The organism is Arthrobacter sp. 2RAF6, assembly GCF_052115205.1.
Taxonomy (GTDB): Bacteria; Actinomycetota; Actinomycetes; order Actinomycetales; family Micrococcaceae; genus Arthrobacter.
In genome coordinates this window covers 55,303-111,247 of record NZ_JBFRGF010000003.1, presented here as the reverse complement: position 1 = coordinate 111,247, position 55,945 = coordinate 55,303, and the positions used below count along the sequence as shown (strand labels likewise).

Sequence of the window (55,945 nt, the reverse complement as noted above, 5' to 3'; positions counted from 1 at the left end):
GGATGCCACCCGCTACGCGGGGTGGCGACCTATAAGGACGTCTACAAACTCACGTACCTTCGCGGCCCAAGCGGAATCCTCGTGATGCTCGCCGAGGAACTGAAGAAAGACTGACACCTACCTCGGCCTAATTGGCCCGTATTGCTACGCCTCCGGGTCGAAAGCTTGTCCGGTGAAGGATCGGTGAGCGCACAATCGAAGTCGGTGTCGATGCTCTGGCGAGATAGTGCTAGCCGAGCATCCCGAGGTATTGGGGGCGGCATTTCATCGCGTGGATGAGTTCTTCGCTACCGTCGTCCCAGACGAGCACCACGAGTTCCAGCAGCCGGCCGTGGGTGTCAAAGCCGAGGCGGAGGAACCTGCGCGGGTCGTCATCGTCCAAGGGGGCTGATACCAGCGGCCAGGTCGCCGCCTCGATCCCGTCGTGCTTGTGTGCGGAGCGGCGGACGATCACGCCGCATGCGACCAAGCGGCCAGGGCGGCGCGGATCGCCTCGGACCGGTTGAGGTGCTCGCGCTCGGCCCGTGCCATCACCGCGGCAAGCTCCTCTACCGTCAGCCGTACGGGAACGACCTGAGACGCCTCCGCGCCCCGGGCAGGGCGCCCCATCCGCGCCTTCAGTTCCTCAAAGTCGTAACCGGCCTCGGCTTCCTCGACCCACCCATCGATCTCGGCCCCCGAGACCTCCCGTCCGCGCATCTTGCGTTCCATGCAGATAATCGTATTACGAATATCTCCCAGTGGCCAGAGGAACTGGCCGTTGTCCGCAAGGGGATCGGCTAACGGACACGGTTTGAGACCCCCCGGGGGTACGTGCGGCCACCCCCAGCCGCTGGTTCCGACCAGCAGTCACAGACCATAAGGCGGAACATAGGACGTTCCGTCGGCAAAGCTTCGTTTATGAGGAGTGCTGCGCGGTCGCCAGGGCACTGGCTGAGGTTAGGACCGTAGCCATACGGAGGTTCTCGGTGGCGGCGATGATGTTCTTTACCGTTTCGGGGTCTGCCTTGCTTGGCGAGCCGTAGTCGAACGGGGGCTCTGGGTCGTATTCGATGGCCAGTTGGATCTTCCGGGCTTCGTCGTCACCAAAGAGTTCCGCCGCCAGCGTGAAGGCAAAATCAATCCCCGAGGTAACGCCGGCACCCGTGATCCGGTTTCTGTCCCGGACGACTCTTTCCGATGTCGGTTCGACGCCGAAGTGTTCGAGCATCCGCAGGGAGGCCCAGTGGCTGGTGGCCCGGTAGCCGGTGAGAAGACCCGCCGCGGCAAGGGTGAATGAACCCGTGCAAACGGAGGTGATCCAACGGGCCTTCCTTGCCTGGACCCGGAGAAAGTCCAGAGCCTTAGGGTCCTCGAACAAGTCGAATGCCCCTTCGCCTCCGGGGACAAAGAGGACGTCAGCCTGGGGGCAGTCGTCAAGGGTCGTAGTCGGCACAATGCACCAGCCGGCGTCGGTGGTGACGGGATCCAAGTCATGCCAGGCGAGGTGAACTTCGGTGTTCGGAAACTTGGAGAAAACCTGGGCGGGCCCGGTGAAATCCAGCTGGGTGACCCTTGGGAAAAGGAGGACAACGATTCTCAGCGGACCCGACGACATGTTTTCAGACTATATGAGCGCGCGCGATGTCCGGCATCTTCGTTCGAATAGCCACGCCCGTTGGTTGAGCTAGAGATATTGGCCGCATCCGTGGTTCGACACGCTGTGAATCGGAGCAATATATGGCCGGTCGCCCGTTAACCGATCGCCTAACGTGCAGAGGTTAGGCTGAGCGGATGAACCCTGATTGGATCGAGCACCGTCGCAGTGGAGACCGCGAGCTCCTCGGATGGGTCGTCATCGAGGACGATGGGTTCGTCGCCGTGGACTTGCTCGGCCGGAGGCGAACTGCCGTTGTCGACTGGCTGACCGCCGAGGAGGCGTTAGATGCAGCGGGCATAGGGTATCTCGCTGAGGAGTATGAGCTCCTGCTCGAAGACGGACGCTGGCTTGCGGTGCGCCTTACTGAAGTCTCTCCCGAAGCAATCAAAGTCACGAAGGACGACTGGGGTGCCGTGGACGCACCTCAGCTGCACTTCACGCTCCCCTTCCCGATGCCGGCGCGCCTCCGGGCGTGCGACGTGTCGCGATGAAGGATCCTCCACCGGGCGCCGCCGGGAGTGAGCGTGACCAGTAACGGTCGTATTCGTGCGCTGGCCACACCGCATCGTCCGCGGCTCCTGACGCCGCGCCAATTCGCGGAACGCCGACACTGACCTTTGCACGAAACACTGCACGTGTGGAGTTGGTCGCTCTGTGGCGGCGTTTTTTGGTCGCTCCGTGTCGCAACCGTGCCCGTAAGGCGAGCACCTATTCCCAATACATCGCAGCCGCACGTGAGCAGAGGCGCATCTCATGACCGCCGACACGAAACGCCGAGGCTAGTCGACGCACCGGATCGCGTCGCAGACGTTCACGGCTGGGCGTGACGCTCCAACGCGTCCAGAGTCGTCTCGGGCGATGTGTTGAAGCAGAAGGTGATTCCGGGCGATTCCGCATTGCACACGTTGATGATCCGTTCGAAGAGCTCGGTGTACTCCGGGATCATCCTGATGCCGCCCCCGATCATCACGAGGCCGAAACGATCACGACCGAACGCCGAGCGAATCTCTGCTTCGGCCTCGTCCGGGGAGGTGCCGATCAGGCAGTTGACGGCGTCGAAGCCGGCGGCCGTAGTGGCCCCGAACCCCGCTTCTATCCGTTCGGTCATCGTGGCCTCGTCGAGGCCAGGAGGCAGCTTGCTATAGTCGAGGGCTCGCGCGTGGATGCCGATCATGAGGATTCGAGTCATGGGCCTCATTGTGGCATGCACGCCTCACCAACGAATTAACCAAACCGCACCACCAATCAGGCGGGCCCGCTGGATCCTTGCTCGACCCGCCCCGCCCCAGGTGAGCTGTTCCTGTAGTGCAGAGGACTCCTGACGTTCCGTGCAGACGACTTCGGAAAATGACATCGGTGGGCCGACCCCAGGTTGCGAACCGCCCGTTAGACGGTCCCTTGCCGTGCGTTCGGCAAGGTGTTTCGGAAGCCCTTTTCGAGCACCAACGACGGAGCGTTCGAGCCGGATCGTGGATCAGATATTGCCTCATTACTGTGGTGTTGTAGCCGGGGGATCTCCAGGGGACGGCGCCGGAGCTGGGAGCTCATTTTGGATCCTTTGTATCTGCTGGGCCTGATGCGTCTGAGGACGAAAAATTTCATCAGCGATTCCGAGCAGCTCTCCTCCACCCCTGTGCCGGCCGTTCCGTCGATCCCTTCGCGACGACCAGTACCAAATACCCGCGAAGCCAGCTGGCACACCGAGTACCGCCAACGCCCCAATTAAGAAGTCCATGGTGGTAACCATAGTCGCCAAAGAATGCCGCTCTTTCGAAGTCCGATTTCATTGAAAGCGGAACGAGGTCGGAGCACCTCGGCCATGCCAAATTACTGTTCAGATGCGAAAACGCTTAGTAGCCGTTGAAGCGCAACCATTGCCCGCAAGCCGATCCCTCTGCTAACTATTCCATCCGCGCTTCCAAGCGTTACGGAATTACGCATTGCGCTGGGGGCACGAACGGGCTCCCAGCGCAACTTCCTCGAAATTCCTAGTAATCCAGAGAGGGTACGTCGATTGCGCTCGCTGCCCATCCGGCGCTCTTTGAGCTACTTTCGTAGAGCGCGTATCGCGTAGACCCTCCGAGGGCGCTCAGAATCGCGTTAATGGCTTCTCAGGCGATTCTGAACTGTGGTTGCGGGTCAGTGGCGTGGACGGTTCCGACGCCGGCACGGCCCTAGTTGCGGGTCCCTGCGGCGAGCACGGCGACGTTCCCGGCATGGGCCGGGCCGGCTTCGGTTGCGGCTTTCTCTCCGCGGAAGGCACGGAGCATGGCTTCGCGGTCGAACTGTCCCTCCCATTTGGCGACCACGAAGGTCGCCACACAGTTGCCGAGCAGGTTTACCACGACGCGCATGGAGTCCATGAGGCGGTCGGCTCCCAGCAGGAGCGCGACGCCGGCCACGGGGAAGATCCCCAAGGCGCCCGCCGTCGCGGAGAGCGCCAGGAACGCCGACCCCGGGACGCCCGCCATGCCCTTTGAGGTGAGCATCAAGATGCCCAGGGCCGCCAGTTGCTGCCCGAGGTCAAGATGGTGGCCGAACGCCTGCGCGAGGAACAGCAGCGAGATCGACAGGTAGATAGCCGCACCATCCAGATTGAAGGAGTATCCCGTCGGAACGACCAGGCCGGCGGTGGAACGGGAGCAGCCAGCGTCAGTCAGTTTGGTCATGATCCGGGGCAGAACCGATTCCGTGGAGGCGGTGCCCAGGGCGAGGAGGAACTCCTCGCGGGTGTACTTGATGAACTCCCACAGCGGCACCCGCACCAGGCCCCAGGCGATCAGGAACAGCAGGGCAATGAACACGATCGCCGCACCGTAGCAGGCCGCGATGAGCAGGGCATATGTGCCAAGGGTACTCAGTCCGTATTGGCCAATGATGAACGCCATGGCACCGAAGGCGCCGATCGGGGCCAAGCGCATGACCCATCCCATGATCTTGAAGAAGACGTCCAGGATGGTTTCCAGGACGTTCATGACAGGAGCGCACCGGTCCTTGCCGATCACCACAATTGCGGCGCCGAAGAAGACGGAGAAGCACAGGACCTGGAGCAGGTTGTTGCTGGCGAACGCGCCGATCACGCTTGTCGGGATGATACCCAGGATGAATTGTCCGGCGTCACCGGGAGGCGCGGTGCCGGTCTTCGCCTTGAGCGCATCCTGGCTCAGTGTGCTCGGATCGATGTTCAGCCCCGCACCGGGCTGGACGATGTTGGCGACCACGAGGCCGAAGGCCAGGGCAAACAACGTGGCCCCGGTGAAGTACACGAGGGCCTTGACTCCCACGCGGCCTACGGCCTTGACGTCACCAACGGCCGCGATCCCGGTGACAATCACGAGGAAGATCAGCGGCGCGATGATCATCTTGATGAGCTGGATGAACCCGTCGCCGAGCGGGCGCAGTCCGGCCCCGATTGACGGCCAGAGGTACCCGATCAGGATGCCGGCGACGACGGCGGCAAAGATCTGAAAGAACAGGGACTTATACAGCGGTTTCTTGATGGCGGCTGCCTGTGCAGCGTTGATGTCGAGTTTCATGGCGAAGCCAATCCTCATGCGGAACCGGAAGTCCGCGGCCGAAGTTCAAGGGACCACTCCAACGTAGGGGAGCAGTGTTTCCGGCCTGAAACGAATGTATTAAACTATTGAATCCTTGAAACACTTGTTTCAAGGATTCAATAGGCTCGCCGTTGCTGGCTGGTTCCGCAGAGCGCCGTCGGCATCACTGGTAGGCGCGGCAACTCGGGCGCGTTGTAGACGGCCAGATCACCCAGGTGGTTCGGGACAGTACCTGCCGCGAGCTGCTTCTTGCTTGAACTAGGCCAGGTTCTTCGACTTGAGCCAGTCCTGGGCGATTTGTCCCATGTCCTCGAACTTGGCCGTCCGGCCGTTCATCTGGATCAGGTCCTCGGTGGTCAACGCGGCGGACACCTTGTCCAGCACGCTCTTGACGGTGTCGCTGGCCTTCTTCTGGTTGATGACGGGAACGATGTTCTCGGCGAGGAACAGGTTCTTGTTGTCTTCAAGGGCAATCAGGTTGTTGGCGGTCAGGGCGGGGTCGGTGCTGAAGAGGTTTGCAACCTGCACCTGGCCGGATAGGAGGGCGTTGAGCGTGAGCGGACCGCCGGCGTCGAGCGCTGAGAATTCCTTGAAGTCGAGGTTGTAGACGGATTTCAGCCCAACGACACCGTCAATGCGGGTTTTCCACTCGGGTGCTGCGCCCAGGCCCAGGTCCTTGGCAGCAGGCTGGAGGTCGCTGATGGACTTGAGGTTGTACTTGTCGGCGGTTTCCTTCTTGACCGCCAATACGTCTTTGTCCTGTGCCTTGGATGCCGTCAGCTGGGTGAGTCCGGACGGGATCTTGGTGCTCAGCTCTTTGGTGACCTCTTCCGAGGTGACCGCTTTGGTGGAGGCATCAAGGTACTGGAGGAGGGCTCCGCCGTATTCCGGCATGAGGTCGATGGAACCATCCTTCAGCGCAGGGATGGTGACTTCGCGGCTGCCGATGCTCGGCTTCTCCGTCACCTGGACGCCCTTGGACTTGAGGGCCTCGGCGTAGATCTTGGCAATGAGCTGGCTTTCCGGGAAGTCCGCGGAGCCGACGATGATGCTGTCCGTCGATCCTGCGGCCTGGGAGTTGTTGTTGGAGGAGCTCATGGGGTTTGCACCGCCGCAAGCGCTTAGGGCAATGGCGGTGGCTGCCGCCAGGGCGAAGCCGGTCAGGTACTTTTTCATGTCAATTCTCTCTGGGGAGGGCCGTTGCGGGGCATGCCGTGGCAAGGTAAGCGTGAGTTGAGCGGTACATCCGGGCAATCGTGAACGGAACTCTCGAGCCCATGCAATGCCGAGCTGCGTAGTAGATCCTCAAATGCGGATCACTTTGTAATGTGGGTTCCATTGCTGGAAACGTACACTCGGCCCTCCGGCTCGGCAACGAACATTCTCAGTGCGTGAGAACATCCGGTCTGGCCTTGTATCGGGCGCCGATAGAGAAAGGATTAGCATCCGACGACGGAACCAAGTTGCCGCGCTCAATCCGCCAAACGGGTTGGCCCTCGTGAAACGGCTAAGCGCTCCTGGACTGGCCGCCGTCGAGATCGAGTTCGGTCACTTTGCACGCGAGATACAGAGCCAAGTACGCTTCACTCTTCCGTTCCGTCCAACCTTGCAGCTGCTCAATTTTCTCAAGGCGGTGGATGAGCGTGTTCCTATGGATGTGGAGCCGTCGTGCAGCTCCCACCAGGGAAAAGCCACTTTCACACCACGCCACTACAGTCGCCTGGACGGTGGGCCAGTCGCCCAGCCTCAAGAGTCTGTCGGCGACGGCGGTAGTGTACCGCTGCCTGGCCCGCAGGCCGACGCCTGACAGCAGTTGCTCGATGCGGACTTCATTGATGGTAGTGATGCTTCGCTGACTAATGCGTCTGCCAAGCCGGAGCGAATCGACGGCGTCTTCGTAGGAGTTCCGCAGCCCGGCCGGCCCTGCGGCCTCGGTTCCGATTCCGATCTCGACGTCGGAGGCCAAGTGCGTGCGGAACTGCTCCACGCAGTGTCCGGCCTGCGCCACAATTCCGGGCACCCCCTCCGCGGTGGGGTGCGCAAAGACAACATAGCGGTTAGCAGCGATCGAAACGGCGATGGTACGGCGGTGTGCGAAGCTCTCGCGGAGCATGACAAGGGCACGGGGCAGCCACTCCGTGGTGGTCGCGGGGCTCGTGGACCGGCCAAGGACCTGGACGGCGATCCCCACCCGGCTTGCCGCCAGGTCAACCGCCTGCTCGTTCGCCTGGTCGAGGAGCGCCTCAACCTCGGTCATGAGGGGGTCGAAGGCAAGGATCCCGCGGACTAGGTCCTCAAGCTCGCGTTCGCGTTGGAGAGTCGAGCGCAGGAGCGATGCCTGATGCAGCAGGATTTCCGTCTGGCGTTCGACCATCAAGCCAAATCGGGTCACCTGCACGGGCGAGCCGGTGATGCCAACGGTGCCCACCGCGTGCCCGTTGAGGAGGATGGGCAGCGTGACTCCGGGCTTGACGCCATGAAGGGCCCGGGCTTCTGCCGCCGAGTGCGTGGCAGGCTCTTTGGTGCGGATTACCTCGAGGGAAGCCTCATGGAAACTGCCTACCCGGCTGGTGTCGCCACTGCCGATCACCATGCCGCGGACATCGGTGATGAGGATGTTGAACCCCACGATCGCGCTGGTTTCGCCGGCAATCTGCTGCGCGAGGGCAGGGGTTAGGGGCCCTGCCGCCGCACGAGTACTGCTTTCCCCCGCCATGACCCCTCCGATTAGTTTTTTCGTACAGCAAATGACCCCAAAATCCGCCAGAAGCTGGACGAATGGTCCAATGACTTTCGTCACACCCAAGCCTACGGTTGATGTTAAGCGGCACAAAGCCGGACCCGCAGAGAGTGTTCTGCCAAAGCGATAATCCATCGAAAGGTGGTAACCATGTTTCGTCGCATCCATAAACCACTTCGCAAATCGGCACTGGCGGCAATCGGCGTCGTGGCCCTGGCCCTGACCGCTTGCGGCGGCAGCGGCGCCGCATCAAGCAGTGACGGCCTGGATACGATCACGCCGGGCAAGTTGACAGTGGCGATCGAGCCCTACATGCCGTATACCGCCATGAAAGACGGCCAAATGGTTGGTTTGGACGCGGAGATCCTCCAAGCCGCAGCGAAGAAACTGAACCTGACAATCGAGCCACAGGTTACCGACTTCAACGGCATGCTGGGAGGTGTCCAAAGCCGGCGAGTCGATATCTCCATAGGGGGCATCGCCTGGACCAAGGAACGGGCCAAGGCTGGTCTGTTTACCGACCCTCCCTATTACTCCCCGCCTGCCATGGCGGTCAAAGGCGACCAAGACGTGAAGACTCTTGCTGATCTCCGCGGGAAGAATCTCGGAACCGTGACGGGCTACGTCTGGGTGAAGTCCATCAAGGCGGTGCCGGATGCAAAGCTCAGTTCGTACCCTGATGCCAACGGGCTCTTCGCCGACATCGGCGCGGGCCGCGTGGACGTAGGGTTCGTGGATCCGTTGCTGATTTCCTACACACAGGCCCAGCGGCCGGACCTTGGATTACAGACCAAGTATCTGACGCCGCCCACGGACGAAGAAGTCAAGAAATCCCCGGACCTCGCCTACTTCCAGCCGTATATGACCAGCTTCTACGTCCCCAAGGAAGAGCCAAAGCTGGAAAAGGCGATCTCCGGAGTGATCCGCGATATGTACACGAACGGACAACTGGCCAGCCTCATCAAGAAGTACGGCGGTGATCCCGACCAGTATCTGAAGCCGTCGCCGTCCATGACCAGTGAGCGGCAGGCGACGGACCGCCCCGCAGACTGGAAGGCCCCGTCGAACTGACGCCGTCCTGATCCATGTGCTCACCCCAAGACAGGAAACAACAATGAACCCCGCACCCGGCCTCTTTCAGGTGCCATGGCAGGACTACCTTCCGGCACTAGTCGATGGCTTGCTGAAGTCCCTTGGTTACACCGCCACCGGGTTCGTCGGCGCAGCCGCCGTCGGACTCGCCGTCGCACTCCTACGCGTAAGCTCCAGGCGGCTCCTTCGCATACCTGCGGCCATCTATACGGAATTGTTTAAGAATGTCCCGCTATTGGCCATCATTTTCATCACGTACTTCGGACTGGCATCCATCGGCCTCCGGCTGGATGCTTTCCAGGCGGAAACCCTGAGTCTGGTCATTTTCTACGGGGCCTACCTTTCGGAGATCTTCCGGGCGGCGCTCCTCGGAGTCCACGCCGGGCAGCAGGAGGCAGGGCAGGCCCTGGGGCTGGGGCCACTGGTGACGTTTACAGGCATTATCTTCCCGCAGGCGCTTCGGCTGGCACTTCCAGGCACCGGTACCATGCTGGTGGATCTGCTGAAGTCGACGTCCCTGCTTGTGGTCATCTCGGCGGCCGAACTAATGTCCCAGGCCCAGCTGATTGCGAGCGAAACCTTCCGGGCTCTCGAGGTCTATGTCGTGATCTCGGCGATCTACTTCGTGGTCTGCTACCCGCTCTCGCAGCTCGTTCTCCGGCTCGAGCGCCGGGTCCAAGCGGGCGCACCCCTGTCCCTGCGGCGGTATCGCCGGCTTGCCCATGCGCGGGCATTGTTGGCAGCGGCAGAAACCAAGCCATACTCGGAGGTGAAGCCATGACTGTCGGAAAGATTGAATCGGAGGGCTCTGCGGTGACCAGCACCCTTCCAGTGGTAGAGATCAGGTCCCTGGTGAAGTCGTTCTCCGGCCGGACGGTGTTGGACAACGTCGACTTCACAGTCAAGCCAGGAAATATCGTAAGCATCATCGGGCGAAGCGGCGGCGGGAAGACCACCTTGATGCGCTGCATCAACCTGCTTGAGAAACCCGACTCAGGTTTCATTACCCTGCAGGGCGAGCCTGTGTTCTCCAAGGACAAGACCGTCTGCAAAGACCTGGCCAAGCTCCGGCAGCGAGTGGGAATGGTATTCCAGCGCTTCTACCTGTTCCCCCACCTCACCGCAGTCGAAAACGTGATGCTGGCCCAGATGAAGGGGTTGAAAATCCCAGAGAAGAAGGCTCTTGAAACTGCCCTCGAACTCCTAGCGGAGGTCGGGTTGACACACCGGGCCTTGGCATTCCCCGAGCAGATGTCTGGCGGGGAGCAGCAGCGCGTGGCAATCGCCCGCGCATTGGCGCTCGGACCAAGCCTTTTGCTCTTCGACGAGCCGACGTCGGCTCTTGATCCCGAATCCACCCGGGACGTCCTGGCCGTCATGCGGCGTCTGGCCCGTTCCGGCATGACCATGGTGATCGTTACGCACGAAGTGCCGTTTGCACGGGAGATTTCGGACAAGATCGTCTTCATCGACGGCGGCCATATCATCGAGCAGGGGCATCCGAGCGAGGTCATAGACAACCCTCGCGAAGATCGCACCAAAGCCTTCCTCCGGTCCTACAAGACGGACGGCTAACGGCTGCCTTTCCTTTCTTCCTGCGCGCCCGCTCCTGCGCGCCCGCTCCTGCATCCGGCGTCAGCACCCCTTTGCCCTTTTTCGTCCGAAAGAGACCCATGACTTCGATTTCCAGCCCCGGCCGCACGGTTGACGTGGACGGCATTACCACCCCGGGCTCGCCCTACCCATCAGCAACCCGGGCGGGCGACACCATCTATGTTTCCGGCCAGGTGTCATTTGCCGACGAGGGAGGTGTCCTCGCGGAAGGGGATGCTTCTGCCCAGACCCGACATGCGCTGGCCAGGCTCGCTCGTGTCCTTGCTGTCTACGGAGCGACCCTCGAAGACGTCGTTTCCTGCACCGTCTATCTCAAGGACGCAAGCCTGGCGGAGCCCTTCAATGCTGCCTGGAGCGCCGCCTTTGGAGGGCACCGGCCGTCCCGGGCCACAGTTGTTGCCGAGCTGCTCGATCCTCGCCTTCTCGTCGAAGTGCAAGCGATCGCCCGCCTGCAGAGAAGCAGCTCAAGGGACGCGGAGGGCCAGAAATGAAGCTGATCGTGATCGGGGCCGGCATCATCGGAGTGACAACGGCCTACGAGCTGGCACGTCGCGGGCACGAGGTCCAGGTCATTGACCGGGAAGCCGGGGAAACCCGTGCGACGAGCGACGCAACGGCAGGGCTGATCGCCCCAGGTCATTCCTTTGCCTGGGCGTCGCCATCAGCTCCTATGGAGCTCCTGAAATCCCTGTTCACGTCCGACACTTCAATTCGGGTCAGGCCGCGTTTCGATCCGGAACTCATTTTCTGGGGACTGAAGTTCCTGCGCGAATGCACACCGTTGAGGGCGCACGACAACACCCTGGCCAAGCTCCGGCTCGCCCAGCGCAGCCAGCAGCTCTTCAACCAGATCGTCGCCGATGAGGGCATGGACTTCAAGCCTTCCGCCGGCGGCGTTCTATACCTCTACCGTGACGAGTTAGGACTGCGCCGGGCGATTGAGCACGGACGGATCATGCGCGAGAACGGGCAACAGCAGAATGTCCTGTCCAGGGACGAACTGTTCCATCTCGAACCGGCATTAGCCAAAAGTCAGGTTCCCTTCGTCGGAGCCGTTCGTGATGCCACCGACGCAACCGGGAATCCTGCATTGTTTGCTTCGGAAATCCGGAAACGGTGCGAGGAGATGGGCGTACAGTTCACCTTTGACACGACCATCCAGTCCATCAATATCGACGGCGACCGCGTAACCGGGCTCAACAGCGGAAAATCGGATTTCCTCGCCGACGGCTACATTCTCGCCAGCGGCCCTGACAGCGCCCGGCTTGCCCGCACGATAGGAATCCGCCTCCCCATCTACCCCGCTAAGGGATACAGCATGACGGCGCCGATAACCCAAGGCGCCCTGGCCCCACAACTGGGGGGAATTGACGAAAAATCGCTCGTGGCCTGGTCGCGATTCGGCGATCAATTGAGGATGTCTGCCACGGCCGAATTCACCGGATACTCTTTGGAATACTCAGCCAAGGACTTCAGCGGGATCCTCAAGGCCGGAAAGGAACTATTCCCGGGGGTCTTGGACTACAACCGTGCCACTTACAAGGTGGGGCTTCGGCCCATGACGCCCGACGGACCGCCCATTATCGGCAGAGGAAGGCCGCGAAACCTCTACATAAATACAGGCCACGGTCATCTCGGATGGACTATGGCCTGCGGCTCGGCCGAAATGCTGGTGGACATTATCGAATCCAAGCCTTCCGCTCTCCGGACCGACGCATACGCGCTGAGCCGCTAAAGGTATGCCGTACCGGCTGCGCTACGCGGGTATCAGGCGGACTGGGATGGATTCCCAGCCTCGTAGGGTGTTGTGCAGCAGGGGAACGGGCTGTTCTGTCAATTCGATGCGCTTGACTCGCCTAGCCAGAGCCGTGAAAAGTACTTCCATTTCAAGTCTGCTAATCGGTTGCCCAACGCACTGATGAATTCCCATGCCAAAGGCCAAATGTCCGGCAGCCTGGCGGTCGAGACGGAACTCGGCCGCATCCGGGCCCCAATGAGCGGTGTCTCGGTTGGCAGATCCAACAAACAGCAGCACCTTGGTTGCAGCAGGCAACTTAATGCCCCGGAATGAGGTGTCACTCGAAGTGGTCCTGTAAAAGGACTGGAAGGGCGACTCAAACCTTAACGCCTCGTCGATCGCGAACTTCACAAGCCTGGGATCTGAGTGAAGTGCCTCCCATCGCGAAGGATCGCTGGCCAAAGGTACCAAGGTGTTTCCGATCGAGAAGATCGTCGTGTCCAAGCCTGCGGAGAGCATCGCGCGAACCAGCAATGGTGCTTGATCTGCTGATATTTCACCTCGGTCGGCAAAATCCCAAATCTGCTCACCAAGACCACCGGGGGCAAGGTTCTCGCGAGAAGTCATCTCCATGACCCACTCATGGGTTCCGGCGCCCTTCTCAAAGTACAGCTGGTGACGGTCATTTTCCGGGCCGAATGCGCTGAAGTTCATTGCCCCGTGGGGAAGAAGGTTCTTTTCCCTCCCCTCCCTGGGGATACCGACGGCGTCGCCGAAGACGCGGATGGGGAAAATCTCCGCCAGATCGGTTACGCCGTCGATCTCGGCCTTCGCGAGAACATCGTCGACCAATTCCTCTGCAAAGGACTGAAAACCGGCTCGGAGGGATCGGACTCCGCGTGGAGATATGACCCCGCTCATCGCGGTGCGCATGGCCGTATGGATCGGAGGATCCAGTTCCAGGATTCCCTGAGGTCGCCATGGCGGGTCCTCGTGCAGGTTTTTGGGACCGACGCCTGCGCCTGAGATGAATGTTCGGTAGTCGTCGAGGATCTCGCGGCACTCATCGTAGCGACTAAATGCCAGGACTCCGTACTTCTCCAACCAAACAGCCGGCCCTGACGAACGCATGCGCTCAAAAAGAGGGTAAGGATTTGTCAGGTTCTCGTCGGAATACGGGTCGTCCGGAAGCGAGACAACATCCGCACCCGATAGCGTCTTATTCATAGTGAATCCTTGGTTGCTGAGAGTCTTTGGGTATGAGCAAAGTATCGATGAGCGGGACAATGAGCTAACAACATTCTCATTCTGCGAGAGTGCAAATTGGTTCGTCGGAGCGGAACCGGCACCATCGAAGAACGAGGCAATGAGGAGGTCACGATGGCTAACACGTCATTGGAACGGGGGCTTACGATTCTCGCCGAAGTCGCTGGCGGCGCTGACACGACAGTGGAGAGTGTCGCCTCGCGCTTGGGAATTCCCGTCAGCACGACTTATCGGTACTTCAAGACACTCAAGGACCGAGGCTTCATTATCGAGGATGCAGGCGCATACCGGCCCGGTCGGGCGCTTCTGGCTCTCGGCGGTCAGTATTCCGTCCAGAACCACCTTGCTGAGGTCGGCACGGCAGTCCTGCGCGGCATCGTCGAGAACGTCGGTGAAACGGCTGTGATGATTATTCGTGTCGGAGCGAGCGCGATGTGCCTTCGCTGCGCCGAAACGGATAAGGCGTTCAAGTACACGTTTGCTGTGAACGAGTTGCTGCCGCTGTACGCCGGCGCTGGGCAACGCCTGCTGCTTGCATGGTCTCCGCCGGACGTCACCAAACAAGTCCTTGATGGAGAACTGATCCGTTTTACCAAGAACACCCTCGATGCGGATCAAATTCGTTCAAGTCTCGTTCAGATCAGGTCGACGGGCTGGGCCATGTCGCGCGGCGAACTGGATCCCGGCTCAGTATCCGTTGCAGTTCCCGTATTCGCTAGCGGGGAAGTCGTATGTTCCCTGAACGTTGCTGGGCCGGAAGCGCGCTGCGGGTCAAAGACCTGGGTGACCTCTGCCCTGAAAGTCCTCAATAGAGCTGCCGAGAATCTATCTCTGAGTCTCGAATCTCTAGCGCCAACAATCAATACTCGAAAGGCACTCGATGCTGACTGAACCACCAACGCCATCGGTGACTCGCCCAACACCTGTGACCCCCCACAATCCATTTCCACAACGAGCGTTGATCTCAGTTCCGATGACGCTTGAGAACCCGCGAGGTGCCGGAAATGAGTGAGCAAACACTGCACGCCCCCGGGCACTTGCTGCAAGGCTTCTTCACACTCCAGGTCCGAGACGTCCAGCAGGAAGCAGCGGGTGTTTTATCCGTGCTCCTAGTCCCGATCGAGTCATCGACACTCCCCCAATGGACTCCAGGGGCTCACATTGATGTGATGCTTCCGAACGAAATGTTGAGACAGTACTCTCTGATTTCGAATCCTGACGATCACAGCGCCTGGCGAATTGCGGTTCTGCTCGACAAAGAAGGACGCGGCGGCTCACGGTACATTCACACAGCCCTAAAATCCGGCGACACCCTTGAAGCGAGGGGTCCAAAGAACCACTTTCCCATAGGGGCCTTCGCAGGGCCGATTCAGTTCATTGCTGGTGGCATCGGGATCACACCGCTGCTGCCGATGCTACGAGAGGCTGACAGGAAAGGGGCGGATTGGAACCTCCTCTACCTCGGATCGGACCGGAGCTCCATGCCGTTTCTGACCGAGCTGCAGAAGTACGGAAACAGGATCCGCGCGCATGCGAAGAGCGAAAGCGGTGCAATGAACCTGACCGCCTTTGTCAAAGGACTAGGGCTTCAATCCACTGCTTCGACATATGCCTGCGGACCGTTGCGAATGCTGACCGAACTCGAGGAGCTGTACCGGGATGGGATCCATGGCGAGTACTACAGTGAGCTCTTTGACACCGCGGCCTCGCCAGTGCCTGAAATCGAAGACAGCCTTTCGTTTGTTGTCGAAACCTCCGATGGTTCGGAAGTAGAGGTCGCAGCTGACGAAACCATCATCGACGCTTTGGATCGTGTCGGTGTCCGAACGCTCAGTTCCTGCCGAAAGGGAACCTGTGGAACTTGCGAAACAGAGGTCATTGAAGGCACTCCAGATCATCGGGACGCGGTTCTGAGCCTAGAAGAGCGTGCAGCAGGAGAAACAATGATGATCTGCGTCTCAAGGTGTGCCGGCGACAGACTCGTCCTGAACCTATAGACGATGCGACAGAGTCGCTCGGGTAGCATCCGGCCGTGACAGGCATATTCGATTATGAGTAGAGGAGCCACATGATTGTCTTTTCCGGGGGAACCACAACCGCTGAAATCGTCGCTATCGCTCGACGACAAGCAGGTGTGGCGATCTCACCCGATGTCATCGGTTCGATCGGATTGGCGCATGAGGAAGCGGCTAACCTTTCGGAGCGGATCCCGACGTACGGCCGTTCGACTGGGTTTGGTGCCAACAAAGCCACCCCGGTAGACGAGGATGACCTAGAGCATGGCATGCGGCTGCTTAGAAGCAGTGCCGTCGATTCCGGAACGGCACTAGCCGAAGACGCCGTCCGATCGATGCTAGCAGTGCGTCTATCGCAGCTTTGCACCCCAGGAGCAGGTCTTGAAGACCGTATCCTGACAGCCCTCGCCTCCATGCTTAACTCCAATTCACTCCCCACAATCCGGGAGTTCGGCTCCATTGGCACTGCCGACCTTTCAGCACTTTGCGGTACGGCCCTGACGTTGCTCGGTGAGCGCGCGGCCACCGGCCCGCTCGATCCGATGGCCGCGTGGGGAAAGGACAGCGCATTACCCTTTGTCTCGAGCAACGCCCTGACTATCGGCCGCGCGGTCCTTGCAGCTCATGATCTCCGTCAGTTAGTTGATGCGGCACTTGTGGTCTACGCTCTCGCCTTCACTGGCCTCTCGGGCAACCCTTCTCCCTTTAGCGCGGCTGCGGCGAAGGGCACCGCAGCCGAAGATGTGGACGAATTTGCTCAGAGAATGCGAAACATTCTTGGCTCGGGTCATACGCCGTCGCGTATCCAGGACCCATACGGGTTGCGTGCATTTCTGCCCTCCACCATTGGTCTAATTAATGCGCTGGACAAAATCGATGCATTACTCTCGCGACTCATTGTTGCTGCTCAGGAGAACCCGCTCTTCGTGTACGACGAAAACGGCAAGGGCATATCTGTTGAGCACAGTGCCGGCTTCCATCAGGCTCCCTTGTCGTTGGCTCTCGACGGCGTCAAGATTGCGTTGGCGCAGACCATTCCTCTGAATATGTCCCGAATTCGGATGATGACTGATCCGGAATATACGCTACTAAACCCGTTCTTAGCGGTCGGGGCCGATAGCGCTTCCGGCATCATGACGATTGAATATGTAGTGGCCAGCGCCTATGGGGCAATACACACAGCCGCCCACCCCAACAGCCTTGCTACGGTGGTTTTGTCGCGAGGGACGGAAGAGGACGCAAGCTTTGCGAGCGAGGGAGTCGTTCAGTTGGAGAGGGCTGTTCGCGGCTACCGCTCCGTAGTAGCCGGCGAGCTCATTATCGCTACCCGTCTATTGCGGCAACGCGGAATAACGCCATCCGACATGCATTCCGATGCAGCATCGGATGCATACGAACTGGCCCTCTCATTGCCTCAGGACGACTCTGACCGAGATCAAAGAAAGGACCTGGAATCCGCGGAAGCCATCCTTGAAGGATTGGCCCCTTTGGGAAGTTAGATCCAGCCACTTGACCTCCACAAATCTACTCGTGTAGATTCAGAATGAATGTTGCACACATCACACCCAGAAGGTCACCCGACCGGACACCGGTGCCCGAAAAAGGGATGAATAGGTCATGAAGACCTCAACGATGACCAGGTACGGTCCGAGCCTGGCCATACTCGGCGCCCGCACCCTGGGTAACGCACTGGGCTCCGGACGAAACTCGCTGAACGCCCTGCGCCTGGTATTCGCCGTAGCCGTGATCGTCTCCCACTCCTGGTGGCTGGGCGGCTACGGCCCGGAACCCTCGCTTTACGGGATCAAACTCGGCACCGCAGGCGTCATGGGATTCTTCGCCATCTCCGGCTAGCTCATCACCGTCAGCGCCGAACGCTCCGACACGGTGCTGGAGTACGCCGCGGCCCGCCTCACCCGCATCTATCCGGCCCTCGCGGCCGCTGCGCTTGCTGTCGCCTTCGTGGTGGCACCGGTCGGGGCCCTCCTGACGCATGGAACCTACGACCTGCGCGGAGCCTTGGCCTTCCTCGGCGCGGCCCTGGCGCTCAGCATCGGCGTCATGGATACGCCCGTCATCGGGACGTCGCTCTGGGGCAACAACGACCGCTTTGACTGGAACGGCCCCCTGTGGACCCTCACCTGGGAAGGGCTGTGCTACGTCATCGTCGCCGCGATCGTGTTCCTGCTCCGCAGGATTCCAGAGAGCAAACAAGGCACGGCCACGGCAATATTCCTGCTCTTTGCCGCATCGACGGGCGCAGTCTTCGGGAAGCTCCTCGCAGGCGGCTTCGGACCAAACCGCACCGAATTCGTCCTCCCGTTGCTCGCGATCTTCATGGCAGGATCCCTCCTTGCCACCCAGAGACACAGGGTCCGCGTCGGTGCGGCGCCAAGCCTTCTCGCCGCACTGGCCGTCTGGGGCGCCGTCGCCACCGGGTACGGTACAGCCCTCGCCCCATTGCCGTTTGCCTACCTTTTCCTGTCGATCGGTTCAATCGGCAGCGCGTCCGCCATAGGGTCCCGCTACGACGTGTCCTACGGGATCTACATCTACGGGTGGCCAATCCAGCAGCTCCTCGCCGCCGCCCACACGGCATCACATGTTCCCGTGCTCGGATTTGCCGCACTCGCCCTCGTGGCGACCTGGCCCCTTGGTTTCCTGAGCTGTGTGGCGGTCGAACAGCCAACCCAGCGGATCCGGCGCGCTCTCATGAGCCGTCTCGCCCTCCGAGCTGCGACCTAAACCAATCCGCTTAAACGCTTGATCGAAGTTTCATCACCAGTTATTCTTGCCGTGATTAAGCGTTTAATCACAAGTCCTTGACTCCACCACAAGCTCCCCCGCCTGCTCAACAACGCCGTGTGCAGAGGCTCGACGCAGAGCTATCGGCAGTCGAGTAGTCCTCACCGAGACCCGGAGAATTTATGGCCCACTCAGCAAGGAGGCTGTCGAAGAGGGCGAGCATGCTCGCCCTCTTCGCCGCGCTCACGATGTTTTTCACGACCACCATAGTTACCGGGGACATCCCCGGCGCGGGAGCCATCGGCAGCGCGACCGCGCCGCCGATGCGCGCCACCTACCACATGACTCCCCCCTCGGGATGGCTGAGCGACCCCCAGCGGCCGATCTATCTCGACGGCAAGTACAACCTGTATTACCTCCACAGCGACCAGGACAACGGCCCCGGCGGGTGGCGACATGCGACGTCGTCGGACACTGTGGTGTTCAACGACCAAGGCGACGCCCTTCCGCTCCGGAGCAATTTCCCCGTATGGACCGGCTCCTCGGTGATCGATACGAACAACACCGCGGGCTTCGGAGCCGGCGCCGTCGTCGCGCTCGCCACGCAGCCCACCGACGGCGACGCGTTCCAGCAATCGCAATACCTCTGGTATTCGACCGACGGCGGGACAACCTTCACGCAGTACGGCGCACCGGTCATCGCCAACCCGGACGCTTCGGATTGGTTCCGCGACCCGAAGATCGTTTGGGATGCGGCGCACTCGACGTGGGTGGCAGCGATCGGCCGTCAGCAGAAGATCACGTTCTACACCTCACCGGACCTCAAGACCTGGACCCACCAGACAGACTTCAGCTACACCATCCCGAACATCGGCGGCGTTGAGTGCCCGGACATCTTCCAGATGAAGGCCAACGACGGTTCGTGGCATTGGATCATGGCCGGAAGCATGCAGGGCGATTACAGCGGCAAGCCGGACACGTACGCATACTGGACCGGCACCTGGAACGGCAGCGCCTTCGTCCCCGACCAGACTGACCCGCAGTGGCTCGACTGGGGCAATGACTGGTACGCCTCCGTGACGTGGCCGGACGCCGCGAATCCCGACACTTCCCGTTACGCGATCGGCTGGATGAACAACTGGCACTACGCGCCGCACACTGTGCCGACTGACTCGACCGACAACTACAACGGCCAGATGTCCGTGGTGCGGCAGCTCAGCCTCAAGTCCGAGGGCAGCGGTGTCTACAGCCTTCTATCCCAGCCGACGCCGAATCTGGCAAACTACGCCACCAAAACCGTGAAGCCCGCCAACGCCACCGTCAATGGACGGACAACCCTCGACCACCACGGCTCGGCCTATGAGCTCGACGCGGACGTCAGCTGGACCACCCTGAACAACGTCGGCATCTCCATCGGCGAGAACAAGGACGGCAGCCGGCACACGAACATCGGCGTCTACGGGGGCAACCTCTACGTCGACCGCTCCGCGCAAGACCAAGTGCCGTTCTCCTTCGGAACCTACCAGCAGTCCCAGGCGCCCCTCGCCTCGGGTGCGACGTCCGTACACCTCCGGATCCTCGTGGACCACGGCAGCGTGGAGGTCTTCGCCGACGACGGCCGGATCGCGCTCTCGAACCAGGACTTCTTCACGTCGTCGGACACGGGGATCTCGCTCTACACGATCGGCGGTAGCGCCACCTTCGCCAACCTCTCGATCACGGAATTCGCCAACGTCACCGAGCAAGCGAATCCCGCGGCGCCCTACGCGGACTTCGAAGGCAGCACCTATGGTTCATGGACGACGGCGGGAGCGGCCTTCGGTTCCGGGCCCGCCACCGGGGCGCTCCCCAACCAGCAGCCCGTCACGGGCTACCTCGGGAACAGGCTCGTCAACAGTTTCAACGGTGGCGACGCGTCGACCGGAACGCTGAGCTCGCCGTCGTTCACCATCGGCCACTCCTACGTCAACTTCCTCGCAGGAGGCGGGAACAACCCGAGGCCTTCAGACGTCTTCGCCGACTTCGAGGGCGCGACGTGGGGTGCCGGCTGGACGGCGTCGGGCAGTTACGTTGGCCAAAGCCCGACGGCGGAATCCCTCCCGAACCAGCTCGGCTCCAAGGTCCTCGATACGTACGTCGGAGGAGGTGATGCGGCCACTGGGGCGATCACGTCGCCGACATTCACGATCACGCGGGACTATATCGACTTCCTCATCGCGGGAGGAAACCACCCGTGGGGCCAGTCCGGTGCCGCTGCGGTGAACCTCCTCGTCAACGGGCAGGTAGTCCGCACGGCAACGGGCCAAAATTCATCGACGATGTCGAACGTGAACTGGGACGTCCACACGCTCGTGGGGCAGAAGGCCCAACTCCAGGTCATCGACCACGCAACCGGATCCTGGGGTCACGTCATCGTGGACCAGATCGTATTCAGCAGCATGCCGAACTCCGTTGGAGGTGAGCCGGACAATCAGACCACGGTGAATCTGGTCGTCAACGGGCAAGTTGTCCGCACCGCGACGGGCCAGGACAGCGAGCACCTCGCGTGGACGTCGTGGAACGTCTCCGACCTCATCGGCCTGAGCGCCCAGCTCCAGGTGGTCGATAACGGCACGGGAAGCTGGGGCCATGTCCTGCTGGACCAGCTCGTCTTCGAAGACATCCCGGCCGCCTAGGTCGAATCTTCTTAGGCCTCGCCGCCCTCCCGTGAGAACCGCGGGAGGGCGGCGAACCCGCGGATAATCTGCCCGCCCGCCGTATCCGCCCGACGCCGATTTGTGCCTATGCTGGGCCCATGGGGAGCGACTCATCAACGACGCCGGATGCGCGGCGCCTCCTCGCGGCACTGGCAAATGCCCAAGCCCGGAGAGTCTTCGCTGAGATCAGCATTGACGGGACCCCGGGCAGCTCGCTCTCGCCAGCAAGACTCGAGCGGGCGCTCACGCTCCTGAACCAGGCAGGGCTGGTCGAGACGGTCGAGACCGAAGGCAGTGTCCGCTACCGCATCCGCGAGCATATCTTCCGGGACGCACTGGCGAGCCTCTCGCCGGCACCCAGCCCGCCCGGCGTCGAGCGCTTCTTGACTTCGGACGGCCGCATCGATCGATATCCCGCGCGGGAGGCAGACCGACTCACGCTTCTCGCCTGGGTAGCTGCGCGGATCCTGGACACCGGCAAGCGCGTGGCAGAACGGGAGCTTAACGAACGCCTCGCCCGGTTCACCGGAGATGTACCGATGCTCCGGCGGTATCTCGTGGACTCGGGCATCGTGAGCCGCACGTCGGACGGCTCGGCCTATTGGCTGGCCGGCGAACACGGCAAAGACGTCGACGGCGGCCCCCAGTCTCCGCGCCGCTAAAGGTCCCGGGCATTCGCCAGAACGGGAAGCTTGCCCCGGACTTCTTCGACGATTGAAGGATCGATGTCGATGATGGCGAGTTCCGGAATTTCCCCAAGGGCAGCCACCACCTCACCCAGTGGCGAGATCACAGCACTGTGCCCTATGCCCGTGGGCGCCGTGCCAGTGGCGGGCAGGCCGACGCTCGCCGGATTGCCTTGGCCGCACGCCACCACGAAGGTGGTGCTGTCCACTGCGCGGGCCCGCACCAGCAGCTCCCACTGCTCGGCTTTGCCCTCGCCGGCGCCCCACGAGGCGCAGACGATGTTGACCTGCGCTCCTGCCCGTGCGTTGGCGGTGAAGAGGGCGGGGAAACGCACGTCGTAACACGTTGCAAGGCCAAATACGGTGCCGTTGAGTTCGAAGGTCACGGGTGACGTGCCGGCGTCGACAGAATCAGACTCTGCAAAGCCGAATGCGTCAAAGAGGTGGATCTTGTCGTAGGACGTGCCCAACCCCCGGCCGGTGACCAAAAGGGTATTCCGGACCCGCCCGGCCTCGCCGGGGGTGAACATTCCCGCCACGACGGCGATATCCAACTCATGCGCAAGGCTGCGGACCGCTGTGGCCCACGGTCCGTCCAACGGTTCGGCGACGTCGGCCAGGCTGTTGCCGAAGGCGCGCATCGTTGCTTCAGGAAAGACGACGACTTCGGCTCCCGCGGCCTTGGCGCGGGTAGCGTATTCTCGGATCAGTTCCAGGTTGGCGGCCAGATCGGCTCCCGTAATGATTTGTGCCACGGCTAAACGCATGAATTTACTCCAGATTGTTGTATACATGATGTATGCGAAAAAGTTCGGGGACTGCGGCGTCCGGCCGCGAGAAGGCGTACGCGTACCTGCGTGAAAATATCCTGATCGACCCCGAAGTCCAGGGGAAGTTCCTGAATGAGCAGGAACTGGCCGCGGAAATCGGCGTATCGCGTACGCCGGTGCGTGAGGCACTCTTGCTTCTCGTCTCGGACGGCTTGGTGGAACTGATTCCCCAGCGCGGAGCTTACGTTCCTCCGGTGACTGGCCGGGAGATGTCCGAATTGATGGAGCTGCGCGGGATCCTTGAAAGCCACGCCGCCCGGCTGGTCATCGAGCAAGGCCGGGTCCCCGCCAAGACGATGCAGGAAACCCTTGACCAGCAGGCAAAGCTCCCCGAGGAACTGAGCCCGGAAGCGGCCCGTGAGTTTATCCGCCTGGACACCCTGTTTCACCAGCAGCTCATCGACGCAGCGGGCAACGAGCTCATTTCCCGGACGTACAGCAAGCTCCACGTCCGCCAGATTCTGGTGGGCGTCTCCGCACTGTTCCGTACCGGAGGCCGGCGCGAGCAGGTGTGCGCTGAACACCAGGACATTCTCGACGCCCTGATGTCCGGCGACGCGGCGAAGGCCCAGAAAGCCATTGACCATCACCTTGCGGTGACCCGGGACATCCTGCTCCGCACCTGAGGGAGCTTCTGTCCGCCCAGCGCAGCTTGTCGGGATTTTCGAAGGCATACTGAGCGTCAGCGGGTTTCTGCGACGGTGGACTGTCGGCTTGCCGCAGATCCTTCCAGCAGCAGGCGGTAGTCCTCGTCCTCCACAGTGTTGGAGTCCCGGCCGAGCGCCAATCCCACTACAGTGACGACGGCGGCCACGGCCACGTAGATGGCAACCGGAATCCAGGTGCCGAACTGGGACAGCAAGAGCGTGAACATCAAGGGTGCAATGGCGCCCCCGATCACGCCGGCGAAGGTGTAGGCCAGCGAACTTCCGGTGGACCGCAGTCTCGGGGAGAACTGTTCCACGATGAAGGCGGCCTGCGGTCCGTACATGAAGGAGTGCGCCATGAGGCCAAGGACAATTCCCGCGATCAGCAGCGGCTCACTATGCCCGCCCAGGATGCCGAAGAAGACGAAAGTCCAAACGGCTCCTACCACTGCCGCGATCCCGTAGACGAGGCGTCGGTTGAAGCGGTCGGAGACGGCCCCTGCCAGCGGGATCATGAACAGCTGGAACGCCGAGCCGATCAACACGGCAGTGAGGACCTGGCTGCGGTCATAGCCGAGGGCCTGGATTCCGTAGCTCAAGGTGAAGACAGTGAACAGGGCATAAAGCACGTCCGGGCCAACCCTGCACAGGGTGGCAGCGACGAGCGGCCGGAGTTCCTTGCTGAAGACTTCGCGGACCGGGGCGTTGGGCTGCTCACCGTGGGCCTCGATGGCCTTGAAAATCGGCGTATCTTCAAGCTTCAGCCGGATCCAAAGGCCGAACCCCACCAGCACGGCCGAGACAAGGAAGGCGATGCGCCAGCCGAAGCTGATGAACTGCGCTTCGCTGAGGGTGACGGTCAGGACGGCCAAGATGCCGTTGGCCAGGAGGTTGCCGGCCGGCGGCCCGACTTGGGCCGCGGAAGCCCAGAAGCCGCGCCGATGGGGATCGCCGTACTCGCTGGAGAGCAGCACTGCGCCGCCCCATTCGCCACCGACGCCCACGCCTTGGGCGAAGCGCAGCAATACCAGGATGATCGGGGCCGAGATGCCTATGCTGCCATAACCAGGCAGCACCCCGATCAGCACCGTTGCGACGCCGATGATCATCAGCGTTGACACCAGGACCTTCTTGCGGCCGATGCGGTCACCGAGCCGGCCGAAAATGATGCCGCCCACAGGGCGGGAGACATAGCCCACCGCGTAGGTGGAGAACGCCAGGATGGTCCCGGTCAGGGGATCCGATGACGGGAAGAAGACGATGGGGAATACGACGGCGGCCGCGGCGGAGTAGACGGCAAAGTCGTACCACTCAAGCGCGGTGCCGGTGAGGCTTGCGGCAAAGGCCTTGTACAGGCCCTTCGGATGCATCGGCTTTCCTGGACGGGGCGCTGCGCCGGAAGCCGGAACTGGAACGTTGGCCATGGGTTTCCTCCACGAGAAGTTTACGGTGACGCCTGCCACACTGGCGTTAAATGTATACATTACGCATACTGGATGTACATTGGCGACTGTTTCCGGTTTCCGATCTGAAAAATTTCTCCAGCAGGACTCGCAAAGGATGGACAGAAAATGACGACTCTGAGCTTTGAACTTCCCGACGGCACCACGAGGAACGTCCAGGTCAAGCACCTCCTGAACGCCGGCTACGCAGGGCGCGAGCAGGAAGAAGTGCAGGCCCACATCGCTGAACTGGCCGAACTTGGCGTTCCCGGCCCCGCAACCACGCCGGCGCTGTACCCGGTGTCGCCGTACCTGGCCCAGCAGGTCCCGGAAGTCCGTGTCCAGCACGGCAGGACCTCGGGCGAAGCGGAATGGGCGCTGGTGATCACTGACGAGGACGTCCTCCTGACAGTGGCGTGCGACCATACGGATCGCGAACTTGAGGTCCATGGCGTGGCTTGGAGCAAGAACGCGAGCCCGGATGTGCTGGGTCGCAAAGCCTGGCGCCTGGATGATGTTCGCGACCATTTGGACAAAATCACGCTCAAGGGCTGGGTGGGCGAGGGCGAAACTCCGGACACGCTGATCCAGGACAGTACGCTGGAGGCGCTCCTCAGCCCGGACTACTGGCTGGCGGTCCTGGCGGAACGCGGCCTGAACCAGCCGGGCACCGTCCTCATTTCGGGCACCGTGGCAATGAAGCAGGGGGTCGACCAGTTTGCCCGCAGCTGGAAGGTGGAAATGACCGACCCGGTGACCGGTACGTCGGTGGACGCCCAATATGTCGTGGAGAAGATGGCAGAGCCCATCGGCTGAGTCCGGCCCTGGTTGTCTCAGCAGCGACGCCGGGCGCCGAAAGCGGCGGCACCGGCGTTTCTGTTCGCCATTCGAGACGGATTGTTCGCAAACTTTTGTCTAGTGTGGTGATTGAGGATGCGGCCATTGGGGGGAGATGCAGCAATGACAGACGCGGTGATACGCCGGGATGTGGACACGGGGAACTGGTGGGACCACCGGCCGGTCTTCTCCGCCACGGACAAGGGAACCCGGATCACCGGGCTGGCTCCTGGGCAGCCTCTAGGACGCGTCACCACACGGCTCGTGGTATCGGCCGTGTTGTGCTTCGCGGCGTGGGGCGCGCTGACTTGGCTCGGCTCCTCCTTGTTATGCCTCGCGACCTCCACGACGTCCTCAAGATGCGCGGTTGACGTCGGCGATGAATGGCCGACCATCGCCGGCTTTGTCGTGGCCGGCTACCTGACCCTCCATATCACGGTCGACTTGTCCGAGCACGCGCGAGAACGGCTCGGACAGCGCCGGGCGGCGTCGTTGTTCCGGTCGGCCCCACTCCTTGCCGGCATGGCCGTCGGCTGCGGCATCGCGGCTGCTGTCGCCATCGCTTCCGATCCTCCCGAGGTGATCCGTCAAACGATTGATTGCATGGTGGGCACTGAATCGATCGCAATTTCTGCCGTGGTGGCTTCGTGTGCCGCAGGCTGGGGCCTCACCGTGGTGGCCCGCCTCCCGGGAGCGCTCCGCCACGCGCATGAGAGGCAGTCAACCATCGAGCGGCTCCGGCTAGAAGGGCGCCGCTACGCCGGGCGGCTCCATCTCGGCGAGATCTCCTTCTGGCTCGGGGACAACCCCGAGCTTAATGTCACGGTGACGTACGGCTCTACGGCGGGCCAACACGAAGTCAGGGCCCGGATGAGAACCTCACCCGACCGCGTTCCCGCGGATGGCAGCAGAGTGCTCGTATTTACCGACCTCAACGGCACCATACACATCGAGCTTGACGCCGCCGCCGGCACCGTCTTCGAGCCCGAGCAGCGGTACACAGCGGCCGAGTGAGCTCTGGAAGGCCCCCGGGACGCCAACAACTCCACCGTCGTTCGACCCCCTCCATTGTGGGCGCTCGGGACCGGGCATACGCTGGGAGAGGCACAAGCGGTTGGCACTACTACCGCGTTGAGAGGGCGCTGCATGGACTCCAATTCCATCACCGACACCTTCCACCGGCCCCTTCGGGACCTGCGGATTTCCGTCACGGACCGATGCAATTTCCGTTGCGTCTACTGCATGCCCAAGGAGATCTTCGGGCGGGATTTCGTTTTCATGCCCCGGGACCAGCTGCTGACGTTTGAGGAAATCACCAGGCTGGCGTCGATCGCGGTGGGGCACGGGGTGCGGAAGATCCGGCTGACCGGCGGGGAACCCCTGCTGCGGAAGGACATCGAGGAACTGGTCCGGATGCTGGCCCGGTTGCGCACTCCCGACGGGCTGGCACCGGACCTGGCCATGACCACGAACGGCTCGGTCCTGGCCCAGAAGGCGGAAGCCCTCAAGGATGCCGGGCTGAACCGGGTGACGGTCTCGCTGGACTCCCTGCGGGAGGAGACCTTCCAGGCCATGAACGACGTCGGCTATCCCGTAGCGAAGGTCCTTCACGCCGCGGACGTTGCCCAGGCCGCCGGACTGGGGCCGGTGAAGATCAACATGGTGGTCAAGCGCGGGACGAACGACCAGGACATTCTTCCCATGGCGAGCCACTTCAAGGGGTCCGGCTTCATTCTGCGGTTCATCGAGTACATGGACGTGGGTGCGTCCAACGGCTGGAAAATGGATGAAGTGGTGCCCTCCGCCGAGATCCTGGCCCGCATCGGCGCGGTTTTCCCGCTGGAGCCGGTGACGCCGAACTATCCCGGCGAGACCTCGGATCGCTGGCGCTACGCGGACGGCAGCGGCGAAATCGGGGTCATTTCCAGCGTGACCCAAGCCTTTTGCCGCGGATGCACCCGGGCCAGGCTCTCCGCCGACGGGAAGCTGTTCACGTGCCTCTTCGCCACGGCCGGAACGGACCTGAGGGCACTTCTGAGGGGCGGCGCGTCCGACGTCGAGCTTTCGACGGCGTTGTCCGCCCTGTGGGGCGGCCGCACGGACCGCTACTCGGAACTGCGTAGTTCACACACACCTAAGGACGCCGCGGCTCACAAGATCGAGATGTCGTACATCGGCGGGTAGCCCAAGCAGACCGCAGCCGGGCCAGTGACCCTATGCTGGTGCCATGACGCAGACGTCGATCAGCTCCGCCACAGCGCTGGCCGAAATGCTGGCCGCCACCGGCTACCTCGCCGATGAGGGCCTTGCCACCATCGGCTACCTCGCCCTGAGCATGGAACGGCCACTGCTTCTGGAGGGCGAACCGGGCACCGGCAAGACCTCCCTCGCCGAGGCCCTGGCGGAAGGGTTCGGGCTACCACTGATCCGTTTGCAGTGTTATGAGGGAATCGACGCCTCGCAGGCGTTGTATGACTGGGACTTCACTGCCCAAATCCTGCACCTGCGCAGCGTGGAGGCCAGCGGCGGCGCGGGAATGGGCGCGGGATTGAGCGTGGCCGAGCTGGAAAGCTCGCTCTACGACAAACGGTTCCTGCTGGCCCGCCCCATCCTCAAGGCGCTCCAACAGAGCCCGGCCGTGCTGCTGATCGACGAAATCGACCGGGCCGACGACGAGTTCGAGGCGTTCCTGCTGGAAGTGCTCTCCACCTACCAGGTCTCCATCCCGGAGTTCGGCACGGTCAAGGCCGACACCCCGCCGATCGTCGTGCTCACCTCCAACCGGACCCGCGACCTGCACGATGCCCTCAAACGCCGGTGCCTCTACCACTGGATCGACCACCCCGGTCTGGCACGCGAAGTGGAAATTGTGCGCACCCGGCTCCCCCAGGTGCCCGCGCTCCTGGCCGAGCAGGTGGTGCGCGCGGTCCAGCAGATCCGGGTCACCGACGACGTGCTCAAGCCTCCCGGCGTGGCCGAAACCCTGGACTGGGCGCGTGCTTTGCACCAGCTCGGCCGGGCGGAGCTTGATTTGGCCTCGGCCGCGGCCAGCATCGGCGCCCTGTGCAAGTACCGCGAAGACACCGAGCGGGTCTCGGCGGCCCTGGCCCGGATGCTCGGCTGAGCCCATGCCACCGGCAGGACAGAGCCCCGAGGCAGGACAGAGCACAGGCCACAGCGCCGAAGAGATCCTGTTGGCCTTTGCTGCCGCCGTGCGTGCGGCCGGCGTTAAAGTGACCGCGGACCGCTCGCTCAGCTTCGTCGACGCCGTTGGCAGGCTCGCCCCAGACCGCCGCTCGGACGTGTTCTGGGCCGGCCGCGCCACCCTGTGCGCGTCGCCCGAGGATCTGCCCGCCTACCAGCGGACGTTTGAGGCCTGGTTCACCGTGGAACATTCCGCCGCCCAACGCCTGCAGACCTCCGCGACGTCCGTCAGCGCCGCCGCTTTGGACAACGACGACGGCGGCACGGAAGCTGGGCGGGAACAGTTGCGGGCACTCGCCAGCCGCCGGGAGTTGCTGCGGCACCGCGATATAGCCATTCTGGACGACGTGGAACGGGCCTTGCTGCACCGGATGTTCGAGGAGCTGCCGGTGCGCTTGCCCACCCGGCAGACCCGGCGCAAGCACCTCGACCGGCACGGCGACGTCGACCGCGTACGGACCCTGCGCGATCAACTGCGCCGCGGCGGCGAACCGGGACCGCTGCGCCGCGCCCGGGCTCCGCGCAAAACCCGCCGGATGGTCTGGTTGATCGACGTTTCGGGCTCGATGGCGCCGTACGCGGACAGCCTGCTCCGCCTGGCCCACCGGGTAGTGGAAGCCGCTCCGCGCCAGGTGGAGGTCTTCACGCTGGGTACCCGGCTGACCCGTGTGACGGGCGCACTTCGGGTTCCGGACCCGGACAATGCCCTGGCCCTCGCCGGCCGCACGGTCCCCGACTGGTCCGGGGGAACCCGGCTTGGCGAGGTGCTGCGAGCGTTCAACGACCGCTGGGGCCAGCGCGTGATGGTGCGCGGCGCCGTCGTCGTGATTGCAAGCGACGGCTGGGAGCGGGGCGACCCGGCACTGCTGGGACGCCAGGCCGAACGGCTGCACCATCTGGCGAGGCGGATCATTTGGTCCAACCCGCACCGGGGCAAAGCCGGGTACGAGCCCCTGCAACGGGGAATCAGGGCGGTGCTGCCGCACGTTGACTTCTTTATAGGGGGGCACTCAATGCAGAGTTTCGAGGAGTTGTTGGACGTGGTTGCCAATGCGTGAGGTCTTGGACGATCTGGTCGCCGCCATAGCGGCAGGCCACACAGTAGGACTCGGCACGGTGGTGCGCACCTTCCGCTCCGCACCGCGCCCGGCCGGGGCCGCCATGATGGTCGACGCCGACGGCAGCGCTGTCGGCTCGGTGTCCGGCGGGTGCGTCGAAGGAGCGCTCTACGAACTGGCCACCAAGGTGGTCGAGTCCGGCCGGCCGGTTCTAAAGCGCTACGGCATCAGTGACGACGCCGCGTTCGAGGTCGGCCTGACCTGCGGCGGGATCCTGGACATTTTTGTGGAGCCGGTTTCCACCGAGATCTTCCCGGAATTGCCACAGGTGGCGGACGACGTCGGTGCCGGCCGGCCGGTTGCCATCGTCACCGTGATCGAACACCCCGATCCGGCCTGGCTGGGCCGCCACCTGGTGGTCCGCCCTGATGGGTTTGTCGGCTCCCTGGGCAGCGAGCGTGCCGATCATGCGGTATCCGACGACGTCCAGGGCCTGCTGGCCGCGGGCCGCAACGCCACGCTCATGTACGGACCGGACGGACAGCGGCGCGGGGAGGGCATGCGCGTTTTCGCCCTCAGTTTCGCCCCGCAGCCGCGGATGCTGGTGTTCGGCGCGATCGACTTTGCCGCCGCCGTCGCCAAACAAGGCAGCTTCCTTGGCTACCGGGTCACGGTCTGCGACGCACGCGCGGTTTTCGCAACGGCTGCCCGGTTCCCGCAGGCGGACGAGGTGGTGGTGGAATGGCCGCACCGTTACCTGCAGGCGCAGATCAGCGCCGGCCAAGTGGATGAGCGCACCGTGATCTGCGTGCTGACGCATGATCCGAAATTCGACGTGCCGCTGCTGGAATTGGCGCTGCGCCACAACGTGGCCTATGTGGGGGCGATGGGATCCCGGCGCACACACCACGACCGGTTGGAACGGCTACGTGAAGCGGGCCTGACCGAGGCCGAATTGGCCAGGCTCTCCAGCCCGATCGGCCTGGACCTGGGGTCCCGCACGCCCGAGGAAACAGCCGTCTCCATCGCCGCCGAAATCATTGCCTTGCACTGGGGTGGCGGCGGCGGAAGATTGAGCACCATGGAGGCCCGGATCCACCACGAACCCACCGTCGAAGCGGACCACGAGGATGCGGGGTACGAACTCAAGCCGGGCTAAGGCGCTCGCCCCCTCCGAGGAGTAACCTGTGTCACATCAGGACTGGATGCCGGGCAGTCGTGCTCGTCTTCCAACGCGACAGGAGATCCCAATGGCGAGTTCCAAGACGATCACCGTCGACGTCGATGATGTGAGCTACACGGACAATGTCGAGCCACGATTGCTGCTGGTCCAATACCTGCGCGAACGGCTTGGCAAGACCGGCACATTGATCGGCTGCGACACTACCAACTGCGGCGCCTGCACCGTCCATCTGGACGGAGTCAGCGTCAAATCCTGCACCATGTTCGCGGTTCAGGCAGACGGCCACAACGTCACCACCATCGAAGGCCTGGCCCGGGACGGCAAGCTCGCCCCGCTGCAGCAAGCCTTCCACCAATGCCATGCGCTCCAATGCGGCTTTTGTACGCCCGGCATGATCATGCAATCGGCCTCCCTTCTCGCCGAAAACCCGCACCCCACCGAGCAGGAAATCCGGGACGGCCTGGAAGGAAACCTTTGCCGATGCACCGGATACCAGAACATTGTTGCCGCGGTGCAGGCCGCTGCTGACGGCACGGTTTCAGCTGACAGCACGGTGTCCGCGGACAGCGATGAAACGGAAACGGCAGGTGTGGCATGACCATCACCGAAGTCGGCAGGGCCCGCCTCCGCAAGGAAGATGCCCACCTCATCACAGGACGCTCCAGGTACACGGACAACATCACGTTGCCCGGCATGCTCCATTTGGCCATGGTCCGCAGTCCGTTCGCCCACGCGAAGATCACGTCGATCGACGCCTCCGCCGCGAAGTCGTCACCCGGCGTCGTCGCCGTGCTTACCGGAGCGGATGTGGCCGCGCAGCAGGGAAGCCTGCCCAACGCCTGGCCGATAACGCCCGAACAAAAGGCACCAGCCCACCCGGCGATCGCCGTCGACGCCGTGGCTTTTGCCGGCGAAGTCGTTGCGTGCATCATTGCCCGCAGCGCCGCAGCGGCCCGCGACGCCGTCGAACTGGTCGATGTCGGCTATGAGGAGTTGCCCGTCGTCCTGGACCTGGAAGAGGCGTTGAAGGATGAGGTGCTTGCCCACCCGGACCTGGGAACCAACAAATCGGCAACCTGGATCTTTGACTCGGGCGAGGCCGGCACAGGCAAAACGATCAGCGAGGCGCTCGAGGGCGCGGAAGTCCTCATTGAGCGTACGTTCTACCAGCAGCGGCTGATCCCGGCCTTCATGGAGCCTCGGTCGACGGTAGTGGACCCCACGGGTGAGCAGATCACGGTGTGGTCGGCCACCCAGATACCGCATATTCTGCGGCTCATGCTGGCGCTGACCCTGAGCATTCCGGAAAGCAAAGTCCGCGTGATCGCCCCCGACGTGGGCGGCGGCTTCGGCGGAAAGCTGCAGGTGACGCCCGAGGAAGCCATCACCGTGCTTGCGGCCCGGCACACCGGCAAACCGTGCAAGTACACCGAGACCCGCAGTGAATCCCTCATGGCGGCCCACCACGGCCGCGCCCAAGTGCAGAAGGTGAAGCTCTCGGCCACCAAGGAAGGGATCGTCACAGGGCTGGACGTGCATCTGCTGGCGGACATGGGCGCCTACCTGGGCCTGGTCACTTCCGGGGTCCCGATCCTAGGCGCGTTCATGTACAACTCGATCTACAAGTTCCCCGCTTACAGGTTCGAATGCACCAACCTCTTCACCAACAAGGCGTGGACCGATGCCTACCGTGGCGCAGGCCGACCCGAAGCAACCTTTGCGATCGAGCGCTTAATGGACGAACTCGCCGTCGAACTCGGCATGGATCCTCTGGAGGTGCGGAAGAAGAACTGGATCACACACGAGGAATTCCCCTTCACCACCGTCGCTGGATTGGAATACGACAGTGGCAACTACGAGGCCGCCACCGCGAAGGCTGTGGAGCTCTTTGGCTACGACGAGCTTCGCGCCGAGCAAGCGCGGCGCCGCGAAGCCAACGATCCCGTCCAGCTCGGCATCGGCATCTCCACGTTCACCGAAATGTGCGGCCTGGCTCCGTCCCGGGTGCTTGGCGCGCTCAGTTACGCCGCCGGCGGCTGGGAGCACGCCCAAGTGCGGGTGCTGCCGACCGGCAATATCGAGGTGGTCACGGGATCTTCTGCCCATGGCCAGGGCCACGAAACCGCGTGGAGCCAGCTCGTGGCGGACAGGTTGGGAGTGCCGTTCGAAAATGTCGAGGTACTTCATGGGGACACCCAGACCTCCCAGCGCGGCCTGGACACCTACGGCTCCCGGTCACTGACTGTCGGCGGAATGGCTGTGTTGGCCGCCGCGGACAAGGTGATCGAGAAGGCCAAGGTTGTGGCAGCGCACATGATGGAAGCCAACGAAGAGGACATCGAGTTCACCGACGGCAAGTTCAGCGTCAAGGGCACCGATCAGTCCACGGCGTTCGGTGCAATCGCCTTCGCCGTCTTCTCCGCGCACAACATGCCGGACGGGTTCGAGCCGAATCTGGACTCGGACGCCACTTTCGACCCGCAGAACTTCTCCTTCCCGCACGGCACTCACCTGGCCGCCATGGAAGTGGACACCGAGACCGGGCAGGTCACCATCCGCAAGTACGTTTGCGTGGACGACGTCGGGGTGGTGGTCAATCCGCTGATCGTGGAAGGCCAGGTCCACGGCGGCCTGGCGCAGGGAATCGCGCAGGCCCTCTATGAGGAGGCCGTGCACGACGACGCCGGAACCCTGGTCACGGGCTCGTTTGTGGACTACCTGGTGCCCAGTGCGCCGGATCTCCCGCACTTCACGACGGCGCGTACCGAGACCCCTTCGACCACCAACCAGTTGGGGGCCAAGGGAGTCGGCGAGGCGGGAACCATCGCCTCGACGCCCGCCATTGTCAACGGCGTGCTGGATGCGGTGCGGCACCTTGGAGTGAAGGACATCAAGATGCCCTGTTCGCCGTCGCGTGTGTGGGCCGCCCTTGAAGAAGCCAAGACCACCGGAGGTGTGCAATGATTCCGAGCGCATTCGATTATGCCGCACCGGCTACGGTGGCGGAGGCGTTGGGCGTGTTGGCTGACGCCGGCGACGACGTGAAGCTGCTGGCAGGGGGTCAAAGCCTGATCCCCGTGATGAAGCTGCGTCTGGCCGACCCCGCAATGGTGGTCGACCTCGGCCGGATCGGCGAGCTCACTGGAGTGCAGGATGACGGCGATGCACTGCTGATCGGAGCCATGACGACGCACCACCAGATAGCCACCGACCCGCTTATTGCCGAGCACGTGCCGTTGCTGGCCATGGCCGCGGCGACGGTCGCGGATCCGCAGGTGCGCCACCGCGGTACGTTCGGCGGCGCCTTGGTGCACGCCGACCCGGCGGGCGACATGCCCGCACCGGTGCTGGCCGCGGACGCGACGTTCATCCTGGCAGGTCCGGACGGGGAACGCCGGGTGGCAGCGGCGGACTTCTTCCAGGGGTACTTCACCACAGCCGTCGACGACGGCGAGATCCTCACCCATATTCGGGTGCCGAAGTACACCGGGTGGGGCGCGCACTATGAGAAATTCACCCGGGTGGCCCAGCAATGGTCCATCGTCGCCGTGGCCGCGATGGTCCGGGTGGAAGGCGGCACCATCGCCGAGGCGAGGATCGGCCTGACCAACATGGCCAGCACGCCCTTGCGGGCGACCGCCGTCGAACAGGCACTCGCCGGGGCCCCGCTGACCCGGGAGGCGATCGCCACGGCGAGCGTACACGCAGCCGAAGGGACCGATCCCGCCAGCGACCTCAATGGGGACGCGGCCTACCGCCGCCACCTGGCCGAGGTCCTGACCAAGCGGGCCGTCATCGCGGCCGCCGGGCTCTAGCGGAATCCGGGCGGGAGGGAGACGTGGAACTCAAACATCACTTCGTCGTTCCCAGTTCGCTGGAGGACACCTGGCATTCCTTCAACCAACTGGAAGACATCGCGCCCTGTTTCCCCGGGGCGACCCTCACGTCCGTGAGCGGCGAGCAGTTCACCGGAACGGTCAAGGTCAAGCTCGGACCGATCGCCATGATCTACACCGGCACCGGTGAATTCCTCGAGCGCAACCAGGAGACGCATACGGTGGTCATTTCGGCCGCGGGCAAGGATAAACGCGGCAACGGCACGGCCGGCGCCACCGTGACTGCAGTGCTCACGCCCGAAGGCGACGGCACCTCCGTGGACGTGACCACCGACATGAACGTCACCGGCAAACCGGCCCAGTTCGGCCGGGGCGTCATCCAGGACATCTCAGACAAGTTGCTGGAGCAGTTTGTCCAGTGCGTGATTGGTAAGGCGGGCGGCGGGGCTCCGAGCGATATCGAGCCCGACGCCGGAGACTCGGCTGCGTCTGCAGAGTCCGGGGCGGCCGATGTGGCGGCGCCTGGGGAGCCGCCCGCCGGGCCTGCCGGCGGGCCCGCTACCGCGGGGCCTGCAGCACCGGTGACCGAGCCGCCGGCGGCGCCTGTGTCTGCGGCAGCGGCTGCACCTGCGCCTGTGTCCGCGCCGTCCGCACCGTCCGCGTCGTCGTCGGAATTGGATCTGGGCTCGGCGGTGTGGCCGGTGCTGGTGCGCCGTTTCGGCCCTGTGCTTTGCGCCGCCGCTGTCCTGGCCGTGGTGGTTTGGCTTGTCCGGCGACGCACGAGGGACTGAACGCGCCATTTAGGCTGTGTTGGTGCGGGCTTCGGGCGGCGCGGCGCGCTTGCCGCGCGACTCGGCGTGTCGATATCATCAGGGTGGGTTATGCAGCGGCCCTAGGAACTCTTTCCATGGAGTGACCCCATGACCCGCCGGACCCCCCTCTCTTCCAAGTCTTCTTGCATGGCTGCCCTCACGCTTGGAGCTGCGCTGTGAACGCACTACTCACCGCATGCTTGGAAGGCGAACTAGACCCGGTCCAGGGGCTTGCGAAGTTGTCCGTTGCGGAGCTCAACTTTTTGGCCGACGCCCTCTTCAGGCTGCTCGACGTCGGGAAGCCTGGGTTCGGGGTCAAGTCCTGGTACGACGCGGTCCTGGATGAGTTGGCTGCCCGCGGTGAGCGGTCCGGGCGCGGTGAGGGTCCTACGCCCGGCGGGCGGTCCGCCGTCGAGGTCTCCTCGGACTATTCTTCGCGTCCCGCGGAGGCATAAGGGGCGCCGGCGTCGTCTCCCCTTGGTGCTTGTCGGTCTGCCAGCTCGCGTACGACTGTTTTCAATTCCTGCCTGAACATCGACGTATCGATCGACACCTGGGCAAGAACCTGTTGTTCCGATTCGACCGCCCGCTCAAGTGCTTCCGTGCCGGCGTCGGTCAGCGAAACAACGTGCACCCGGCGGTCCTCGGAACTTCGACGGCGGCTTACGTGGCCGTGGGCCTCGAGCCTGCTGAGGGTCTGCCCCATGGTCTGGGCCTGCACGCGCACGATCTGGGCCAGCGTGGTCTGGGTGATGGGGCCGGTGGCTGAAAGAACTTCCAGCGCGATGACGCCGGCGTGGGTGAGGCCGATTGCCCTGAGATTCTCGTCCCAAGCGTGTTCCACCAGCCGGGCTGCTGTAGACAGCAACCGTCCGGTGGGCCAACGCTCGATATCCGGCATATGTCTCATTGTAGCCGTGCGGGGATTTTGTGGAGGTTGAGGGGTTAACCAGTCGTGCGGGGGTCACCCGGGAATCGCTATTCAGGCGGAGATGCGTCGCAGAACGGGGTCTGCGATTGCGCGAGACGGTGCGCAGAGGGTTTGTCCGAGCTGCCTGAAGGCGTCATCCCGGTTCGCGAAGTACCCGTAGTCGGCCCGGATGAACCGTGAAAGGTCATACGCATCTTCCTCTGCCCGGCCGTCCCAGTCAACGGCGCAACGCCCGGCAGCCTCGAACAGAGTTTCCGAGCCGCTGTTTGTGAATGATCCACCTCCGCGGCATCCGATCGTGCCGAAGAGCTCGGACGCAGGCCGCCACTCTTCAATGTTGAATTCCGGCCATGCGAGCAGTATCCGGTCCGGAAGGGCAAGGCCGATGTGTGGGAAACGCGGGTACCAGAAGGACCGATCGATGAGTAGGGCGCGCACTCTTGTTGCAACTCCGATGCCTCGCGCGGCGCTTTCGAGAATTGCGAGGCGTTGGCTGCATGAGCCGAAGCCGCGCGCGAGGGTGCGGGAGGTGGGCGTGCTCTCTTCCAGCGCGTACACGGCGCGCACCTCATCGCGGATGATCGAGTGGGCTGCTTGAAGCACAGCCACCTGCTCAGTGGACTGCGCGAGGTTCTGTGATCGGGAAACCAGTTGCGCGATCCCCGGTGTTTCATGGTCGAGAATCGGCGTTGCGGCCACGGAACCTTGCAGTTCCGAGCCACCTCCAGCTCGAGCCGGGTTGCGCCTGTACCACGGAGTGATGAGCGCGGAGATGGCCGTCAAGCCTGCGCCTCCGTTACGCGGCCGGTGCTGCGCTTCCGGACCTCGCGTAGCACGATCTGTTCGGGGCAGACGGTCGAGAGGAAGTCACCGACCGACAGGGCAAGCCGTTCACCCACGAGCGAGTACAGGATGCGATTGGAGTCGCGCCGCTCGGTGACCAGGCCCGCATGGCGCAGGACGCTCAGGTGCCGGGAGATGGTCGGCCCGGTGGCATGGAACCGCGCTGCAATCTCACCGGCGGCAAGCTCGCCGTCCTTGAGGTCCTGCAAGATCTGCCGCCTCGTTGGGTGCGCTAGAGCGGCGAAGATGTCTGACGCTGCGTCTGTCATGTTTGCAATATAGCACAATTGCTATATACAGTTTAGCTTCATTGCTAATAAGCGAAGGAGGACATCATGCGTGTTGCCATCACTGGCGGTACCGGGTTCGTCGGGCGTCACCTCGCCGAGCGGTTGGATCCCGCGGACACGGTCATCGTGTCTCGTCGGACGGGCGTGCCCATCGATGACGTGGACGCATTGACGGCGGCGTTCGCAGGCTGCGACGTCGTCGCACATTGCGCGGGGATCAATCGCGAGATCGGTGATCAGACCTTCGCGCACGTGCACGTCGACGGCACCCGCGCCGTCGTCGAGGCTGCCCGCAGAGCAGGCGTGCAGCGGATCGTCATGCTGAGCTTCCTTCGGGCCCGACCCGACTGTGGTTCGGCTTACCACGAGACGAAGTGGGCCGCCGAGGAGCTCGTGCGGCAGTCCGGGATCCACCACACGATCCTCAAGGCGGGGATGATTTACGGCTCGGGCGATCACATGGTGGATCATGCGACTCGTGCCGTGCGCACGTGGCCGGTTTTCGCGACTGTGGGGTGCCGTGATCGGACGGTCCGGCCCGTGCCGGTCGAGGAAGCGGTCAATGTGTTGCTCGCAGCTCTCGAGGGACGCGTTCCCAACCCGACCGTCGCCGTCGTAGGAGCCGAGGAACTTAAGTTCGGCACAGCCATTCGCCGAATCGCCCGCGTCGCCGGGCGGCGGCCTATCTATGTACGCGCCCCGCTCTGGGCCATCTGGGCACTCGCGCAGCTAACGGAGTGGACAATGGTGGTGCCGCTCGTAGCGAAAGCACAAGCGCGGATGCTCGCCGAAGGGGTTAGCGAGCCCGCGCCGTTCGCACCCGAACTCCCCGAAGGAATCCGCCCGACTCTCATGTTTGACGACGAGCGCATCCGGGCCGCGCTGCCCGACGGGCGATTTGACCTCAGCGACCTCCGAATCACGAAATGGTGGGCCGGGCAGCGTCGCCGTAATGGCTTCTAAATTGTCGGAACGCGTCATTCGGACGAACGTCATTTTAGGTTGGCGGCTCCGTAGGCTAGCCGGGCCTGGTAGTCGTAGATCACAACGCTGCCGATAGCGGGCGTATTGCCCTCGACCGTTCTGGGCACGCTGTTCGGTGAGGCAATGGTTGCGGCTGAACCTGATGTTCTCGGCTGGGGCGGCTCTCTAGCTGAATCTGTATAGGTACAGCCGGCTAGATCAATAACAGTGATCAGAATGAGCGCACCAGAATGCCTATTCATGACAAGCGTGAGCGCCAGCGGGCGATTTCGGCTGTGAACTCGCCGGTTTGTCCCGATTCCGCCCACAGTTGAGCCAGTTCATTTCCTTCGGCGTTTTTCATACGGTCAAGCACGGCCGCGGCTTTCGTGTTCAGATTTCGAGGCAGGGGCTCGGTCGTTCGTGGCCAGGGCTCCGGGGCATAGGCGGCGTCGTCCCCTAGCAGCCCCGGCTCATTCCACGCGACAACGAGTGCAGCAGCAGCCAGCCCGGTCGCGCCGTCCGGGGCCTCCAGGTCGGGCATCGAGTTGAGCACGACGTCCAGTGCGTTTTCGATGATCGGCGCAACCTTCGCTACGGTGTTGGCGTCATCGAATTCGAACGAGAAATCCGCTGCGTCGTCGTTGCCAAAGACGGATGTATCCCATGCGCCCATAAAGCAATGCCCCCCTGCGTCGATCTTTTCGGCAGACAATGAGCGGCTTAGCTGCGATTCTTGCATGCACGCGAGTGAAGGCAAAGGTGGATCGCGCTCTCAGAAACGATGAATTCTTCCGTGAATTCCTCCGTGATGATGATCTCGGCACCAGTATGGTGATTGCATAACGCAACCACTGATCAGAGGGGACCTTCACCATGGCTGTTCGAGTTGACCTGAATATCTCGCTGGATGGTTTCGCCACGACGACCGACGCGACTCCGGAGAATCCCTTTGGCTCGGATTGGGGCCGCCTGGTTGAGGCATATACGTCCACCCGCACGTTCCGTGAGCGGGTCTTGCATGACACGAGTGGAGAAGGAACGTCCGGCGTCGACGACAGATACGCAGCGGCTTACTTCGAGGGGATCGGAGCCGAGATTATGGGTGCCGGCATGTTCGGGTTCCATAACTTCCCCGATGACCCCGATTGGAAGGGCTGGTGGGGCGACGAGCCTCCTTTCCGCGTCCCGGTGTTCGTCCTCACTCACACGCCCCGCCCTGTCATCTCGATGGCCGGCGGTACGACCTTCAACTTCGTAAGTGCCAGCCCCGAAGAAGTACTTGGACGAGCACTCAGTGTGGCGGGTGAAAAGGACGTACGTATCGGAGGGGGCCCAACCGTTGTGCGCGACTACCTCAGGGCCGGACTTGTCGATCGGCTACACGTCGCGATCACACCCATCCTGCTCGGTAGTGGAATACGGCTTTGGGACGATCTCCGGGGGCTGGAAAGCGAATACACCGTCGCGTCAGAGACGGCCGAAAGCGGCATTATCCACGTCACCTTTCGCCGATAACCCTCACACGGGATCGGCGGGCTGCATCTACTCGCGTTTGAGCGTGAGTGCCAGGCTGGGAACGATGAAGGACAAGAGAAAGATCGGTAGGGGGCTCTTCCCGCCGCACCGGAATCTGGCGATCTCGCCCTCGGCGACGTCGAAAGACTTGGTCCTGCTCGAATTTCGGCCATTTCGGACTTGCAGGGTGTGATGTCCAGGTTCGACCGCTATGTCGATCGTCTCGTTCAGTTCGACAGTCCCGGCATGTTTCCCATCGACGATGGCCTCGTACGGGCCGCGACGGACTTCCACCCCGATGGTCCTGTGCGTCAGCTTGAGCGTTGCAGACATTCTGATCTCCCCCTGTGTCCTGAAAGGGCCTTTCGGCAAGTCATCGGCCGCGAGCCGTTCGCCGTCGTACATCTGGGCCGGTCACGTCGACCGCTACTGCTTCAGCGGCGCGAGCTGCATTTGCTTCGCGAGCGCGTAAGCGGTCGGAAGGTCGCTGTCGCTTTCAACGAAGACGCGGCCAATGACGAGCGCGGAGTGGGTCGGCGAGGAAATCTGCGTCATGCCGTTCGGTACCGTTCCGTTCCAGCCAGGCCCGCTGAGAACATAGTCGCCGGCTTTGGTTCCCGTCGTGCGTTTGCCGACGTAGGCAAAATTTGTGCTTTTCGACGGGTCGGTGAACTGCACGCTGAAGTAACGCCCGGCCATGTCTGGTACGTGAAGGACTTGGGGCCCTTTGCTTAAGTCGAGCCAGCCGCCGACGTAGAGCAAATCGTCGGCTCCGGTTGCCATAAGGCTCCCGCGCGACGTCGACGGGGACGAGGTGCCGGGCACGGCGTACAGCGTGTTGACGGGGATGGGGCCGTCACCGAACCCATGCTTGAGGATCGCCCTCTTGTACCCATTGACCGTGAGTCGCGGCCAGAGGTAGATGAAAGCGGGCGCGCCGAGCCCCCATACGATGACTGCCGCGATGACGAGTGGAATGATCCCGTCCCCGCTCGCGATCCGCCGGTAGATGACCCAAGCGAAGACCGCCAGAATGACGGCCGTAAGGGGACGTCCGTACTTCAAGATGAGGCGGTTCATCTCACTGCCCCCTGACAATGCGCGGCAATTGGTACGTGCCGTCGAGAATCGCCGCGCCAGGCAGATACACGCGGAACATCAGCTTGAACTTCCCGGAAGGAATTGGCAACCAATTCTGCTCGTGCCCGCCCGGAGCCTGATGCTGGAGATAGATATCGACTGAACCGTCGGCGTTCTGCGCGAGAGGCGAACGGTCACCGACGCTGTGGCGATTAGTGGGATTGTCCACCATGTACCCGACGGTATCGGTCGGAGTGAGCGACCAGAAGGCGTCATTCGGCGGGAGTTTCCCGGCAGGAAAATGCAGGACATATCCATGCCCGCCGCTCAGCGTTTGCCCTGAGCCATCCACGGTGGCCGTCCAGTACGCGGCCTCCTCAAACACATTCACGACGGGCAGGGCTTTGGCGCAGGCGGCCCGGACGAGGACTCCGTTGCCGGGCTGGCCGCATTTGCGGATGGCACTCCAACCGTTGACAGTCGTCGTGACCGCCCTGCCCACGGCATTCATCACGAGGATCGCCGTCAAGAACGCCAGCACGGCACCGAGAATTACTCCTTGCACCACACCGGACTGTGAGAACCACGCGAGGGCATTTGCCATAAACGCAAAGTACCACTGCGCTAAGTGGTTGAGTGCTGTTGCGCGTCGACCCGGCGAGCGGGGACGCGGCGAGGAGTCCTTGAACAGGATCAAGAGGAGTGCACGACGTCCCGACTCAGGAACGCCTCGAAATCTCGAGAGCTCAAGGACCGTGTTGGCGCGCAGCGTTCCATCCGGGAAGCTTTCGAGTGGGCATACGATGGGCGCCCCATGCGCCGTTCGCTCTGGCCTACTGTGGGAGACGAGTTCCAAGCCATATTCTTCTCCCTTGGCGACGCACTTCTGACGACCTCGTTGGTACGCCTCGCGCTTCCCGAAGGCGTGGACTGCAGATTCGGCCTCGGGCGCGGCGAGACGGTCGACGTCGATGAGTGGGCTCCCGGCACTATTCAGGACGGGTCGGCTTGGTGGAACGCGCGAGAGGCAATCGAGGAAACACATCGCCGCGAGCATGGCACCGAGCCTTACCTACGCTCCTGGTTCGTATCGAATAAGGAAGGCGAATCGGGGACAGCGGCGCTCGTCAAGGGTTTCCTGCTGCTCCGGGACGCATCGATCAGTTCGATGCGCCCACGTGATCGCCGACTGACTGCGGGCACTCTTCTCGGATACTCGCAAACAGAACTTGCCCGTCAGGAGGGGGTTACCCAATCCGCGGTGTCGCAAAGTCTTCGACGTTCGGGGGGAGCTGCGCTCTTGGCGGCGCATCAGGAACTGCGGAAAGGTCAATTGCGATGATCGGGCCCACCCTCCTCCTCATGGTTGGCCCGGTGGATCTCCAGGGCGGTGTTCGCCTCGGTCGTTCTCTCATAGCCCGGTTGTTGTTCCTGGCGGACATATCGGTGCTAGTGATGACTGGGTTCGGCGTGTGCGCGGCAGCTGTTCTCGCATGCGCGACGCTTGCCTTTGGCTGGACGCTGGCCATGTCTCCCTCAAAACCGCCAACACCCTCGGGAGAAGGCCATGACGGGTCTGTCTCGGGACCGCACCAATAGCCAATCAGAATCAGCTTCCCGGACTGAACCATCTCCACTCCCCACCATCGAAGATCTTCAAAAACAGATAACTGCCAACCGCCCTGCAATTAAGTGCGCTAACGCCCCCGCGTAGGACGACGCCGGTACCACCCGGCAAAGCCCCACAGCGCGACGATCAAACATACGGCAGCGACAATCCCCCGCCACCATACAAAAGGCTGCCACAGCCCGAATATCAGGGCCCAGACAAGGAGAACGCCACTCACGTCGACTCGCGGTGCTCGGATCTTCACGGAGGCTCTCCTTCTTTCTTCTGTCTTTGTCCTGGAGCGAGAGCACCAAAGACCAACTCAATGAAGAATACTTTCCCAGCAGCCCGACGTCGGACCCCCGCGCCCCCGTCGCCACGCCCCGGTCGCCGAAGGCGCCGCTAGTCAAGCCCTTCGTTGCCCAGGGTAAATTCCAGTGACACCACCGTCCCGGGCGCCCATACTGGGAGCATGAGCGTCAACACCGGCCGCACGGCGGAAGGCGCGGCTGTTGCCACCCCGGCCCCCACCGCCCCCGCTGCTCCCACAGAACCCACCGCACCGGCCGCCCCAACAAGCGGTCCTATCACCCGCGAAGAACTGCAACTTGCTTCGCGCAACCATGCCATGCCGCTGGAAATGCTCCGATGGCCCGTCACACCGCTGGGCATGCACTATCTCCTGGTCCATTTCGACGTTCCCCAGATTGATCCCGTTTCGTGGCGGCTGAATATCGGCGGGCTCGTGGACCATCCGCACGAGTACACCTTGCCTGACCTCCAGCACCGCGAGCGCCGGACCCAGGCCGTCACGATGGAGTGCGCCGGCAACGGCCGCTCGCGGCTGGAACCACGTCCGGTGAGCCAACCATGGGACCAGGGTGGAGTGGGGACCGCCGAGTGGACCGGTACCCCGCTCGCTCCGTTGCTGCTCGACGCCGGCGTCTCACCCGACGCCGTCGAGCTCGTCTTCACAGGCGCGGACCGCGGGATCCAGGGCGGTGTGGAGCATCGGTACGCTCGCAGCCTGACCCTCGCGGAAGCAATGTCCGACGACGTCCTGCTCGCCTATGAGGTCAACGGCCAGGCCCTTCCACCGCAGCATGGCTACCCTGTCCGGCTGCTCGTCCCGGGCTGGTACGGGATGACGAGCGTCAAATGGCTGCAGTCCATCGAAGTAATAGACCACAGCTTCGACGGTTACCAACAGCTCGACTCCTACCGCTACACCCAAGACGCAGGCGATCCCGGCGAGCCCGTTCAACGGATCAAAGTCCGCTCCCTCATGGTTCCTCCCGGGGTTCCCGATTTCTTCACTCGGCAACGCACCGTGGACGCGGGACCGGTCCAACTGAGCGGCCGGGCTTGGTCCGGGAAAGGAACTGTGGACAGTGTGGAAGTCTGTGTGGACGGGGTCTGGGAGCAGGCTCAACTTCAGGCTCCCATCGGCCGGCATGCGTGGCGCGGATGGACATTCACGTGGATCGCAACGCCCGGTTCCCACGAGTTGGCATGCCGTGCGACGGATTCCACCGGGCAGACCCAGCCAGACACGCCGGAGTGGAACTATCAAGGCATGGGAAACAATGACATCCAACGGCTGACTGTGACCGTCCGGGAGTAAGCTGCCGGCGGGCACGCCGAAGCCGGGCCGTTGACCGTGTGCAACGGCATGAGTACTGTGAGTCCACTATCCATCCGCGCCCTGGAGGCAGCAAATGGGCGGCACTTCCAAGAGCAACGCCGACTACGAGTTCCTCACCGTCTGGCGCGTCGCGGGGACCCCGCATGAGGTCATGGATATTTTGGGCGACGCCGGAACACTGCCCCGCTGGTGGCCTTCGGTGTACCTGAGGGTTGTTCCGCTGGATCCGGGAAATGCCGACGGAACGGGCAAAGCCTTCTCCCTGCACTCCAAAGGTTGGCTGCCGTACACGCTTCGCTGGAGGTTCACGGTCACCGAACCCATGACGGAGCGAGGTTTCGCGATCGCGGCCAGCGGCGACCTGCGTGGTACCGGGCGCTGGACTTTCGAACAGGACGGCCCCGAAACGGTGGTCACCTATGACTGGCGGGTCAGTACATCGAAACCGCTGCTCCGGCGGCTAAGCTGGCTGCTCAAGCCCGCTTTTGCTGCGAATCACCGTTGGGCGATGGCGCGCGGCCAGGAAAGCCTCGCCCTTGAATTACGACGACGGCGTCCCGGCACGGATCTCTCCAAGGTCCCCCGTCCGGCGCCGCCGACGTTTGCAAGCCGATACCGCTGGCCAAGGAGCACAACGCATGCCTGACGATAACAAGGGCGAAGTCCGCTGGTTGTTGGAGCCCGAGGACCAGGACTATCCGAGCGCCGCGGACTACCTTTCCCTGCTGGAATCCGACCACGTGGTGGCCTCGGTTGTCGCCGCCCTCAAAGAGGCGCCCATCCAGCACCGCAAGGCCAAGGACATTCTCCGTGCCGCCCGGTTGGCGCTACTCCCGGAAGATAACGCCCACGTGGCGTCGGACCTGAAGAAGATCAAGGAGGGCAAGAAGCTCTCGCCCATCCTGATGGTGCGGGGAGATCTGGCCACGGGCATGCCCGCGCAGGTGGCCGATGGCTATCACCGGGTGTGCGCAAGCTACTACACCGACGAGAACACGGACATTCCCCTGAAGCTGGCTGATGCGCCCCGGTAACCACCGCAGAGGAACCGCCGTGCCAATAGAAGGAGGAACGTGTCGTTCTTTCAGCTTGCGCTGATCGCCACGGTCGCGCTCCTCGGGCCGCTCTTGGCGCTGCCCCGGAAATGGCACCTTCCGGTTGTATTGGGGCAGTTGCTGGCGGGCATCGTCATCGGACGCACGGGACTGGGACTGGTGGACTCTTCGGATCCCACCTTCACCTTTGTAGCCGACGTCGGGTTCGCCCTCATCATGTTTGTCGCCGGAACGCATGTCCCCGTGCGGGACAAAGCCATCCGTCCTGCTCTGGGTACCGGCGCCTTGCGCGCCGGGATCGCCGCGGTGCTGGCCGCCGTCGTCGGGGTCGTCATCGCTTTTGCCTTCGGCACCGGACATGCTCCCCTCTACATCGTTCTGCTCGCTTCCTCTTCCGCAGCGCTGGTCTTGCCGATCGTCGACTCGCTTCGGCTGACAGGGCCGAAAGTCCTGACGACGACGGCGCAAGTGGCTATCGCTGACATCGCTTGCATTGTGGCGCTTCCGTTAGCCGTTGACCCGCCTAACGCTGGCCGGGCAGCGGTGGGGGCAGCCGTCGTCGCGGCTTGCGCGCTGGTTTTGTTCTTTTTGCTTCGTTGGCTGGAGAACAGCGGTAACCGCGGACGGTTGCATGACATGTCCGAAGACCGGAAGTTCGCCCTGGAACTGCGGATTCAGCTGGCCTTGCTCTTCGCGCTTTCCGGGCTCGCGGTCCTCGGCCACGTCTCGATCATGCTGGCCGGGTTCTCCTTCGGCCTGGTGGTCTCCGCAGTGGGCGAACCTCGTCGCCTGGCGCACCAGCTCTTCGCCGTGAGCGATGGTTTCCTGGGGCCGGTGTTCTTCGTCTGGCTGGGCGCATCGCTTGACCTGCGGACGCTCGCGGGCAGCCCGAGAATGATTCTCCTCGGGATCTGCCTTGGCTTCGGAACGCTGCTGGTGCACGGAAGCCTCCGGGCCCTCGGGCAGCCCCTTCCGCTCGCGGTGCTGGCGGCGTCCCAATTGGGAGTACCGGTCGCAGCCGCCACCATTGGCTCCCAACTGCACTTGCTGGAACCGGGAGAAGCCGCCGCCATGATCCTCGGTGCCCTCATCAGCATCGGGGCAAGCACCATCGCGGGCTCGCGGGCGGCACGCAGCTTTTCACAGGCTGCCCCTGATCCGACTGGCGGGGGGACAAAGAGCGGGGGGCCGACCGACAAAGGCCAAGCCGGCAAAGGCCCGGCAGGCAAGCCGTCAGAAGGTGGTCCGGCGACTGCGGCAGGGTCCCCCGAAACCGCGGCGTGACATCCGGTATTCTCAGGTCCATGCTGTACCAGGGGGAAGAGCAAGCTAGAAGTTTTAGTGCCGCGGACGTGGGTTCCGATGGCTGATGTGTTCATGTACGTGGATGAGACTGGCAACTTGGACTTCGACGGGGCCGCCAAAGGCTCCGCGGCCAGCATCTATTTCGGATTCGGTTCCGCGGTCTTCCGAGAAGATCACGGACACCATCTTTGGGATGGACTGACGCTCCGCGCACGGCTCGAAGGCGAAGGAACCCAACTGGCCAGGGGCTTCCACGCGAAAAATGACCGGCATGCCGTTCGGAACGAGGTCTTTGCCGCAATCCACCGGCAGAAGCCTCGAATTGACACTACTTTTCTCTGCAAAGCGAATGCTTATGAGGCTGTCCGCGCCCGGGGGCAGATGGAGCTGTACAAGCTGGCCTGGCGGCTGCACTTCAGCGAAATCGCCAAGCAAGTGTCAACGCGTGAAGATACCCTTTACGTCATTGCCGGCACTTTTGGCACGAACAAACGAAGCGAACTGGCGCGGGAGTCCCTCAGTGAAGTCTGCAACGCTCAGGACCGGAACATCATCCTGTGCGTTTGGGAATCTTCATCGTCATGGGGGCTTCAAGTAGCCGACTACGCGCTTTGGGCTGTCCAGCGACGCCTGGAAGAGCGTGAATGCTCGTGGTTCGAGCCCGTGGTCCAGCCGCAGTTGAAGTCTTACTTTTTTCCCTGGGGCCGGGCAAGATAAAGGCCAGCTATCCAAGGAAACTTGGAAGACATCCCATGGACGTCTTGTCACTGACCGCAATTAGTCTATCTGAGATCAACAAGAAGAAACACTTACGGGCCGAGACTCGACCGAAATCCGCCGACTAGAGGACAGTCTGTGGAGCTACCGCGACATGGGCCGGTACTGCCAACAAAGCAGCTGAACTCGCCTACGCGGCGTCGGGTAACGTCAAAGCAGTAGCTGTGCGCCCGGAACGAAGGAGTGGCCATGAGCCGGAAAACGAAAAAACCAAAGGCCCGCGGCGGGCACCTCAAGGCGGTGCCGTCGGCCCCCAAACTGCCCCTGCAACTGGTTCTCAACCATCGCTCGGTTGACTCTTTGACCCCGGATTTCGTGCACTGGTTCGACAAATTTGGGGATACCCCTGACGCTCTGCAGGCCTTGGAAGTGGTTAAACTCTTCATGACTACCAGCCATGCGGTCAGCGACCAGAGCTCAGCTACCTGGATCGACCCGGACACCTTGGAGGACGCCGCCTTTGCGCTCGTCGGCGTGCTGGACGAGCCCGACATGGACGACGCTTTAGGCGAGGTCTACGACTACCTGCACCTTTACGTTGACTTTCTTTCCGAGACCGGGCGCTGGTCTGGAAGCGAGGAAGAATACAAAATCGTCCATTCGTTCCTCACCGAAGGAATAGCCGACGATGGGCCGGACTTTCCACCGCTCGACCTTCCGGAACTCAGCGGTGAAGAGCAGGACCAAGGGTTCCGGGAACTCCCCGTTCTTGAACTTGCCAGCCGCTTGATCGAATGGCTCGGAGAAGGCAAGGACGTCACCAGCACAAGGGCGCTCCGGCTGAAGGACGTTGAAGGTGCCGCTGCCGCTGTAGGCGTGAAAGCCAGAGGCAAAAAGAATGGGAAACAGCCCTTAGTGCCCCTCTTCGAGGACGAGGAATACGCTCAAAGCCAGTCAGAGACTTTTGAGGTCAGGTCCATGCACGATGTGCCCGTGCTGCGCGAGATCTGGGCAGCACTCGTCGACTCCCGAATCTTGTCCGTCGGGTCGACCCGTGCCGTACCCGGGGCAGGCGCAGACTCTTGGCACTCCCAAGACCTTGAGTCGAGGCTTCGGATCCGCCGGGAGTTCCTCGTGGTGTTCCTTGCCAGTGCCGTGATGAATTCGGGAAGCATGTTTCAAGGAGGTTCCGACCAACTGCTTGCAACGGTCCTCATAAAGGGCACCACCGCGGAGCCCATGGGGGTGGAGGAACTCCGCAAATCAGTAGAGTCCGGTGCGGGGGACGACATCTTCCTCGCGTTCTCGGCCACGCGCACGCGGAGCCAGCTGGCCAAGTTCGCCGAGCTCGGACTCATTCAGGTAGACACCCACTACACGGTCTCCCCGGTGGTCATCCAGTGCGTCCCCCCAGCACTTGCTCTTGTCCTTGCTTTGGAGGACTTTGAACCCCCGTCACACGAGCCATCCGACAGCCAACCAGCCACGAACCACCGGTAGAATGACCGGGTTGGCCAGCCGGAACTGGACGGTCAACCGCCGCTTGAACGCTACCGAGGGAGGAACCCGTGCGCGCATCGCATGCCCGGACACCCTTCCATGCCATGCGTTCGGGCGCTCTTGCGGTCGCCATTGTTGCCCTCGCGGCAGGGGCCCACGTCCTCTCCGGCGGAGTGCTTCCGGTCGCGCCCGTCCTGCTGGCCGTCCTCGCCTTGACCGGGCTCGTCACCACCCTTGCCACCCGATTCAAGCTCGGGTTCCCGGTCATTGCCGCGCTTCTGGGAGCCGGCCAGCTGCTCCTGCACGAAGCCTTCACGGCATTCGGTCCACTCACCGTTCCGGCTCCGCGGTCACCGGCACACCATTTGGCGGCCGAGCACCTCTCCCCGCCGCTGGGCGCTGAAACAGTACATTTTCACGAGGTCGATACTCCCCTCAGCTGGTTGATGCTGACCGGGCACGCCCTCGCCACTGCCGCTTCGGCGTTGCTCCTGGCCAGGGGCGAGCAGGCACTGTGGCAGCTCGAGGCCTGGCTCCATCCCCTCCTGCAGCTCATCCGCCTGATCTTCAGGCCCGACGCCGGCAGCTCAGCTGTTGCATTCAGCGAACCTCCCGTATTCATCCCCCGCCCGTGGCGGAACCTCAGGCAAGACAGCAGACGCGGCCCGCCCGCCGTCGTCGTACCCTCCTGACTCCGCCCGGCACCGCCTTCAACTGGTGACGGGCACCTCCCCGCACTTTGGCGCGCTTTCGCGCGCCCGTTGAAAGGCAACAACCATGAACAAGTCCTCACTCCGCCGTGCCCTCTCCGCCACCGCAATCGCCGGCGGCACCGCCGCACTGATGATGGCCGGGCTCGCAGGCGCTTCTGCGCACGTCTCCGTCAACCCGGACAAGACCACCGCCAACTCCTACGCCCTGCTGACCTTCGGCGTCCCCCACGGCTGCGACACCTCGGGCACCACCAAGCTGACCATCAACCTGCCCGAGGAACTGACGGACGCCACGCCCACGGTGAACCCCAACTGGACGGTCGAGAAGGTGACGCAGACGCTGCCCGAACCCAAGAAGCTGGCCGACGGCACATCGATCACCAAACGCACCAGCCAGATCGTCTATACCGCCAAGGCCCCGCTGGACCCGCACTTGCGCGACGCGCTGGTCCTGTCCGTGAAGCTGCCCGACACCGCTGGCAAGACCCTCTACTTCCCCACGCTCCAGAACTGCGAGCAAGGGCAGACAAACTGGGCTGAAATCCCGAAGGACGGCCAGGACCAGCACTCGCTGAAGGCTCCGGCTCCGTCGGTGGCTGTCACAGCCGCGGATGCGGCCGCGGGCGATGGGCACATGGCTGCGTCAATCTCCAGTGAGCAGGCAGCTTCCGTGACCGACGACGGCTCACAGGCGCGCAGCTGGGCCGGCCTGATCGCCGGTGTGGCAGGGCTCGGGCTGGGTGGCGCGGCCTTCTTCCGCAGCCGTTCCGCGAAGGCTTCAGTGTCCAAGTAACGGGTCCGCTGGGTCGGCGTCCGGAACATTACGATCCGGACGCCAATCCGGCGCCGCTGCCGCGCCGCAGTTGACTCCGGCAAATGACGGCGAAAAGCTGTGCGCATGACGAATATGCGAGTCAAGAACGGTCTCCTGCTCACGATGGCAGCAGCCTCGGTATTCCTGCTCTCCGGCTGTTTCCAAAGCCAGGCCCAGCCCTCGGGCTCGGCCGTACCCAGCGACACGGCTTCGGCCTCGTCGTCACCGTCGGCCTCAAGTACTCCTACTTCAAGCGGTAGCGCCACCCCATCGAGCACCGGGACGACGGCATCCGGGGTCGCTCTCTGCAAGGCGGGCTCGCTGACAGCTTCTGTCGACTCTACGGGGGGCGGAGCGGCAGGCAGCGTCTACATGAAACTCATCCTGACCAACTCCGGCACGGAACCCTGCGTCCTCAATGGCTTCCCGGGTGTCTCACTCACGTCTGGAGCCACCGGCGATCCGATCGGCGCGGCTGCCTCGCGCGACGACTCCCAGCCCGTGACACAAGTGGTTCTCGCTCCGGGGAAGGCCGGTTTCGCCCAACTCCGCTACACCCAGGCCGGGAACTACCCCGAATGCACCCAGGCTCCTGCCGCCGGCTTCCGCGTCTATCCACCCGAGGACACCGCCTCGCTGTTCATCCCGCAGCAGCGCACGGCCTGCAGCAACACCAACATCAACCTCCTGAGCGTCCAGGCGTTCCAGGCGGGGTAGGAGGCGGGGCTTAGTCCCTGATCCTTATTGTGTCGGTGCCGTGAGGCATGATGGAGGAATGCAGGAGCAGGAGCTACCGGGCGGTCCTGGCAATACAGCCATGGACCGCTTCAGCCGTGCCACGCGCGAGTGGTTCCTCGGTGCTTTCTCCGCGCCCACACCTGCCCAGGACGGTGCGTGGAAAGCCATTTCTTCCGGATCGCACGCCCTTGTGGTGGCACCCACCGGTTCCGGCAAGACGCTCGCTGCATTCCTGTGGGCGCTGGACCGGCTCTTGGCGGTGTCCCCTGACGTTTCGGCTGACGCTCTTCCGGGTCTTGAGGAAACACGCGGCCGCGCCCGTGCCAAAGCCCCCAAGCGCAAGACCCGCGTCCTGTACATCTCACCGCTCAAAGCACTCGGTGTCGACGTCGAACGGAACCTCCGCTCGCCGCTGATCGGCATCACGCAGACCGCAAAACGGCTCGGGTTGCCGGCCCCGCTTGTGAGTGTCGGCGTCCGCTCAGGAGATACGACGACGGCGGACCGCCGGGCGCTGCTCAGCCACCCGCCGGACATCCTCATCACCACCCCCGAGTCCTTGTTCCTCATGTTGACATCCAAGGCCCGGGAGACGCTCAGCGAGGTGGACACCGTAATCGTCGACGAGGTCCACGCGGTTGCAGGTACCAAGCGTGGCGCGCACCTCGCGGTGTCGTTGGAACGGCTCGATGCATTGCTGCCGAAACCCGCCCAACGGATCGGCCTCTCGGCCACCGTGGAGCCGCGCGAGCTCGTCGCACAGTTCCTCGCCGGCTCGGCACCCGTGGAAATCGTCGCACCGCCGTCGCGCAAGAACTGGAACCTGAGCGTCAGCGTTCCTGTGGAGGACATGTCGGACCTCGCGGGAGCCGCGGGCGCCTTCGACTCCGGACCAGCCTCCGGACTCCAGCCGCAAGCGTCCATTTGGCCGCATGTCGAGGAGAAGATCGTTGATCTTGTGCTATCGAAGCAGTCCACCATTGTGTTCGCCAACTCCCGGCGTCTCGCGGAGCGACTCACAGCCCGGCTGAACGAGATCTACGCGGAGCGCCAACTCATGGCGGTGGATGTGTTTTCTGCCGCTGCGGATTCGGTGCCACCCTCGGAGCTGCCGTCCTCGGGGCTGCCGTCCTCGACGGCGACACCGGCGCACATGATGGCCCAGGCCGGCAGTACGAGCGGCGCCGATCCGGTCCTGGCCCGTGCGCACCACGGTTCCGTGTCCAAGGACCAGCGGGCTCTCATCGAAGACGACCTCAAGTCCGGCCGGCTGCGGTGCGTTGTAGCCACGTCATCCCTGGAGCTCGGCATCGACATGGGCGCAGTGGACCTGGTGGTCCAGGTCGAGTCGCCGCCGTCGGTGGCCAGTGGACTGCAACGGGTGGGCCGCGCGGGCCACCAGGTGGGTGAGATTTCCGAAGGCGTACTCTTCCCCAAGCACCGGGCAGACCTCGTCCACACCGCCATCACCGTAGAGCGGATGCTGAGCGGAAAGATCGAACGCCTCCATGTACCCGCCAACCCCTTGGACATCCTCGCCCAACAAACGGTCGCGGCCACCGCTCTGGGAAGCATCGATGTCGAGGAATGGTTCGCCACCGTCCGCCGTTCGGCCCCCTTCGCAACGCTGCCCCGCTCCGCTTTCGAAGCCACCTTGGACCTCCTGGCCGGACGGTATCCCTCGGACGAATTCGCTGAACTCCGGCCGCGCATCATCTGGGACCGGAACGCCGGCACCATCGAAGGCCGCCCGGGAGCACAGCGGCTTGCCGTGACCTCGGGCGGAACCATCCCCGATCGCGGGCTCTTCGGCGTCTACATCATCGGCACCGAGACCGAAGGTTCCGGTTCTCGTTCTGGTTCCGGGACCGGCTCTGGCTCCGGCCAGGGCGGTGCAGCATCCGCGCAGGAGCCCAGTCCGGCGTCGCGCGCTGCCAAAGGCGGCCGACGCGTCGGCGAGCTCGACGAAGAAATGGTCTACGAATCACGCGTCGGGGACATCTTCGCCTTGGGTGCCACCAGCTGGAAAATCGAAGACATCACGCACGACCGTGTCCTCGTCTCGCCCGCCTTCGGCCAGCCCGGAAAACTCCCCTTCTGGAAAGGCGATTCCTTGGGCCGGCCGGTGGATCTCGGCCGCGCACTCGGTGCATTCGTGCGTGAGCTCTCCGCTTCGGATCAAGGTCCAGCGCTGGAACGCTGCAAAGCCAGCGGCCTGGACGACTTCGCTGCCGGCAACCTGCTCCAGTATCTGGGCGAACAGAAGCAGGCCACGGAAGTGGTCCCCAATGACCGGACACTCGTGGTCGAACGGTTCCATGACGAACTCGGCGACTGGCGCGTGGTGCTGCACAGCCCCTTCGGCATGCCGGTCCACGCACCGTGGGCCCTCGCCGTCGGGCAACGGCTCCAGCAGCGCTACGGGCTGGACGGTTCCGCCATGGCCGCCGACGACGGCATCGTGCTGCGGGTGCCGATGATGGAGGACGAGCCTCCTGGGGCTGAGCTGTTCCTGTTCGATCCAGAGGAACTCGAGCAGATCGTGACGGCGGAGGTTGGCGGCAGTGCCTTGTTCGCCTCGCGCTTCCGCGAGTGTGCCGCGCGCGCCCTGTTGTTGCCACGGCAGAATCCTGGGAAAAGGCAGCCCCTCTGGCAACAACGGCAACGCTCGGCGCAATTGCTGGATGTCGCCAAGAAATACCCTTCTTTCCCGATCGTCCTCGAAACCGTGCGCGAATGCCTGCAGGACGTCTACGACCTTCCGGCCCTGAAAGACATTGCCGCTTCGATCGAGCGCCGGGAACTGCGCTTGGTACAGACCACCACGCAGCAGCCCTCCCCCTTCGCCAAGTCCCTGCTCTTTGGGTACGTCGCCCAGTACTTGTACGAGGGCGATTCTCCGCTCGCCGAGCGCAGGGCCGCGGCTTTGGCCCTCGACTCCACGCTCCTGAACGAGCTCCTGGGCAGGGTGGAACTGCGCGAGCTCCTGGACGCGAAGGTCATCGAGGCCACCGAGCTCGAGCTCCAGAGGCTGGCACCGGACCGGCTGGTCCGTGGCATGGAAGGCGTCGCGGACTTGCTGCGCCTGCTCGGCCCCTTGAGTGTGGAGGAAGTGGCTGCCCGTTTGCAGCCCGAAGGGGTAGCTTCCCCGGATGGTTCCCCGGATCTGGCCGCGCTGCATCTGGCCGCCGGATCGCATCTGGCTGCATTGCGTAAGGCCAATCGTGCCCTCATCGTGAGCCTCGGCGGCGTTGAACGATTCGCGGCCATCGAGGATGCGGCCCGGCTCCGGGATGCCATCGGCGTTCCGCTGCCCATGGGAGTGCCGCTCGCCTTCATCGAACCCGTCCACGATCCACTCGGGGATCTGGTCTCCCGTTACGCACGAACCCACGGACCGTTCACGGCCGAGGAAGCCGCTGCGAGGCTGGGACTGGGTGTCGCCGTCGTGAGCACCGCGCTGAAACGCTTGGCGGCGGACGGCCGTGTAGTTGAAGGCGAGTTCCGGCCGCACCCGAGTGTGCCGGACACGGTTCCCGATGAGGCGGCTGTCTCGCCCGGGCCGGCGGAGGCGCCGGAACTCCCGGCTGTCCCGCTCCGCGGAGCCCCATTTGGCAGCGAATGGTGCGATTCCGAAGTGCTGCGCAAGCTCCGGCGTCGTTCGCTGGCCGCGCTTCGCGCCGAAGTGGAGCCGGTGGACGCTGCTGCGTACGGCCGGTTCCTTCCCGCCTGGCAAAACGTGTCCGTGCCCTCGGCGGGCCGTTCCCGCGGCGCCCCGGCACTGCGAGGGCTGGACGGCATCATGACCGCCGTCGATCAACTCTCCGGCGTCCCCGTTCCGGCCTCTGCCTGGGAGCCGTTGGTGCTCGCCAGCCGGATCTCCGACTACCAGCCAGCCATGTTGGACGAGCTCATGGCCGCGGGCGAAGTCTTGTGGTCCGGGGCCGGCTCGCTGCCAGGGAACGACGGGTGGATCAGCCTTCATGTGGCCGAAGCCGCAGAACTGACGCTCAACCCGGACCCTGATTTCGAGCCCGGAGATGCCCAGCTCCGGCTTCTGGAATACCTGCAGACCGGTGGGGGTGCCTATTTCTTCCGGCAGCTCACCGAGGTAGCGGGCGGCATGGATGCGGTCCTTAGCGACGACGCCGTGGTCGCCGCCCTGTGGGACCTCGTCTGGGCCGGCCGCATCACAGGCGACACCTTCGCACCCGTCCGCGCGATGATTGCGGGCGGCCGCACGGCGCACAAGCAGCCCGCCCGTCCACCGCGGGCCAGGTCCCTGCGCATGAGCAGGCTCGGCCGCTCGCACGGCACGGGTTTGATGGGATCACCAGGACTCACTGGCGGACGCTATGGCTCGGTCACCGGAACAGCTCCCACTCCCCCGCTCGCCGTTGGCCGCTGGTCGGCGTTGCCGGCTCCTGAGCTCGACCCCACTATCCATGCGCGCGGCACCGCCGAACTCCTCCTCGACAGGTACGGCGTCGTGACCCGCGGCTCCGTCATGGTGGAGAACATCGTGGGCGGATTCGGGCTGATGTACAAGGTCCTTGCGCGCCTCGAAGAAGCCGGGCGGTGCCGCCG

57 protein-coding genes (2 of these 57 running past the window's edge) are annotated in these 55,945 nt (G+C 63.3%); 39 read left to right on the top strand and 18 right to left on the bottom strand.

The window, feature by feature from the left end; genetic code table 11:
* Positions 1-114, top strand: the end of a protein-coding gene (locus AB4Z38_RS03200) for a VOC family protein (protein ID WP_441428368.1). Its footprint begins 324 nt before the window's first position; 114 of the gene's 438 nt are visible here — the last part of the coding sequence; its start codon lies beyond the left edge, outside the window; it ends in the stop codon at positions 112-114.
* Positions 115-229: 115 nt separating this feature from the next.
* Here AB4Z38_RS03200 and AB4Z38_RS03195 read toward each other — a convergent pair whose 3' ends face one another.
* From AB4Z38_RS03195 to AB4Z38_RS03185, 3 genes are all read right to left on the bottom strand, one after another.
* A complete protein-coding gene (locus tag AB4Z38_RS03195; protein ID WP_441428367.1) occupies positions 230-454 on the bottom strand; it encodes a hypothetical protein in 225 nt (74 codons plus the stop codon).
* Entirely contained in the window at positions 451-711 is a 261-nt protein-coding gene (locus AB4Z38_RS03190) for a ribbon-helix-helix protein, CopG family (protein ID WP_441428366.1), read from the bottom strand. The genes AB4Z38_RS03195 and AB4Z38_RS03190 overlap by 4 nt, the downstream gene beginning before the upstream one ends.
* A gap of 187 nt (positions 712-898) precedes the next feature.
* Positions 899-1,597 carry a DJ-1/PfpI family protein gene (locus tag AB4Z38_RS03185; RefSeq protein ID WP_441428365.1) on the bottom strand — a complete coding sequence of 233 codons (699 nt, stop codon included), beginning with the start codon at positions 1,595-1,597 and terminating at the stop codon, positions 899-901.
* 176 nt (positions 1,598-1,773) lie between these two features.
* On the opposite strand from AB4Z38_RS03185, the gene AB4Z38_RS03180 reads away from it, so the two are divergent.
* Positions 1,774-2,130: a hypothetical protein gene (locus AB4Z38_RS03180; RefSeq protein WP_441428364.1), complete on the top strand. Its 357-nt coding sequence runs from the start codon at positions 1,774-1,776 to the stop codon at positions 2,128-2,130.
* 320 nt (positions 2,131-2,450) lie between these two features.
* On the opposite strand, the gene AB4Z38_RS03175 is transcribed toward AB4Z38_RS03180, so the two are convergent.
* The 5 genes from AB4Z38_RS03175 to AB4Z38_RS03155 all read right to left on the bottom strand — a co-directional run bounded on the left by AB4Z38_RS03175 (position 2,451) and on the right by AB4Z38_RS03155 (position 7,912).
* Complete coding sequence (locus AB4Z38_RS03175; protein WP_028275079.1) at positions 2,451-2,828, bottom strand: hypothetical protein; 378 nt, start codon at positions 2,826-2,828, stop codon at positions 2,451-2,453.
* Positions 2,829-3,025: 197 nt separating this feature from the next.
* Positions 3,026-3,187, bottom strand: a complete 162-nt coding sequence (locus AB4Z38_RS03170) for a hypothetical protein (RefSeq protein WP_441428363.1) — start codon at positions 3,185-3,187, stop codon at positions 3,026-3,028.
* Between the two features lie 626 nt (positions 3,188-3,813).
* Positions 3,814-5,175 carry a cation:dicarboxylate symporter family transporter gene (locus AB4Z38_RS03165; protein ID WP_441428362.1) on the bottom strand — a complete coding sequence of 454 codons (1,362 nt, stop codon included), beginning with the start codon at positions 5,173-5,175 and terminating at the stop codon, positions 3,814-3,816.
* A gap of 279 nt (positions 5,176-5,454) precedes the next feature.
* Positions 5,455-6,372 (bottom strand): ABC transporter substrate-binding protein, encoded by a 918-nt coding sequence (locus tag AB4Z38_RS03160; protein WP_441428361.1) that lies wholly within the window; start codon positions 6,370-6,372, stop codon positions 5,455-5,457.
* Positions 6,373-6,703: 331 nt separating this feature from the next.
* Positions 6,704-7,912 (bottom strand): CdaR family transcriptional regulator, encoded by a 1,209-nt coding sequence (locus tag AB4Z38_RS03155; RefSeq protein WP_441428360.1) that lies wholly within the window; start codon positions 7,910-7,912, stop codon positions 6,704-6,706.
* Between the two features lie 174 nt (positions 7,913-8,086).
* Here AB4Z38_RS03155 and AB4Z38_RS03150 point away from each other — a divergent pair, with 174 nt between their 5' ends.
* The 5 genes from AB4Z38_RS03150 (at position 8,087) to AB4Z38_RS03130 (ending at position 12,377) form a co-directional block, all read left to right on the top strand.
* Positions 8,087-9,007, top strand: coding sequence for a transporter substrate-binding domain-containing protein (locus AB4Z38_RS03150; protein ID WP_441428359.1), 921 nt, complete (start codon positions 8,087-8,089; stop codon positions 9,005-9,007).
* Between the two features lie 43 nt (positions 9,008-9,050).
* On the top strand, positions 9,051-9,809 hold the full coding sequence (locus AB4Z38_RS03145; RefSeq protein WP_441428358.1) for an amino acid ABC transporter permease: 759 nt from the start codon (positions 9,051-9,053) through the stop codon (positions 9,807-9,809).
* Positions 9,806-10,603 (top strand): amino acid ABC transporter ATP-binding protein, encoded by a 798-nt coding sequence (locus tag AB4Z38_RS03140; protein WP_404500774.1) that lies wholly within the window; start codon positions 9,806-9,808, stop codon positions 10,601-10,603. The genes AB4Z38_RS03145 and AB4Z38_RS03140 overlap by 4 nt, the downstream gene beginning before the upstream one ends.
* A 98-nt stretch (positions 10,604-10,701) precedes the next feature.
* The gene (locus AB4Z38_RS03135) at positions 10,702-11,133 is read left to right on the top strand and encodes a RidA family protein (protein ID WP_441428357.1); all 432 of its coding nucleotides are present in this window, start codon (positions 10,702-10,704) and stop codon (positions 11,131-11,133) included.
* Positions 11,130-12,377, top strand: coding sequence for a D-amino acid dehydrogenase (locus tag AB4Z38_RS03130; protein WP_441428356.1), 1,248 nt, complete (start codon positions 11,130-11,132; stop codon positions 12,375-12,377). Before AB4Z38_RS03135 ends, AB4Z38_RS03130 begins: the two co-directional genes overlap by 4 nt.
* 21 nt (positions 12,378-12,398) lie before the next feature.
* On the opposite strand, the gene AB4Z38_RS03125 is transcribed toward AB4Z38_RS03130, so the two are convergent.
* Positions 12,399-13,607, bottom strand: a complete 1,209-nt coding sequence (locus tag AB4Z38_RS03125) for a cytochrome P450 (RefSeq protein ID WP_441428355.1) — start codon at positions 13,605-13,607, stop codon at positions 12,399-12,401.
* Positions 13,608-13,760: 153 nt separating this feature from the next.
* Here AB4Z38_RS03125 and AB4Z38_RS03120 point away from each other — a divergent pair, with 153 nt between their 5' ends.
* From AB4Z38_RS03120 to AB4Z38_RS03090, 7 genes are all read left to right on the top strand, one after another.
* Entirely contained in the window at positions 13,761-14,537 is a 777-nt protein-coding gene (locus AB4Z38_RS03120) for an IclR family transcriptional regulator (protein ID WP_441428354.1), read from the top strand.
* A 113-nt stretch (positions 14,538-14,650) separates the two neighbouring features.
* Positions 14,651-15,643 (top strand): PDR/VanB family oxidoreductase, encoded by a 993-nt coding sequence (locus tag AB4Z38_RS03115; RefSeq protein WP_441428353.1) that lies wholly within the window; start codon positions 14,651-14,653, stop codon positions 15,641-15,643.
* Between the two features lie 71 nt (positions 15,644-15,714).
* Positions 15,715-17,160 (top strand): aromatic amino acid lyase, encoded by a 1,446-nt coding sequence (locus AB4Z38_RS03110; RefSeq protein ID WP_441428352.1) that lies wholly within the window; start codon positions 15,715-15,717, stop codon positions 17,158-17,160.
* A gap of 118 nt (positions 17,161-17,278) precedes the next feature.
* The gene (locus AB4Z38_RS03105) at positions 17,279-17,515 is read left to right on the top strand and encodes a hypothetical protein (protein WP_441428351.1); all 237 of its coding nucleotides are present in this window, start codon (positions 17,279-17,281) and stop codon (positions 17,513-17,515) included.
* 3 nt (positions 17,516-17,518) lie between these two features.
* Positions 17,519-18,406, top strand: a complete 888-nt coding sequence (locus tag AB4Z38_RS03100) for an acyltransferase family protein (RefSeq protein ID WP_441428461.1) — start codon at positions 17,519-17,521, stop codon at positions 18,404-18,406.
* Positions 18,407-18,627: 221 nt separating this feature from the next.
* Positions 18,628-21,081 (top strand): glycoside hydrolase family 32 protein, encoded by a 2,454-nt coding sequence (locus tag AB4Z38_RS03095; protein WP_441428350.1) that lies wholly within the window; start codon positions 18,628-18,630, stop codon positions 21,079-21,081.
* A gap of 119 nt (positions 21,082-21,200) precedes the next feature.
* Entirely contained in the window at positions 21,201-21,764 is a 564-nt protein-coding gene (locus AB4Z38_RS03090; RefSeq protein ID WP_441428349.1) for a DUF2087 domain-containing protein, read from the top strand.
* Here AB4Z38_RS03090 and AB4Z38_RS03085 read toward each other — a convergent pair.
* Entirely contained in the window at positions 21,761-22,555 is a 795-nt protein-coding gene (locus AB4Z38_RS03085) for a carbon-nitrogen hydrolase family protein (protein WP_441428348.1), read from the bottom strand. The two genes, AB4Z38_RS03090 and AB4Z38_RS03085, sit on opposite strands and share 4 nt — an antisense overlap.
* A 32-nt stretch (positions 22,556-22,587) precedes the next feature.
* Between AB4Z38_RS03085 and AB4Z38_RS03080 the strand changes: the two genes are divergently transcribed.
* Entirely contained in the window at positions 22,588-23,244 is a 657-nt protein-coding gene (locus tag AB4Z38_RS03080) for a GntR family transcriptional regulator (RefSeq protein ID WP_441428347.1), read from the top strand.
* A gap of 56 nt (positions 23,245-23,300) precedes the next feature.
* On the opposite strand, the gene AB4Z38_RS03075 is transcribed toward AB4Z38_RS03080, so the two are convergent.
* Positions 23,301-24,689 (bottom strand): MFS transporter, encoded by a 1,389-nt coding sequence (locus AB4Z38_RS03075; RefSeq protein WP_441428346.1) that lies wholly within the window; start codon positions 24,687-24,689, stop codon positions 23,301-23,303.
* A gap of 147 nt (positions 24,690-24,836) precedes the next feature.
* On the opposite strand from AB4Z38_RS03075, the gene AB4Z38_RS03070 reads away from it, so the two are divergent.
* The 11 genes from AB4Z38_RS03070 (at position 24,837) to AB4Z38_RS03020 (ending at position 36,092) form a co-directional block, all read left to right on the top strand.
* The gene (locus AB4Z38_RS03070) at positions 24,837-25,523 is read left to right on the top strand and encodes a DUF2848 domain-containing protein (protein WP_441428345.1); all 687 of its coding nucleotides are present in this window, start codon (positions 24,837-24,839) and stop codon (positions 25,521-25,523) included.
* 144 nt (positions 25,524-25,667) lie between these two features.
* On the top strand, positions 25,668-26,558 hold the full coding sequence (locus AB4Z38_RS03065) for a hypothetical protein (RefSeq protein WP_441428344.1): 891 nt from the start codon (positions 25,668-25,670) through the stop codon (positions 26,556-26,558).
* Between the two features lie 132 nt (positions 26,559-26,690).
* Positions 26,691-27,728, top strand: a complete 1,038-nt coding sequence (gene moaA, locus AB4Z38_RS03060) for a GTP 3',8-cyclase MoaA (RefSeq protein WP_441428343.1) — start codon at positions 26,691-26,693, stop codon at positions 27,726-27,728.
* 43 nt (positions 27,729-27,771) lie between these two features.
* Positions 27,772-28,668, top strand: a complete 897-nt coding sequence (locus AB4Z38_RS03055; RefSeq protein ID WP_441428342.1) for an AAA family ATPase — start codon at positions 27,772-27,774, stop codon at positions 28,666-28,668.
* Positions 28,669-28,672: 4 nt separating this feature from the next.
* Positions 28,673-29,806 carry a vWA domain-containing protein gene (locus tag AB4Z38_RS03050; RefSeq protein WP_441428341.1) on the top strand — a complete coding sequence of 378 codons (1,134 nt, stop codon included), beginning with the start codon at positions 28,673-28,675 and terminating at the stop codon, positions 29,804-29,806.
* Positions 29,799-30,965, top strand: a complete 1,167-nt coding sequence (locus AB4Z38_RS03045; protein ID WP_441428340.1) for an XdhC family protein — start codon at positions 29,799-29,801, stop codon at positions 30,963-30,965. The genes AB4Z38_RS03050 and AB4Z38_RS03045 overlap by 8 nt, the downstream gene beginning before the upstream one ends.
* A 91-nt stretch (positions 30,966-31,056) precedes the next feature.
* Positions 31,057-31,587 carry a (2Fe-2S)-binding protein gene (locus AB4Z38_RS03040; RefSeq protein WP_441428339.1) on the top strand — a complete coding sequence of 177 codons (531 nt, stop codon included), beginning with the start codon at positions 31,057-31,059 and terminating at the stop codon, positions 31,585-31,587.
* Positions 31,584-33,953, top strand: coding sequence for a xanthine dehydrogenase family protein molybdopterin-binding subunit (locus AB4Z38_RS03035; RefSeq protein WP_441428338.1), 2,370 nt, complete (start codon positions 31,584-31,586; stop codon positions 33,951-33,953). Before AB4Z38_RS03040 ends, AB4Z38_RS03035 begins: the two co-directional genes overlap by 4 nt.
* The gene (locus tag AB4Z38_RS03030; protein WP_441428337.1) at positions 33,950-34,804 is read left to right on the top strand and encodes an FAD binding domain-containing protein; all 855 of its coding nucleotides are present in this window, start codon (positions 33,950-33,952) and stop codon (positions 34,802-34,804) included. Before AB4Z38_RS03035 ends, AB4Z38_RS03030 begins: the two co-directional genes overlap by 4 nt.
* 23 nt (positions 34,805-34,827) lie before the next feature.
* The gene (locus tag AB4Z38_RS03025; protein WP_441428336.1) at positions 34,828-35,616 is read left to right on the top strand and encodes an SRPBCC family protein; all 789 of its coding nucleotides are present in this window, start codon (positions 34,828-34,830) and stop codon (positions 35,614-35,616) included.
* A gap of 197 nt (positions 35,617-35,813) precedes the next feature.
* The gene (locus AB4Z38_RS03020) at positions 35,814-36,092 is read left to right on the top strand and encodes a hypothetical protein (RefSeq protein ID WP_441428335.1); all 279 of its coding nucleotides are present in this window, start codon (positions 35,814-35,816) and stop codon (positions 36,090-36,092) included.
* Here the strand turns inward: AB4Z38_RS03020 and AB4Z38_RS03015 are convergent.
* From AB4Z38_RS03015 to AB4Z38_RS03005, 3 genes are all read right to left on the bottom strand, one after another.
* Positions 36,065-36,538, bottom strand: a complete 474-nt coding sequence (locus AB4Z38_RS03015) for a MarR family winged helix-turn-helix transcriptional regulator (RefSeq protein WP_441428334.1) — start codon at positions 36,536-36,538, stop codon at positions 36,065-36,067. The genes AB4Z38_RS03020 and AB4Z38_RS03015 overlap by 28 nt on opposite strands.
* Before the next feature lie 81 nt (positions 36,539-36,619).
* Positions 36,620-37,351, bottom strand: a complete 732-nt coding sequence (locus tag AB4Z38_RS03010; RefSeq protein ID WP_441428333.1) for a hypothetical protein — start codon at positions 37,349-37,351, stop codon at positions 36,620-36,622.
* Complete coding sequence (locus AB4Z38_RS03005; RefSeq protein WP_441428332.1) at positions 37,348-37,680, bottom strand: metalloregulator ArsR/SmtB family transcription factor; 333 nt, start codon at positions 37,678-37,680, stop codon at positions 37,348-37,350. The genes AB4Z38_RS03010 and AB4Z38_RS03005 overlap by 4 nt, the downstream gene beginning before the upstream one ends.
* Positions 37,681-37,746: 66 nt before the next feature.
* On the opposite strand from AB4Z38_RS03005, the gene AB4Z38_RS03000 reads away from it, so the two are divergent.
* Positions 37,747-38,664, top strand: a complete 918-nt coding sequence (locus tag AB4Z38_RS03000) for an NAD-dependent epimerase/dehydratase family protein (protein ID WP_441428331.1) — start codon at positions 37,747-37,749, stop codon at positions 38,662-38,664.
* 259 nt (positions 38,665-38,923) lie between these two features.
* On the opposite strand, the gene AB4Z38_RS02995 is transcribed toward AB4Z38_RS03000, so the two are convergent.
* Positions 38,924-39,340, bottom strand: coding sequence for a DUF4259 domain-containing protein (locus tag AB4Z38_RS02995; protein ID WP_441428330.1), 417 nt, complete (start codon positions 39,338-39,340; stop codon positions 38,924-38,926).
* Positions 39,341-39,540: 200 nt separating this feature from the next.
* On the opposite strand from AB4Z38_RS02995, the gene AB4Z38_RS02990 reads away from it, so the two are divergent.
* A complete protein-coding gene (locus AB4Z38_RS02990) occupies positions 39,541-40,182 on the top strand; it encodes a dihydrofolate reductase family protein (protein ID WP_441428329.1) in 642 nt (213 codons plus the stop codon).
* Between the two features lie 27 nt (positions 40,183-40,209).
* On the opposite strand, the gene AB4Z38_RS02985 is transcribed toward AB4Z38_RS02990, so the two are convergent.
* The 3 genes from AB4Z38_RS02985 to AB4Z38_RS02975 form a co-directional block, all read right to left on the bottom strand.
* A complete protein-coding gene (locus AB4Z38_RS02985; protein WP_441428328.1) occupies positions 40,210-40,515 on the bottom strand; it encodes a hypothetical protein in 306 nt (101 codons plus the stop codon).
* A gap of 93 nt (positions 40,516-40,608) precedes the next feature.
* The gene (locus AB4Z38_RS02980) at positions 40,609-41,262 is read right to left on the bottom strand and encodes a DUF1254 domain-containing protein (protein ID WP_441428327.1); all 654 of its coding nucleotides are present in this window, start codon (positions 41,260-41,262) and stop codon (positions 40,609-40,611) included.
* 1 nt (position 41,263) lies between these two features.
* Positions 41,264-41,866, bottom strand: coding sequence for a DUF1214 domain-containing protein (locus AB4Z38_RS02975; RefSeq protein ID WP_441428326.1), 603 nt, complete (start codon positions 41,864-41,866; stop codon positions 41,264-41,266).
* A gap of 24 nt (positions 41,867-41,890) precedes the next feature.
* On the opposite strand from AB4Z38_RS02975, the gene AB4Z38_RS02970 reads away from it, so the two are divergent.
* The 11 genes from AB4Z38_RS02970 to AB4Z38_RS02920 all read left to right on the top strand — a co-directional run.
* Entirely contained in the window at positions 41,891-42,604 is a 714-nt protein-coding gene (locus AB4Z38_RS02970; protein WP_441428325.1) for a SatD family protein, read from the top strand.
* 739 nt (positions 42,605-43,343) lie between these two features.
* A complete protein-coding gene (locus AB4Z38_RS02965; RefSeq protein WP_441428324.1) occupies positions 43,344-44,495 on the top strand; it encodes a sulfite oxidase in 1,152 nt (383 codons plus the stop codon).
* A gap of 94 nt (positions 44,496-44,589) precedes the next feature.
* Positions 44,590-45,162, top strand: coding sequence for an SRPBCC family protein (locus tag AB4Z38_RS02960; RefSeq protein WP_441428323.1), 573 nt, complete (start codon positions 44,590-44,592; stop codon positions 45,160-45,162).
* Positions 45,155-45,550: a hypothetical protein gene (locus tag AB4Z38_RS02955; protein ID WP_441428322.1), complete on the top strand. Its 396-nt coding sequence runs from the start codon at positions 45,155-45,157 to the stop codon at positions 45,548-45,550. Before AB4Z38_RS02960 ends, AB4Z38_RS02955 begins: the two co-directional genes overlap by 8 nt.
* 39 nt (positions 45,551-45,589) lie before the next feature.
* Complete coding sequence (locus AB4Z38_RS02950; protein WP_441428321.1) at positions 45,590-46,855, top strand: cation:proton antiporter; 1,266 nt, start codon at positions 45,590-45,592, stop codon at positions 46,853-46,855.
* Between the two features lie 78 nt (positions 46,856-46,933).
* On the top strand, positions 46,934-47,593 hold the full coding sequence (locus tag AB4Z38_RS02945) for a DUF3800 domain-containing protein (RefSeq protein ID WP_441428320.1): 660 nt from the start codon (positions 46,934-46,936) through the stop codon (positions 47,591-47,593).
* Between the two features lie 249 nt (positions 47,594-47,842).
* Positions 47,843-49,093 carry a hypothetical protein gene (locus tag AB4Z38_RS02940; RefSeq protein WP_441428319.1) on the top strand — a complete coding sequence of 417 codons (1,251 nt, stop codon included), beginning with the start codon at positions 47,843-47,845 and terminating at the stop codon, positions 49,091-49,093.
* 68 nt (positions 49,094-49,161) lie between these two features.
* A complete protein-coding gene (locus AB4Z38_RS02935; protein WP_441428318.1) occupies positions 49,162-49,785 on the top strand; it encodes a hypothetical protein in 624 nt (207 codons plus the stop codon).
* Positions 49,786-49,870: 85 nt separating this feature from the next.
* Positions 49,871-50,599, top strand: coding sequence for a YcnI family copper-binding membrane protein (locus AB4Z38_RS02930; protein WP_441428317.1), 729 nt, complete (start codon positions 49,871-49,873; stop codon positions 50,597-50,599).
* A gap of 105 nt (positions 50,600-50,704) precedes the next feature.
* Complete coding sequence (locus AB4Z38_RS02925) at positions 50,705-51,337, top strand: DUF4232 domain-containing protein (RefSeq protein ID WP_441428316.1); 633 nt, start codon at positions 50,705-50,707, stop codon at positions 51,335-51,337.
* A 58-nt stretch (positions 51,338-51,395) separates the two neighbouring features.
* Positions 51,396-55,945: the 5' portion of a DNA glycosylase AlkZ-like family protein gene (locus AB4Z38_RS02920; RefSeq protein WP_441428315.1), read on the top strand. Its footprint extends 478 nt past the window's final position; 4,550 of the gene's 5,028 nt are visible here — the first part of the coding sequence; its start codon is at positions 51,396-51,398; its stop codon lies off the right edge, out of view.

Coding starts and splice junctions, on each gene's coding strand:
- AB4Z38_RS03125 (WP_441428355.1), bottom strand. CDS start 13,607: ATGAATAAGACGCTATCGGGTGCGGATGTTGTCTCGCTTCCGGACGAC.
- AB4Z38_RS03080 (WP_441428347.1), top strand. CDS start 22,588: ATGCGAAAAAGTTCGGGGACTGCGGCGTCCGGCCGCGAGAAGGCGTAC.
- AB4Z38_RS02975 (WP_441428326.1), bottom strand. CDS start 41,866: ATGGCAAATGCCCTCGCGTGGTTCTCACAGTCCGGTGTGGTGCAAGGA.
- AB4Z38_RS03000 (WP_441428331.1), top strand. CDS start 37,747: ATGCGTGTTGCCATCACTGGCGGTACCGGGTTCGTCGGGCGTCACCTC.
- AB4Z38_RS03085 (WP_441428348.1), bottom strand. CDS start 22,555: ATGCGTTTAGCCGTGGCACAAATCATTACGGGAGCCGATCTGGCCGCC.
- AB4Z38_RS03130 (WP_441428356.1), top strand. CDS start 11,130: ATGAAGCTGATCGTGATCGGGGCCGGCATCATCGGAGTGACAACGGCC.
- AB4Z38_RS03050 (WP_441428341.1), top strand. CDS start 28,673: ATGCCACCGGCAGGACAGAGCCCCGAGGCAGGACAGAGCACAGGCCAC.
- AB4Z38_RS02980 (WP_441428327.1), bottom strand. CDS start 41,262: ATGAACCGCCTCATCTTGAAGTACGGACGTCCCCTTACGGCCGTCATT.
- AB4Z38_RS03035 (WP_441428338.1), top strand. CDS start 31,584: ATGACCATCACCGAAGTCGGCAGGGCCCGCCTCCGCAAGGAAGATGCC.
- AB4Z38_RS02960 (WP_441428323.1), top strand. CDS start 44,590: ATGGGCGGCACTTCCAAGAGCAACGCCGACTACGAGTTCCTCACCGTC.
- AB4Z38_RS03145 (WP_441428358.1), top strand. CDS start 9,051: ATGAACCCCGCACCCGGCCTCTTTCAGGTGCCATGGCAGGACTACCTT.
- AB4Z38_RS03095 (WP_441428350.1), top strand. CDS start 18,628: ATGCTCGCCCTCTTCGCCGCGCTCACGATGTTTTTCACGACCACCATA.
- AB4Z38_RS03120 (WP_441428354.1), top strand. CDS start 13,761: ATGGCTAACACGTCATTGGAACGGGGGCTTACGATTCTCGCCGAAGTC.
- AB4Z38_RS03005 (WP_441428332.1), bottom strand. CDS start 37,680: ATGACAGACGCAGCGTCAGACATCTTCGCCGCTCTAGCGCACCCAACG.
- AB4Z38_RS03170 (WP_441428363.1), bottom strand. CDS start 3,187: ATGAGCTCCCAGCTCCGGCGCCGTCCCCTGGAGATCCCCCGGCTACAA.
- AB4Z38_RS03190 (WP_441428366.1), bottom strand. CDS start 711: ATGGAACGCAAGATGCGCGGACGGGAGGTCTCGGGGGCCGAGATCGAT.
- AB4Z38_RS03070 (WP_441428345.1), top strand. CDS start 24,837: ATGACGACTCTGAGCTTTGAACTTCCCGACGGCACCACGAGGAACGTC.
- AB4Z38_RS03175 (WP_028275079.1), bottom strand. CDS start 2,828: ATGACTCGAATCCTCATGATCGGCATCCACGCGCGAGCCCTCGACTAT.
- AB4Z38_RS03055 (WP_441428342.1), top strand. CDS start 27,772: ATGACGCAGACGTCGATCAGCTCCGCCACAGCGCTGGCCGAAATGCTG.
- AB4Z38_RS03180 (WP_441428364.1), top strand. CDS start 1,774: ATGAACCCTGATTGGATCGAGCACCGTCGCAGTGGAGACCGCGAGCTC.
- AB4Z38_RS03065 (WP_441428344.1), top strand. CDS start 25,668: ATGACAGACGCGGTGATACGCCGGGATGTGGACACGGGGAACTGGTGG.
- AB4Z38_RS03030 (WP_441428337.1), top strand. CDS start 33,950: ATGATTCCGAGCGCATTCGATTATGCCGCACCGGCTACGGTGGCGGAG.
- AB4Z38_RS03090 (WP_441428349.1), top strand. CDS start 21,201: ATGGGGAGCGACTCATCAACGACGCCGGATGCGCGGCGCCTCCTCGCG.
- AB4Z38_RS03140 (WP_404500774.1), top strand. CDS start 9,806: ATGACTGTCGGAAAGATTGAATCGGAGGGCTCTGCGGTGACCAGCACC.
- AB4Z38_RS02930 (WP_441428317.1), top strand. CDS start 49,871: ATGAACAAGTCCTCACTCCGCCGTGCCCTCTCCGCCACCGCAATCGCC.
- AB4Z38_RS02925 (WP_441428316.1), top strand. CDS start 50,705: ATGACGAATATGCGAGTCAAGAACGGTCTCCTGCTCACGATGGCAGCA.
- moaA (WP_441428343.1), top strand. CDS start 26,691: ATGGACTCCAATTCCATCACCGACACCTTCCACCGGCCCCTTCGGGAC.
- AB4Z38_RS02945 (WP_441428320.1), top strand. CDS start 46,934: ATGGCTGATGTGTTCATGTACGTGGATGAGACTGGCAACTTGGACTTC.
- AB4Z38_RS02940 (WP_441428319.1), top strand. CDS start 47,843: ATGAGCCGGAAAACGAAAAAACCAAAGGCCCGCGGCGGGCACCTCAAG.
- AB4Z38_RS03040 (WP_441428339.1), top strand. CDS start 31,057: ATGGCGAGTTCCAAGACGATCACCGTCGACGTCGATGATGTGAGCTAC.
- AB4Z38_RS03105 (WP_441428351.1), top strand. CDS start 17,279: ATGAAGACCTCAACGATGACCAGGTACGGTCCGAGCCTGGCCATACTC.
- AB4Z38_RS03160 (WP_441428361.1), bottom strand. CDS start 6,372: ATGAAAAAGTACCTGACCGGCTTCGCCCTGGCGGCAGCCACCGCCATT.
- AB4Z38_RS03045 (WP_441428340.1), top strand. CDS start 29,799: ATGCGTGAGGTCTTGGACGATCTGGTCGCCGCCATAGCGGCAGGCCAC.
- AB4Z38_RS02995 (WP_441428330.1), bottom strand. CDS start 39,340: ATGGGCGCATGGGATACATCCGTCTTTGGCAACGACGACGCAGCGGAT.
- AB4Z38_RS02955 (WP_441428322.1), top strand. CDS start 45,155: ATGCCTGACGATAACAAGGGCGAAGTCCGCTGGTTGTTGGAGCCCGAG.
- AB4Z38_RS03155 (WP_441428360.1), bottom strand. CDS start 7,912: ATGGCGGGGGAAAGCAGTACTCGTGCGGCGGCAGGGCCCCTAACCCCT.
- AB4Z38_RS03150 (WP_441428359.1), top strand. CDS start 8,087: ATGTTTCGTCGCATCCATAAACCACTTCGCAAATCGGCACTGGCGGCA.
- AB4Z38_RS03185 (WP_441428365.1), bottom strand. CDS start 1,597: ATGTCGTCGGGTCCGCTGAGAATCGTTGTCCTCCTTTTCCCAAGGGTC.
- AB4Z38_RS03110 (WP_441428352.1), top strand. CDS start 15,715: ATGATTGTCTTTTCCGGGGGAACCACAACCGCTGAAATCGTCGCTATC.
- AB4Z38_RS02985 (WP_441428328.1), bottom strand. CDS start 40,515: ATGTCTGCAACGCTCAAGCTGACGCACAGGACCATCGGGGTGGAAGTC.
- AB4Z38_RS03015 (WP_441428334.1), bottom strand. CDS start 36,538: ATGCCGGATATCGAGCGTTGGCCCACCGGACGGTTGCTGTCTACAGCA.
- AB4Z38_RS03135 (WP_441428357.1), top strand. CDS start 10,702: ATGACTTCGATTTCCAGCCCCGGCCGCACGGTTGACGTGGACGGCATT.
- AB4Z38_RS03115 (WP_441428353.1), top strand. CDS start 14,651: ATGAGTGAGCAAACACTGCACGCCCCCGGGCACTTGCTGCAAGGCTTC.
- AB4Z38_RS03165 (WP_441428362.1), bottom strand. CDS start 5,175: ATGAAACTCGACATCAACGCTGCACAGGCAGCCGCCATCAAGAAACCG.
- AB4Z38_RS03075 (WP_441428346.1), bottom strand. CDS start 24,689: ATGGCCAACGTTCCAGTTCCGGCTTCCGGCGCAGCGCCCCGTCCAGGA.
- AB4Z38_RS02990 (WP_441428329.1), top strand. CDS start 39,541: ATGGCTGTTCGAGTTGACCTGAATATCTCGCTGGATGGTTTCGCCACG.
- AB4Z38_RS02965 (WP_441428324.1), top strand. CDS start 43,344: ATGAGCGTCAACACCGGCCGCACGGCGGAAGGCGCGGCTGTTGCCACC.